The 56,585-nt window shown below is 67.4% G+C and carries 53 protein-coding genes (2 of these 53 cut by a window edge); 27 read left to right on the top strand and 26 right to left on the bottom strand.

Features of this window, described 5'->3' with window-relative positions; all coding sequences use genetic code 11:
- On the top strand, positions 1–313 hold the end of the coding sequence (locus IDF66_RS19480; RefSeq protein WP_190268247.1) for a DNA translocase FtsK. The gene continues 2,618 nt to the left of window position 1, outside the view; only the last 313 of its 2,931 coding nucleotides appear in the window; its start codon lies beyond the left edge, outside the window; the stop codon is at positions 311–313.
- Positions 314–385: 72 nt separating this feature from the next.
- Here IDF66_RS19480 and IDF66_RS19485 read toward each other — a convergent pair whose 3' ends face one another.
- A complete protein-coding gene (locus IDF66_RS19485) occupies positions 386–808 on the bottom strand; it encodes an MmcQ/YjbR family DNA-binding protein (protein ID WP_190268248.1) in 423 nt (140 codons plus the stop codon).
- Positions 809–1,048: 240 nt separating this feature from the next.
- On the opposite strand from IDF66_RS19485, the gene IDF66_RS19490 reads away from it, so the two are divergent.
- On the top strand, positions 1,049–2,035 hold the full coding sequence (locus IDF66_RS19490; RefSeq protein WP_164308319.1) for a TerC family protein: 987 nt from the start codon (positions 1,049–1,051) through the stop codon (positions 2,033–2,035).
- A 30-nt stretch (positions 2,036–2,065) separates the two neighbouring features.
- Here the strand turns inward: IDF66_RS19490 and IDF66_RS19495 are convergent, their stop codons facing one another.
- The gene (locus IDF66_RS19495) at positions 2,066–2,350 is read right to left on the bottom strand and encodes a YciI family protein (protein ID WP_190268249.1); all 285 of its coding nucleotides are present in this window, start codon (positions 2,348–2,350) and stop codon (positions 2,066–2,068) included.
- Positions 2,351–2,369: 19 nt separating this feature from the next.
- Positions 2,370–2,858 (bottom strand): amino-acid N-acetyltransferase, encoded by a 489-nt coding sequence (locus IDF66_RS19500; RefSeq protein ID WP_190268387.1) that lies wholly within the window; start codon positions 2,856–2,858, stop codon positions 2,370–2,372.
- 297 nt (positions 2,859–3,155) lie between these two features.
- On the opposite strand from IDF66_RS19500, the gene pgsA reads away from it, so the two are divergent.
- From pgsA to IDF66_RS19535, 7 genes are all read left to right on the top strand, one after another.
- The gene (gene pgsA, locus IDF66_RS19505; RefSeq protein ID WP_190268250.1) at positions 3,156–3,881 is read left to right on the top strand and encodes a CDP-diacylglycerol--glycerol-3-phosphate 3-phosphatidyltransferase; all 726 of its coding nucleotides are present in this window, start codon (positions 3,156–3,158) and stop codon (positions 3,879–3,881) included.
- A 196-nt stretch (positions 3,882–4,077) separates the two neighbouring features.
- Positions 4,078–4,434 (top strand): helix-turn-helix domain-containing protein, encoded by a 357-nt coding sequence (locus tag IDF66_RS19510; RefSeq protein WP_164308322.1) that lies wholly within the window; start codon positions 4,078–4,080, stop codon positions 4,432–4,434.
- 132 nt (positions 4,435–4,566) lie between these two features.
- Positions 4,567–5,382, top strand: a complete 816-nt coding sequence (locus IDF66_RS19515; protein ID WP_190268251.1) for a PspA/IM30 family protein — start codon at positions 4,567–4,569, stop codon at positions 5,380–5,382.
- A gap of 126 nt (positions 5,383–5,508) precedes the next feature.
- On the top strand, positions 5,509–6,678 hold the full coding sequence (locus IDF66_RS19520) for a glycosyltransferase (RefSeq protein ID WP_190268252.1): 1,170 nt from the start codon (positions 5,509–5,511) through the stop codon (positions 6,676–6,678).
- A gap of 31 nt (positions 6,679–6,709) precedes the next feature.
- Positions 6,710–6,904, top strand: coding sequence for a DUF3046 domain-containing protein (locus IDF66_RS19525; RefSeq protein WP_164308325.1), 195 nt, complete (start codon positions 6,710–6,712; stop codon positions 6,902–6,904).
- 271 nt (positions 6,905–7,175) lie between these two features.
- Positions 7,176–8,219: a recombinase RecA gene (gene recA, locus IDF66_RS19530; protein WP_161059303.1), complete on the top strand. Its 1,044-nt coding sequence runs from the start codon at positions 7,176–7,178 to the stop codon at positions 8,217–8,219.
- Positions 8,188–8,772, top strand: a complete 585-nt coding sequence (locus IDF66_RS19535; protein ID WP_190268253.1) for a regulatory protein RecX — start codon at positions 8,188–8,190, stop codon at positions 8,770–8,772. Before recA ends, IDF66_RS19535 begins: the two co-directional genes overlap by 32 nt.
- 49 nt (positions 8,773–8,821) lie before the next feature.
- Here the strand turns inward: IDF66_RS19535 and IDF66_RS19540 are convergent, their stop codons facing one another.
- The 4 genes from IDF66_RS19540 to IDF66_RS19555 are packed head-to-tail and all read right to left on the bottom strand — an operon-like array spanning position 8,822 to position 12,174.
- A complete protein-coding gene (locus tag IDF66_RS19540; RefSeq protein WP_190268254.1) occupies positions 8,822–9,715 on the bottom strand; it encodes an amino acid ABC transporter permease in 894 nt (297 codons plus the stop codon).
- Positions 9,712–10,395 carry an amino acid ABC transporter permease gene (locus IDF66_RS19545; protein WP_190268255.1) on the bottom strand — a complete coding sequence of 228 codons (684 nt, stop codon included), beginning with the start codon at positions 10,393–10,395 and terminating at the stop codon, positions 9,712–9,714. The genes IDF66_RS19540 and IDF66_RS19545 overlap by 4 nt, the downstream gene beginning before the upstream one ends.
- A gap of 20 nt (positions 10,396–10,415) precedes the next feature.
- The gene (locus IDF66_RS19550; protein ID WP_190268256.1) at positions 10,416–11,444 is read right to left on the bottom strand and encodes a glutamate ABC transporter substrate-binding protein; all 1,029 of its coding nucleotides are present in this window, start codon (positions 11,442–11,444) and stop codon (positions 10,416–10,418) included.
- A gap of 1 nt (position 11,445) precedes the next feature.
- Positions 11,446–12,174 (bottom strand): amino acid ABC transporter ATP-binding protein, encoded by a 729-nt coding sequence (locus tag IDF66_RS19555; RefSeq protein ID WP_190268388.1) that lies wholly within the window; start codon positions 12,172–12,174, stop codon positions 11,446–11,448.
- A 156-nt stretch (positions 12,175–12,330) separates the two neighbouring features.
- On the opposite strand from IDF66_RS19555, the gene miaB reads away from it, so the two are divergent.
- Entirely contained in the window at positions 12,331–13,911 is a 1,581-nt protein-coding gene (gene miaB / locus IDF66_RS19560) for a tRNA (N6-isopentenyl adenosine(37)-C2)-methylthiotransferase MiaB (protein ID WP_190268257.1), read from the top strand.
- Entirely contained in the window at positions 13,911–14,564 is a 654-nt protein-coding gene (locus IDF66_RS19565; RefSeq protein WP_223309862.1) for an Rv2732c family membrane protein, read from the top strand. The genes miaB and IDF66_RS19565 overlap by 1 nt, the downstream gene beginning before the upstream one ends.
- A gap of 21 nt (positions 14,565–14,585) precedes the next feature.
- Here the strand turns inward: IDF66_RS19565 and IDF66_RS19570 are convergent, their stop codons facing one another.
- Positions 14,586–16,010: a DUF349 domain-containing protein gene (locus tag IDF66_RS19570; RefSeq protein WP_164308332.1), complete on the bottom strand. Its 1,425-nt coding sequence runs from the start codon at positions 16,008–16,010 to the stop codon at positions 14,586–14,588.
- A 195-nt stretch (positions 16,011–16,205) separates the two neighbouring features.
- On the opposite strand from IDF66_RS19570, the gene IDF66_RS19575 reads away from it, so the two are divergent.
- The 4 genes from IDF66_RS19575 (at position 16,206) to hflX (ending at position 20,420) form a co-directional block, all read left to right on the top strand.
- A complete protein-coding gene (locus IDF66_RS19575) occupies positions 16,206–16,931 on the top strand; it encodes a class III extradiol ring-cleavage dioxygenase family protein (protein WP_190268258.1) in 726 nt (241 codons plus the stop codon).
- Positions 16,928–17,839 (top strand): tRNA (adenosine(37)-N6)-dimethylallyltransferase MiaA, encoded by a 912-nt coding sequence (miaA, locus tag IDF66_RS19580; RefSeq protein ID WP_190268259.1) that lies wholly within the window; start codon positions 16,928–16,930, stop codon positions 17,837–17,839. The genes IDF66_RS19575 and miaA overlap by 4 nt, the downstream gene beginning before the upstream one ends.
- Before the next feature lie 46 nt (positions 17,840–17,885).
- A complete protein-coding gene (gene dapF, locus IDF66_RS19585; protein ID WP_190268260.1) occupies positions 17,886–18,833 on the top strand; it encodes a diaminopimelate epimerase in 948 nt (315 codons plus the stop codon).
- Between the two features lie 75 nt (positions 18,834–18,908).
- Positions 18,909–20,420, top strand: coding sequence for a GTPase HflX (gene hflX, locus IDF66_RS19590; RefSeq protein ID WP_190268261.1), 1,512 nt, complete (start codon positions 18,909–18,911; stop codon positions 20,418–20,420).
- A 144-nt stretch (positions 20,421–20,564) separates the two neighbouring features.
- On the opposite strand, the gene IDF66_RS19595 is transcribed toward hflX, so the two are convergent.
- The 4 genes from IDF66_RS19595 to IDF66_RS19610 form a co-directional block, all read right to left on the bottom strand.
- Positions 20,565–20,825, bottom strand: a complete 261-nt coding sequence (locus IDF66_RS19595; RefSeq protein WP_164308337.1) for an HPr family phosphocarrier protein — start codon at positions 20,823–20,825, stop codon at positions 20,565–20,567.
- Between the two features lie 102 nt (positions 20,826–20,927).
- Positions 20,928–23,024 (bottom strand): PTS fructose transporter subunit IIABC, encoded by a 2,097-nt coding sequence (locus IDF66_RS19600; protein ID WP_190268262.1) that lies wholly within the window; start codon positions 23,022–23,024, stop codon positions 20,928–20,930.
- Positions 23,025–23,142: 118 nt separating this feature from the next.
- Entirely contained in the window at positions 23,143–24,108 is a 966-nt protein-coding gene (locus IDF66_RS19605) for a 1-phosphofructokinase family hexose kinase (protein ID WP_190268390.1), read from the bottom strand.
- 38 nt (positions 24,109–24,146) lie between these two features.
- Complete coding sequence (locus IDF66_RS19610) at positions 24,147–24,917, bottom strand: DeoR/GlpR family DNA-binding transcription regulator (protein ID WP_190268263.1); 771 nt, start codon at positions 24,915–24,917, stop codon at positions 24,147–24,149.
- Positions 24,918–25,047: 130 nt separating this feature from the next.
- Here IDF66_RS19610 and IDF66_RS19615 point away from each other — a divergent pair, with 130 nt between their 5' ends.
- A complete protein-coding gene (locus IDF66_RS19615; protein WP_190268264.1) occupies positions 25,048–26,796 on the top strand; it encodes a putative PEP-binding protein in 1,749 nt (582 codons plus the stop codon).
- A gap of 17 nt (positions 26,797–26,813) precedes the next feature.
- Here the strand turns inward: IDF66_RS19615 and lexA are convergent, their stop codons facing one another.
- A complete protein-coding gene (gene lexA, locus IDF66_RS19620; protein WP_190268265.1) occupies positions 26,814–27,572 on the bottom strand; it encodes a transcriptional repressor LexA in 759 nt (252 codons plus the stop codon).
- A 237-nt stretch (positions 27,573–27,809) separates the two neighbouring features.
- Between lexA and IDF66_RS19625 the strand changes: the two genes are divergently transcribed.
- Positions 27,810–28,361 (top strand): LysM peptidoglycan-binding domain-containing protein, encoded by a 552-nt coding sequence (locus tag IDF66_RS19625; RefSeq protein ID WP_190268266.1) that lies wholly within the window; start codon positions 27,810–27,812, stop codon positions 28,359–28,361.
- Positions 28,362–28,464: 103 nt separating this feature from the next.
- Positions 28,465–28,956, top strand: coding sequence for a transcriptional regulator NrdR (gene nrdR, locus IDF66_RS19630; RefSeq protein ID WP_164308383.1), 492 nt, complete (start codon positions 28,465–28,467; stop codon positions 28,954–28,956).
- Positions 28,957–28,987: 31 nt separating this feature from the next.
- Here the strand turns inward: nrdR and hrpA are convergent, their stop codons facing one another.
- Entirely contained in the window at positions 28,988–32,917 is a 3,930-nt protein-coding gene (hrpA, locus tag IDF66_RS19635) for an ATP-dependent RNA helicase HrpA (RefSeq protein WP_190268267.1), read from the bottom strand.
- Positions 32,918–32,978: 61 nt separating this feature from the next.
- Here hrpA and IDF66_RS19640 point away from each other — a divergent pair, with 61 nt between their 5' ends.
- Positions 32,979–34,208, top strand: coding sequence for an aminotransferase family protein (locus IDF66_RS19640; protein ID WP_190268268.1), 1,230 nt, complete (start codon positions 32,979–32,981; stop codon positions 34,206–34,208).
- A 75-nt stretch (positions 34,209–34,283) separates the two neighbouring features.
- Here the strand turns inward: IDF66_RS19640 and IDF66_RS19645 are convergent, their stop codons facing one another.
- Complete coding sequence (locus IDF66_RS19645) at positions 34,284–34,817, bottom strand: alkyl hydroperoxide reductase (protein WP_164308345.1); 534 nt, start codon at positions 34,815–34,817, stop codon at positions 34,284–34,286.
- A gap of 11 nt (positions 34,818–34,828) precedes the next feature.
- Entirely contained in the window at positions 34,829–35,416 is a 588-nt protein-coding gene (locus IDF66_RS19650) for a peroxiredoxin (RefSeq protein ID WP_190268269.1), read from the bottom strand.
- Between the two features lie 112 nt (positions 35,417–35,528).
- Between IDF66_RS19650 and IDF66_RS19655 the strand changes: the two genes are divergently transcribed.
- Positions 35,529–36,485: a hydrogen peroxide-inducible genes activator gene (locus IDF66_RS19655; RefSeq protein WP_164308384.1), complete on the top strand. Its 957-nt coding sequence runs from the start codon at positions 35,529–35,531 to the stop codon at positions 36,483–36,485.
- 111 nt (positions 36,486–36,596) lie between these two features.
- Here IDF66_RS19655 and IDF66_RS19660 read toward each other — a convergent pair whose 3' ends face one another.
- From IDF66_RS19660 to IDF66_RS19670, 3 genes are read right to left on the bottom strand one after another with little or no spacing between them, the layout of a single operon-like run.
- On the bottom strand, positions 36,597–37,031 hold the full coding sequence (locus IDF66_RS19660) for a nitroreductase family deazaflavin-dependent oxidoreductase (RefSeq protein ID WP_164308347.1): 435 nt from the start codon (positions 37,029–37,031) through the stop codon (positions 36,597–36,599).
- A 29-nt stretch (positions 37,032–37,060) separates the two neighbouring features.
- The gene (locus IDF66_RS19665; protein ID WP_190268270.1) at positions 37,061–39,166 is read right to left on the bottom strand and encodes a DEAD/DEAH box helicase; all 2,106 of its coding nucleotides are present in this window, start codon (positions 39,164–39,166) and stop codon (positions 37,061–37,063) included.
- Complete coding sequence (locus tag IDF66_RS19670) at positions 39,163–40,179, bottom strand: PAC2 family protein (protein WP_190268271.1); 1,017 nt, start codon at positions 40,177–40,179, stop codon at positions 39,163–39,165. Before IDF66_RS19670 ends, IDF66_RS19665 begins: the two co-directional genes overlap by 4 nt.
- A 187-nt stretch (positions 40,180–40,366) precedes the next feature.
- Here IDF66_RS19670 and IDF66_RS19675 point away from each other — a divergent pair, with 187 nt between their 5' ends.
- Together IDF66_RS19675 and IDF66_RS19680 are read left to right on the top strand one after the other, a co-directional pair.
- A complete protein-coding gene (locus IDF66_RS19675) occupies positions 40,367–41,056 on the top strand; it encodes a hypothetical protein (protein WP_190268272.1) in 690 nt (229 codons plus the stop codon).
- Positions 41,057–41,206: 150 nt separating this feature from the next.
- Positions 41,207–42,322 carry a DUF4192 domain-containing protein gene (locus IDF66_RS19680; RefSeq protein ID WP_190268273.1) on the top strand — a complete coding sequence of 372 codons (1,116 nt, stop codon included), beginning with the start codon at positions 41,207–41,209 and terminating at the stop codon, positions 42,320–42,322.
- Positions 42,323–42,326: 4 nt separating this feature from the next.
- Here the strand turns inward: IDF66_RS19680 and IDF66_RS19685 are convergent, their stop codons facing one another.
- Positions 42,327–43,010 (bottom strand): metal-dependent transcriptional regulator, encoded by a 684-nt coding sequence (locus tag IDF66_RS19685; RefSeq protein WP_164308351.1) that lies wholly within the window; start codon positions 43,008–43,010, stop codon positions 42,327–42,329.
- A gap of 161 nt (positions 43,011–43,171) precedes the next feature.
- Between IDF66_RS19685 and IDF66_RS19690 the strand changes: the two genes are divergently transcribed.
- Positions 43,172–44,437, top strand: coding sequence for an acetoin utilization protein AcuC (locus IDF66_RS19690; protein ID WP_317628778.1), 1,266 nt, complete (start codon positions 43,172–43,174; stop codon positions 44,435–44,437).
- The gene (locus IDF66_RS19695) at positions 44,430–47,396 is read left to right on the top strand and encodes a bifunctional acetate--CoA ligase family protein/GNAT family N-acetyltransferase (RefSeq protein ID WP_317628779.1); all 2,967 of its coding nucleotides are present in this window, start codon (positions 44,430–44,432) and stop codon (positions 47,394–47,396) included. Before IDF66_RS19690 ends, IDF66_RS19695 begins: the two co-directional genes overlap by 8 nt.
- Before the next feature lie 3 nt (positions 47,397–47,399).
- Here IDF66_RS19695 and IDF66_RS19700 read toward each other — a convergent pair whose 3' ends face one another.
- A complete protein-coding gene (locus IDF66_RS19700; RefSeq protein WP_164308352.1) occupies positions 47,400–48,419 on the bottom strand; it encodes a sigma-70 family RNA polymerase sigma factor in 1,020 nt (339 codons plus the stop codon).
- Positions 48,420–48,576: 157 nt separating this feature from the next.
- Positions 48,577–49,038 (bottom strand): DUF3099 domain-containing protein, encoded by a 462-nt coding sequence (locus IDF66_RS19705; protein WP_190268274.1) that lies wholly within the window; start codon positions 49,036–49,038, stop codon positions 48,577–48,579.
- Between the two features lie 153 nt (positions 49,039–49,191).
- Between IDF66_RS19705 and IDF66_RS19710 the strand changes: the two genes are divergently transcribed.
- Entirely contained in the window at positions 49,192–49,461 is a 270-nt protein-coding gene (locus IDF66_RS19710; protein WP_164308354.1) for a DUF3039 domain-containing protein, read from the top strand.
- Positions 49,462–49,474: 13 nt separating this feature from the next.
- On the opposite strand, the gene IDF66_RS19715 is transcribed toward IDF66_RS19710, so the two are convergent.
- Positions 49,475–50,728: a YihY/virulence factor BrkB family protein gene (locus tag IDF66_RS19715; RefSeq protein ID WP_317628780.1), complete on the bottom strand. Its 1,254-nt coding sequence runs from the start codon at positions 50,726–50,728 to the stop codon at positions 49,475–49,477.
- Positions 50,729–51,136: 408 nt separating this feature from the next.
- Between IDF66_RS19715 and IDF66_RS19720 the strand changes: the two genes are divergently transcribed.
- Entirely contained in the window at positions 51,137–52,906 is a 1,770-nt protein-coding gene (locus IDF66_RS19720) for a DEAD/DEAH box helicase (RefSeq protein WP_223309864.1), read from the top strand.
- Between the two features lie 79 nt (positions 52,907–52,985).
- Here IDF66_RS19720 and IDF66_RS19725 read toward each other — a convergent pair whose 3' ends face one another.
- Together IDF66_RS19725 and IDF66_RS19730 are read right to left on the bottom strand one after the other, a co-directional pair.
- On the bottom strand, positions 52,986–53,192 hold the full coding sequence (locus tag IDF66_RS19725) for a DUF7455 domain-containing protein (protein WP_161059271.1): 207 nt from the start codon (positions 53,190–53,192) through the stop codon (positions 52,986–52,988).
- A 257-nt stretch (positions 53,193–53,449) separates the two neighbouring features.
- The gene (locus IDF66_RS19730) at positions 53,450–54,409 is read right to left on the bottom strand and encodes a sulfite exporter TauE/SafE family protein (RefSeq protein ID WP_190268275.1); all 960 of its coding nucleotides are present in this window, start codon (positions 54,407–54,409) and stop codon (positions 53,450–53,452) included.
- 318 nt (positions 54,410–54,727) lie between these two features.
- Between IDF66_RS19730 and IDF66_RS19735 the strand changes: the two genes are divergently transcribed.
- Positions 54,728–55,120 carry a DUF952 domain-containing protein gene (locus IDF66_RS19735; protein WP_190268394.1) on the top strand — a complete coding sequence of 131 codons (393 nt, stop codon included), beginning with the start codon at positions 54,728–54,730 and terminating at the stop codon, positions 55,118–55,120.
- 42 nt (positions 55,121–55,162) lie between these two features.
- Here IDF66_RS19735 and IDF66_RS19740 read toward each other — a convergent pair whose 3' ends face one another.
- Positions 55,163–56,585, bottom strand: partial view of an RNA polymerase sigma factor gene (locus tag IDF66_RS19740; RefSeq protein ID WP_317628781.1) — the 3' portion only. The gene runs 23 nt beyond the window's last position; the window shows 1,423 of its 1,446 coding nt (coding positions 24–1,446); its start codon lies beyond the right edge, outside the window — the gene reads right to left on this strand; its stop codon occupies positions 55,163–55,165.

Raw genomic sequence — 56,585 nt, forward strand, 5'->3', positions numbered from 1 at the left:
CGAGGGCGTCACCACCGCCAAGGCCGGCGAGAAAAAGGACATCGACGGCGACATCGGCAACGACCTCGACGACCTCCTGCAGGCCATCGAACTCGTGGTCTCCAGCCAGTTCGGTTCGACGTCGATGCTGCAGCGCAAGCTCCGGGTCGGGTTCGCCAAGGCGGGTCGGCTGATGGACCTGATGGAGACGCGCGGGGTCGTCGGGCCGAGCGAAGGGTCCAAAGCCCGTGAGGTGCTGGTCAAGCCGGAGGACCTCGCCGGTGTGATCACCTCGATCACCGGTGGCGGTGGCGACGACACCGCCACCGAGTAGCTCGCGGGTCGGGCACGGGCCGATCGAGGGCCGGCAGTCGGGTAGACGGTCGACTGTCGATGGGCGATGCCCTCAGGCGAGCCCGTGCTCGGACAGCCAGGTCTGCGCGCGCCGCGGCGATGCCCTGCTCAACCAGGCGTCCTGGATCACCTCGGCCAGTTCGGTGCGGCTCAGTTCGCCGATCCTGGACGTGCGTACGAGCACCGAGAGATGCCCGTCGAAATGGCTCGTGGTGAAGAACGGTGTGCCCTCGTCCTGGACCAGGGCGAGCTTGTCGTCCTCGGACGGGACCCAGATGACCACGACGTCGTCGAACCGCTCACCGGTATCGGGATCCCGGGCGTCCGGCCGCGGGGTGCGGAAGAACACGAACGACTTCCCGCCGACCTGATACACCGGCCGATCCGTGGACGAGCCGGCATCGGTGACGTGGGGCATCGCCTGTGCGACAGTGTGGATGTCGTCGACGGTCGCAGGGCGCTGACGTGGCGCCATGGTGCAACCGTACCCGCGTGTACTAGGCTGGTCGACGATCGAAGAGGGGAGTATCCCCACTCTTTGCGGCGTCTCCGTCAATACGGTCGCCCGGGTCACGATGCCGATCATCGTGGCGCGGACCACCCGGATTCGCCGGTCGGCCCGGTGACATGCCAGTGATGGTCTGCCACCGAACCCCCGGCGGGAGAGACCTCTGGCATCGCAAGCCTGTGCTGCGCGCTGGAGGAGATCACTTTCATGGATATCTCGACAACGGTCTGGATCGTCACCTGTGTGGTGATAGCGGGCCTGTTCGTCTTCGACTTCTTTGCCCACGTCCGGGTGCCACATGCGCCCTCCCTGAAGGAATCCGGGGCGTGGTCGGCCGTCTACATCTCGATCGCCATCCTGTTCGGCCTGTTCGTCTGGTGGAAATGGGGCGGCACGTTCGGCGGTGAGTACTTCGCGGGTTACGTGACCGAGAAGGCGCTCTCGGTGGACAACCTGTTCGTCTTCGTCATCATCATGTCGAAGTTCGCGGTGCCCAAGGAGTATCAGCAGAAGGTGCTGCTGCTCGGCATCGTCATGGCCCTGGTGATGCGAACGGTCTTCATCCTGGTCGGCGCCGCCGCGATCAACGCCTACAGCTGGATCTTCTACCTGTTCGGTGCTTTCCTGATCTTCACGGCGGTGAAGCTGGTCAGCGAGAGCGACGATCCGGTGGAGCACGAGGAGGAGCGGGAGAGCCGCCTCGAGCGTTTCGTGAAGCGCTACCTGCGTACCTCAGACGAGTACGACGGCGACAAGTTGTTCACCAAGGCCAACGGCAAGCGTCTCGCGACCCCCATGCTGATGGTGCTCGTGGTGATCGGGTTCACCGACGTGCTCTTCGCGCTCGACTCGATCCCGGCGATCTACGGTCTGACCCAGGAGCCCTACCTGGTCTTCACCGCGAACGCCTTCGCCCTGATGGGACTTCGTCAGCTGTACTTCCTGCTCGGTGGGCTGCTGGACCGGCTGGTCTACCTGTCGTACGGATTGTCGTTCATCCTCGCGTTCATCGGCGTGAAGCTGATCCTGCACGCCCTGCACGAGAACACCCTGCCGTTCATCAACGGCGGTGAGCATGTGTCGGTGCCCGAGGTCACCACCCCGGTCTCGCTGGCCGTGATCGTGCTGACGTTGGTGATCACCACCGTGGCGAGCCTGATCAAGTCGCGCAATTCCGAACCCAAGCCGAGCTGACGACCGCCGGTCGGCGGTGTCCGGTCCCGATCAGGCGTCGAGCGGCCCGAAGACCTGGGTCCACTCGACCACCCGGACACCGTCGACCGCTTCATGTGCGATGAACGGGTCGTTGGCCAGGAACGCCTCCGCGGCGTCGAGGCTCTCGGCGCGGATGACGATCAGCGCGCCGGAGCCGTCCGGATAGGGGCCGGCCAGCAGCACGTTGCCCGCGGCATTCTCTTCGCCCAGCCACTCACGATGCAGTGGCCGGTAGTGGTCGCGCAGGGCCGCCTTGGGGGGTTCGTAGGTGTAGTGGACGGCATAGGTCGCCATCGGGGAGCTCCTGTCGTGATCAGTTGAGGGTAGCCAGCATTCGGGTGTTGCCGAGCGTATTGGGCTTCACGTAACTCAGATCGAGGAACTCGGCGACGCCGGTGTCGTAGGAACGGCACATCTCCTCGAACACCTCTCGGGTCACGGGTGTGCCGTCGATCTCGCTGAAACCGTGCCGCGCGAAGAACGAGGTCTCGAACGTGAGCACGAAGACGCGGGACAGTTGCAACTCCCGGGCCATGTCCATCAGGCGTGCGACGATCCGGTGACCGACGCCACGACCCGCGTACCCGGTGTCCACCGCGACGGTACGCACTTCGCCGAGATCGGCCCAGAGCACATGCAATGCGCCACAGCCGACCACCACGCCGTCGAGGTCCGCCACCCAGAACTCCTGCACTGCCTCATAGAGGGTGACGAGGTTCTTCTCCAACAGGATTCGACCCGCGTACTGGTCGATGAGCTCTTTGATCCGGGGTACATCGGAGGTTCGTGCCCGGCGGATCATCGCGTCGCGTACCTCCGGCGCAGACACGTTCTCGTCGTCTGCGATCGATCCGGGGTCTGCGATCGATCCGGGGTCTGCGGTCGGTCCAGGGGATGGGGTCGGTGGTGTCCGGGGTGCCGGGTCGGGGACGGCAGGGGCCATGGGACCTCACAGTAGTCGCGACCGGAATGGCCACGCACGTACCTTTCGTCCCGAGCGTGCCCTCGCGGACAGCCACCTACGGTGCTGCCGATAGGCTGTGGTCGTGCGGGAGCAGTATCGCCTGGTCGGCAAGCGGCCACGAGAGGTCGGTGAGTCATGACCGATCGGATGCGCCGTGCCGTGCACGAGCACGGGATCGCCGGTGCCGGGCGCGGACCCGACCACATCACCGATCCCGTCGACCCCGTACCCCTGGTCAACATCGCGAACGCGCTCACCGTCTTCCGGATCGTCCTGGTCCCCGTGTTCGTCGTCGCTCTGTTCATCGGCGGCGGACACGACACGGTGTGGCGGATCATCGCCGCGGCGATCTTCGCGATCGCGGCCATCACCGACCGTTACGACGGGCGTCTCGCGCGGGAACGAGGCCTCGTCACCGACTTCGGGAAGATGGCCGATCCGATCGCCGACAAGGCCCTCATCGGCGCTGCGCTCGTCGGCCTCTCCATCCTCGGCGACCTCTCCTGGTGGGTGACCGCCGTGATCCTCGCCCGCGAACTCGGTGTCACCGCACTCCGGTTCTGGGTCCTGCGCCACGGTGTGATCCCGGCCAGCCGCGGAGGCAAGCTGAAGACACTGCTGCAGGCGGTGGCCATCGGTGTGTATCTGCTGCCGCTCGACGGACCGTGGCACGTGGGGGCCGCCGTCGTGATGGGTCTCGCGCTGGTCGTCACGGTGTTCACCGGCTTCGATTACATCTGGCAGGCCCTGGCTCTGCGGAATCGGTCCGTCGCGGCCGGCCGAGCGGAGACCGAGGCCGGCAACGGGCCGTCCGGCGCCTCCGGAGCGCCCGGTGTTCGCCCTCGGCGCAACACCGGATGACGTGCGCGATACCGCGCGGCATCGGCCGTCATATTCGACTACTGTCGTCGTCACGGCGGTGACACCGCGCTGAACCGGCGAACCTGGTCTGTCGGGAACCGGTGTGGTGTCCCAGACGTTGTGGTGATGGTCTGGTCCCGACAACCGACGAGGTGGTCGTGGCCGGTAGACAACGGAGCAGTGAGGAGGACGCCCGATGGCAGTGCTACTGCGAGAGGCGCTGGGCGAGAGCCTGCGCCGGGTACGCACGACGCAGGGCCGGACGCTGCGCGAGGTGTCCACCGACGCCCGGGTCAGCCTCGGCTACCTGTCGGAGGTCGAACGTGGGCAGAAGGAGGCGTCCAGCGAGCTCCTTGCGTCGATCTGCGATGCACTCGACGTGGAGATCGCCGAGCTCCTGCTCGACATCGGCCTCGCCATGCTGCCCGCCGACAGTGACCGTCTGATCGGCGCGGAGGCGGTCGCGACCACGGACATGGGCGTGCTCGACGCGAAGGTCGTCATCCCCGGGCCCGCCGGACGTTCCGAGGAGGCGGCGCTCGCCGCCGCCTGATGCTCTGCGGTTCGCGCCGCGCCCGACCGCGCCGTCGGCGCGACCGGGATCATGGTGTGTCACCGTGTGGCGGCCCCAGACGCTAGATTGGTTACACACTCACCGACCACCCGGAATGGAGTTGACGCAAGAATGGCGAACCCGTTCGTGAAGGCGTGGCGCTACCTGATGGCACTGGGTAACGCCAAGATCGACGAGAACGCAGACCCGAAGATCCAGATCCAGCAGGCGATCGAGGACGCACAGCGTCAGCACCAGGCCCTCTCCCAGCAGGCGGCGTCGGTCATCGGCAATCAGCGTCAGCTGGAGATGAAGCTCAACCGCCAGCTCGAGGAGATCGAGAAACTCCAGGCCAACACGCGCCAGGCGCTGACGCTGGCCGATCAGGCGACTGCGGCGGGTGATACGGCGAAGGCGCAGGAGTACACCAATGCGGCCGAGGCGTTTGCCGCCCAGCTGGTTACCGGAGAGCAGAGCGTCGAGGATCTCAAGGTGCTGCACGACCAGTCGTTGCAGGCGGCCGAGCAGGCCAAGAAGGCCGTCGAGCGCAACGCGATGATGCTGCAGCAGAAGCTCGCCGAGCGGTCCAAGCTGCTGAGCCAGCTCGAGCAGGCCAAGATGCAGGAGCAGGTGAGTGCGTCGCTCAACCAGATGAGCGAGCTCGCGGTACCTGGCAACACCCCGAATCTCGACCAGGTGCGCGACAAGATCGAGCGTCGGTACGCCAATGCGTTGGGCCAGGCCGAACTCGCGCAGAACTCCGTCCAGGGCCGCATGCAGGAAGTCGAGCAGGCAGGCGTCCAGATGGCCGGGCACGCACGACTCGAGCAGATCCGAGCCAGCATGCAGGGCGGGGCGCTTCCATCTGCCGGCACCGCACAGCCGGCCGCCCAGCCCGCGCAACCGTCCACACCGGCGACCGAACAGCCGCCCCAGACCGGCAACTGATCCGACCGGACACGATCCGACCACGACGAACGGCCTCCCGCCGAGTGGGGGGCCGTTCGTCGTCCGATGCGCATGCCGACCGCTGCATCCTGCGTCGGTCGGATGTGCGTGGCAGCGAGGAGATCCATGGCACGCGTGGCCATCGTGGCGGGACCTGATGCAGGACACGCCTTTCCGGCGTTCGCCCTTGCCGAACGTCTGGGAGCCGACGGCATCGCGACGATCGTGTACACGGGGCTGCGGTGGCGCGCGGCCGCAGCCGACCGGGGCATCGAGGTGCTCGAGCTGCCGGGCCTGGCCGTCGAGGACGGGGACGACGACACCGACGCGGGTGCGAAGCTGAGCGGACGGGCCGCCCGGATCGCGGTGTCGCTGGCGCCGGTGCTCGCCGAGCGCCGAGTGGACCTGGTGATCTCGGACGTGATCACCGTCGGGGGCGCGTGGGCGGCCGATCTCGTGGGGATCCCGTGGGTGGAACTGTCGCCGCACCCCCTGTACAGGCCATCGCGTGGCCTGCCGCCGATCGGCGCGGGCCTCGAACCCGGACACGGTTGGTCGGGCCGGCTGCGCGACAGGGCGATGCGGGCGGCGACCGCTCGATCGTTGCGACGCGGTGAGCGGCAGCGGGCGCGGGCACGCTTCGAGATCGGTCTCGGCACATCGATGTCCCGACCCGCGGCGCGCCTCGTCGCGACGTTGCCGGCGCTGGAGGTGTTCCGACCGGATTGGCCCGTACACGCACATCTCGCGGGTCCGTTGCTGTGGGAGCCGACCGAATCGGTGTTCGAGCGGCCTCCGGGGACGGCGCCGTTGGTCCTGGTTGCGCCCTCGACCGCGGTCACGGGCGCCGCGGCCATGGCCGACACCGCGATCGCCGCGCTGTCCGATGATGAGCTCGGATTCCCTGTGCGCGTGGTGCTCTCGGCCCTCGACCCGCCATCGTCGGGACGGTTGCCGGATCATGTGGTGGTCGCCACGGCGCGACAGGACGAGATCCTGCCCGACGCCGATCTGGTGATCTGTGGCGGCGGACACGGGATGCTGGCCAAGGCGCTCGCGGCCGGTGTCCCGGTTGTGACGGTTCCCGGCGGCGGTGACCAGTGGGAACTGGCGAATCGCGTGCAACGCCAGGGGAGTGGCCGTCTCGTCCGGCCGGTCGAGGTGCGGTCTCTCGCGTCGGCGGCGCGCGACGTGCTCACCGATCCGGCGTACACCGATGCGGCACGGCGCGCCTCGGTGTCGGCGGCGTGGGTCGTCGACCCGGTACAGGTTGTGCGGCGTCTGTTGCCGCGGTGAGAAGGTCGTCCGGCGTGGGTAGGCTGGCCGCGTGCGTCTGACCGAATTCACCGAGCTGATCACCGCCGAGTTCGGGGAGCTGGCGGCAGATTCGATCCTGGTCGATCACGTTCTCCTCGAGTTCGGTGGACGTACCGGGTCGCAGGCGATCGAAGGCGGTGCCGATCCACGAGATGTCTGGGTGGCCATCTGCCGAGACTTCGACGTCCCCCGCGAACGCTGGTGACGGCGATGCAGAGCTGCCGTCCCGCCACCCGCTGATCCGCGCGCAGCGATCTGCCCACGGGGCGTGTCGGTGCTTGCCATCGAACACATGTTCGTCCATTGTGGGTGTTGTCGGAACCACGGACTCCGGGCGTGCGTCAGACATTGAGACGACCAAGCGACGACGTGCGCAGACCGAAGTTGTCGGATCCCGTGGCTAACGTGCAACTCACATCAGCCACACACCCAGACCACCTGGCCGGTCATCGGCCCCGAGTTCGGAGGAGAACCCCATGGCAGCAGCACCCCAGGACAGGGAGAAGGCGCTCGATCTGGCTCTCGCGCAGATCGACAAGAACTTCGGCAAGGGATCGGTCATGCGGCTCGGCGAGGAGACCCGCCAGCCGATCGCCGTCATCCCGACCGGCTCCATCGCCTTGGATGTGGCCCTCGGTATCGGTGGTCTCCCGCGCGGCCGGATCGTGGAGGTCTACGGCCCGGAATCCTCGGGTAAGACCACCGTCGCCCTGCACGCGGTGGCGAACGCCCAGGCCGCCGGCGGCATCGCCGCCTTCATCGATGCCGAGCACGCTCTCGATCCCGATTACGCGGCCAAGCTCGGTGTGGACACCGACGCGCTGCTGGTGTCGCAGCCGGATACCGGGGAACAGGCGCTGGAGATCGCGGACATGCTGATCCGCTCCGGCGCGCTCGACATCCTGGTCATCGACTCGGTCGCCGCGCTCGTACCGCGTGCGGAGATCGAGGGTGAGATGGGCGACAGTCATGTGGGACTGCAGGCTCGCCTGATGAGCCAGGCACTGCGGAAGATGACGTCCGGCCTGAGCAACTCGAAGACCACTGCCATCTTCATCAACCAGTTGCGCGAGAAGATCGGCGTCATGTTCGGCTCCCCGGAGACCACCACCGGCGGCAAGGCCCTGAAGTTCTATTCCTCTGTCCGGCTTGATGTCCGGCGTATCGAGACGCTCAAGGACGGCACCGATGCAGTCGGCAACCGCACCCGCGTGAAAGTGGTCAAGAACAAGGTGGCGCCGCCGTTCAAGCAGGCCGAGTTCGACATCCTCTACGGCCAGGGCATCAGCAAGGAGGGGTCGCTCATCGACATGGGCGTGGCCGAGGGGTTCATCCGCAAGTCGGGTTCGTGGTTCACCTACGAGGGCGATCAGCTGGGCCAAGGCAAGGAGAACGCCCGGAAGTTCCTGCTGGAGAACGACGACGTCCGGGATGAGATCGAGAAGAAGATCAAGGAGAAGCTGGGCATCGGGGCTGTCGTCGACGCCGATGAGGTCGCACCCGCCCCGGTGGAATTCTGATCCAGCCGTGAGTGGTACCACATCGGACCCCGAGGAACGGACCGGTCCCAGCGCATGGGACGCGGCACTCCGACTCCTCGGGGTCCGCTCTCGTTCCCGGCAGGAAATGGTCGATCGGTTGACCCGCAAGGGTTTTGATGCCGAGACGGTGGACGACGTGATGATCCGCCTGGAGAGACATCAGCTGGTCGACGACACCGAGTTCGCCAACGAATGGGTGCGGTCTCGGCACACTCATTCGGGCCGCGGGCGTGTCGCGCTTCGTCAAGAACTCCGCAAGAAGGGTGTCGACGCCGGCATCATCGAAGCCGCGCTCGACGACGTGAGCCCCGACGACGAGCGCGCCGTCGCCGCCGAGCTCGTCGCCAAGAAGCTGACGCCCACGCAGATCGACCGACTGCTCGCCGATCCCGCCTTGCGTGACACCATGTTCCGGCGGCTGGCGGGCATGCTGATGCGCCGGGGCTACCCACAGTCGATGGCCATCGATGTCGTCACCGAGGCACTCGACGTCGTCACCGAGGCACTCGACGGTGTGAACACCGAGGTCTGACGATCACGGTGTGACCATCACGGCCACCGGGTTTTCGACCCGAACCGGCCTACTTCGGCCCGAACGTCGGCAGATTCTCCATGGCCGCGAGGTCGGCCGCCTCGGCGTCGGGGACCGCTCGCTTCGTCCGGCCCTGACGCAACCGCCGTTCGAGATAGGTGGCCAGCGACGACAACCCGAAGTTGATCACGATCATCACGATGGCGACCACCACCAGCGCGGGGAGGTAGTTCCCGTAGTACGACGCGGACTGGATGCCGGAACGGACCACCTCGATGTAGCCGATGGCGTATCCGAGCGCGCTGTCCTTCAACGCGATCACCATCTGGGAGATCAACGCGGGCAGCATCGCGGTAATCGCCTGGGGGAGCAGGACGATGCGCATCATCTGCGATTTGCGCAGACCCAAGGCCATGGACGCCTCGGTCTGGCCCTTCGGGAGAGAGTTGATCCCGGAACGCAGGATCTCGGCGATCACCGAACCGTTGTAGAGGGTCAGGCCGGTCACCACGGCCGCGAATGCGAGTTGTGACGACGGGAAGATCGCGTAGTCGGCGAACAGATAGTAGGCGAAGATCATCAGGATCAGCACCGGGATCGCGCGGAACACCTCGACGAACAGTCCGGACAGCGCCCGTAGCCATCGATGATCGGACAACCGGCCGATGCCGAGGATCGAGCCGAGCAGCAACGCCAGGACGATCGAGAGTGCCGCCGCCTTCAGCGTGCCCCACAGCCCGGGCAGGATGTAGGTGGTCCAGGTGGTCGACTTGACGAAGGGATTCCACTTCTCCGACGTCAGCTGGTCGTTGCCGCCGAGGATGTAGAGCACGTAGGCGGCAATCGCGATCAGGATGGCGATGAAGACGATCGCAATGATGCGATTGCGGATCCGCGCCTTGGGGCCCGGTGCGTCGTAGAGGACGGTTGCGTTGGAGCTCATCGTTTCACCGCCAGTCGTTTGGCCAGATACCCGAAGACGAAACCTTCGGTCAGCGTGATGATCATGAAGCCGATCGCGATGATCGCGAACACCGCGACGATCTGGTCGGAGAAGGTCTCGAGCTCTTCTTTCATCAGCAGCGAGGCCTCAGCCACTCCGATGACGGAGGCGATCGTGGTGTTCTTGGTCAGGGCGATCAGCACACTGCCCAGCGGCCCGATGACCGAGCGGAGCGCTTGCGGCAGCACGATGATGCCGAAGACCTGCGGGAACGTGAGTCCCAGGGATCGTGCGGCCTCCGCCTGGCCGATCGGCACCGTGTTGAAGCCCGACCGTAGTGTCTCGCACACGAATGTCGCCGTGTAGAGCACGAAGGCGAGGACCGCCAGCCAGAAGTTGTTGTTGTCGATGAAGTTCTCGTTGTCCGGTGCCAGGGTGAGACCGAGATTCTGGTACAGCCCGATGGAACAGAACAGGATGATCAACGTCAGTGGGGTGTTGCGGACCACGTTGATGTAGACCTCGGAGAAGCCGCGCATCACCGGGACCGGGGACACCCGCATCGCGGCCAGCAGGGTGCCCCAGATCAGCGCCCCGATCGACGAGAAGAAGGTCAGTTTCAGCGTCACCCAGAAGGCGGGCCACAGCTGCGGCCCCATATCCGCCCATAGTTCACTCATCGGCGATCAGCCCTTCCTCGTCAGCTCAGGCCCGGCGGGCACGGGGTGGAAGTGGAATCGAGGAACTCGAGATTCCCTGGATCGGGGGCGAACTTGTATTTCGAGTCCGGGGTGTCGGCCCGGGCGATCATCGAGTCCACCGTCTCGTTGCCGATGGCGTCGCGCAGCGCCCGATCCCACGGGGACCGGCCATCCGGGCCGGGGACGAGCATCGCGTCTATCGCCTCGTTGACCTTGGCCACGGCGTCGGGATACTCCTTGGCCATGCCGATTCCGTAGTACTCGGTCGAGAACGGTGTGCCCGCCTTCTTCAGTGCGTCCTTCACACACGCGTCCTCCGGATAGGACATGCCCACCAGTTTGAACTCGTCGGGGAAGAAGTTGGCATACCCGGCAAGGATCACCTCGTCGGTGGTCAGCGCGTCGACCTTGCCGCGGCGCAGCGCCTCCACGCACGACGAGTAGGAGTCGTATTCCTGCAACTGCACGTTGGGCAGCTGCGCCTTGACGTTCTGGGCGGGGGTCGAGCCGGTGACCGAACAGAGCTTCTTCCCGGCGTTCAGATCGGTCAGTGAGGTGATCGAGTTGTCGTCCTCCCGAACGAGCAGCCCCTGATAATTGATCAGGTACGGTCCGGCGAAGGCCACCTCCTTGGCCCGGGCAGTGGTGATCGAATAGGTGGCCGCGATCATGTCCACCTCGCCGTTGTCGATCAGGGTCTCGCGTTGGGCGGACGGTGTCTCGCGCCAGCGGATCTCGGGATGCTTGACACCCAACGAATCGGCGATGTGATTGACGACGTAGGTCGAGACCGACGGATCGAATCCGGTGACGGACTTGTCCGGGTTCCGGATGCCGAGGCCGGGCTGGTCGTACTTGGTGCCAAGGACGACCGAACCGCTGCGGATGGAGTCGAGCAGGTTCCGCGGATCGGTGTTGCCGCAGCCGGCCAGCGCTCCGGCGACGAGCGCGAGGGTGAGGGCGAGGATTCCGATTCCCGTGGCCCGGTGGGCACCACGAACCGACGTCGATGGTTTCGTGAACCCCATATCAGTGGCCCAGGATCTTCCCGAGGAAATCGCGGGCGCGTTCGGATCGGGGATTGGAAAAGAAGCTCTCCGGATCGGAATCCTCCACGATCGCACCGTCGGCCATGAAGATCACCCGATCGGCGGCCTTGCGCGCGAAGCCCATCTCATGGGTGACCACGATCATCGTCATCCCCTCCTTGGCGAGGGAGACCATCACGTCGAGTACCTCGTTGACCATCTCGGGGTCGAGCGCCGATGTCGGCTCGTCGAAGAGCATGATCTTCGGCGCCATCGCGAGCGACCGCGCGATGGCGACACGCTGTTGCTGGCCGCCGGACAGCTGGGCCGGATACTTGTCCTTCTGGCTCTCGATGCCGACGCGTTCGAGGAGTTCGAGCGCCCGCTTGTTTGCCTCGGCCTTGTTCTTCCTGCGCACCTTGGTGGGGGCGAGGGTCACATTCTGCAGGATTGTCTTGTGCGCGAAGAGATTGAAGGACTGGAACACCATCCCGACATCGGCGCGCAGGCGGGCGAGATCCTTGCCCTCGTCGGGCAGCAGTTTGCCCTCGACGTAGATCTCACCGCTGTCGACGGGCTCGAGACGGTTGATGGTGCGGCACAGTGTGGACTTGCCCGAGCCCGATGGGCCGAGCACCACGACAACCTGGCCGGCCGGGACCTCGAGGTTGATGTCCCGCAGCACATGCAGTGATCCGAAATGCTTCTGAACGTCTTTCATGACGATCATCGGTTGCGATCCGGACGTCGGTTCGGTCGTCGCGGGTTCCTCGATCGGCGAATCGGTCATAAGGAATCACCCTAGTGTGAGCGGGGCAGTACGTCCTGCTCATCGGCCGTCCGAGTGTCGAAAGGCGGATTTGCGCAGGCCCGTACCCTGGGAGGCGTGAGTATCGAGTTGTCCGAGCGGCGTGGCGCCCCCGACGCCGGAGCCGGCGTCGGGTCCGACGTCGTCGCCCCCGTCCGCAGCTATCAGGTGCGGACCTACGGCTGTCAGATGAACGTGCACGATTCGGAACGTATCGCCGGACTCCTGGAGGACGCCGGATACACCAAGGCGCCCGACGACGCCGATGCTGATCTGGTCGTGTTCAACACCTGTGCCATCCGCGAGAACGCGGACAACAAGCTGTACGGAAACCTGTCACATCTCGCGCCCGCGAAGTCGGAGCGGCCCGGCATGCAGATCGCGGTCGGCGGGTGCCTCGCGCAGAAGGACAAGGACACGGTGCTGCGCAAGGCGCCGTGGGTCGATGTGGTGTTCGGCACGCACAACATCGGTTCGTTGCCCGCACTGCTCGAACGTGCGCGACACAACGAGTCGGCACAGGTCGAGATCCTCGAGTCACTCGAACGGTTCCCGTCGACGCTGCCCGCCAAGCGTGACTCGGCCTACTCCGGTTGGGTGTCGGTCTCCGTCGGCTGCAACAACACCTGCACGTTCTGTATCGTGCCGTCGCTGCGCGGCAAGGAGGTCGACCGCAGGCCCGGCGACGTCCTGGCAGAGGTCCAGGCGCTCGTCGACCAGGGCGTCAGCGAGGTGACCCTGCTCGGTCAGAACGTGAACGCCTACGGGATGTCGTTCGCCGATCCCGACCAGCCCCGCAACCGCGGCGCCTTTGCGGAGTTGTTGCGGGCCTGCGGGAGCATCGAGGGTCTCGAACGCGTCCGGTTCACGTCGCCGCATCCGGCCGAGTTCACCGACGACGTCATCGAGGCGATGGCGGAGACGCCCAACGTCTGCCCGCAGTTGCACATGCCGCTGCAGTCGGGCTCCGATCGCATCCTGAAGTCGATGCGGCGCAGTTACCGGCAACGCAAGTTCCTCGGCATCCTCGACAAGGTGCGGTCGGCCATGCCGAACGCCGCGATCACCACCGACATCATCGTCGGCTTCCCGGGTGAGACCGAGGAGGACTTCCAGCAGACGCTCGACGTGGTCGCCGCGGCACGGTTCTCCAGCGCGTTCACCTTCCAGTACTCACCGCGCCCCGGAACACCTGCCGCCTCGATGCCGGATCAGGTCCCGCCCGAGGTGGTCGGGGAGCGTTATCGACGGTTGATCGACTTGCAGGAGGAGATCTGTCTCACCGAGAACCGGGCCATCGTGGGCCGTGAGGTCGAGCTACTCGTCGTCGCCGACGAGGGGCGGAAATCGGCCGACACCCGGCGGATGACCGGTCGGGCGCGCGACGGGCGTCTCGTTCATTTCGCCGCGGGGGAGCGGGTCGGAAGCGATGTGATCCGTCCGGGCGACGTGGTGACGACTCACGTGACCGCTGCTGCCCCACACCACCTCATCGCCGATGCGGGGGTGGTGACGCACCGCCGGACCCGTGCCGGAGATGCCCACGAGACGAGCCGCACGCCGACGACACCGCCGGTCGGAGTAGGACTTGGTCTACCGACGATCGGTGCGGCGCCTGTCGAACCGGTCGCCACCGGATGTGCAGGAGGTTGTGGCTGATGGCCGACACGAGTGACCGTCCAGAGGACGGAACGGGCAGGGGCGACGTGCCCGCCGACGGTGACAGCGCGACCGATGCGGGCCGCTTCGCCGAGTACGAAGGGGATCTGCGGAAGGCAGAACGCAAGGTCGCCGGCGAGATCGATCCCGGCATGCGCGCCCTCGTGGTCGCGGTCGCGGTCCTCGTGGCGATGCTCTCGCTCGTGCTACGGCACACCGGTTCCGCGAGCGGTATCGACGTGCTGACGTTCTCCCCGGACGCGGCGGCCGAACGGGTCACCATCACCTCGAAGGTGTTCGTCTATTTCGTCGCCGTCTTCGGGATCGGCGCCTCGGTGCTGGCGTTGCTGACCCGGCGCTGGATCATCGCGTGGATAGCGCTGTGTGGCAACGCGATCGCGTGTGTCGCCGGAATGCTCGCCTGGTGGTCACGGAACACACCGGGCGTCGGGGGAGTCCAACCGCCGTCAGGCGTCGGTATCGGGCTGATCATCGGGTGGCTGGCCGTCTTCGTGCTGACCTTCCATTGGGCCCGGGTCGTGTGGGCCCGCAGCACCTATCACCTGGCACTCGAGGAAGAGCGGCGCAAAGAGGCAGCGACCCGCGACGCCCTGGCGCGCTCGTTGCAGCGCAAACCCGGTCAGGACAGCTGAGAGTTCAGGAGAGCTGCCGGGTCAGCGGTCGGCGATCGCACTGGCCGCGGCGTCGGCCCACTCTTTCCACTGGGCCGCCTGGTCGCGGAGTTTGGCGGCGTCCTTCGCCTTGCCGCGCTCCTCGGCCTTGCGAGCCTGATCCTCGATCTGGGCCGCGCGGTCAGCGAACTGTGCGGCCCTGGCCTGCGCTTCGGGATCGGTGCGCTGCCACTGGGCGTCTTCGGCGTCGCGAATCCGCTTCTCCAGCGCACGGGCCCGGCCCTCGAGGCCGCTCATCTGTTCCCGCGGCACCTTGCCGATCTCATCCCACTTGTCGCGGAATGCCCGGAACTCGCGCCGCGCGGCGTCGAGATCCGACGCCGGATTGATGGTCTTCTCGGCCGCATCGAGGAGGGCGATCTTTGCGGTGGCATTGGCCGCGAACTCACTGTCCCGCTCGGATGTGGCGGCGTTGCGTGCCGAGAAGAACACATCCTGGGCGGCCTTGAAGCGTTGCCACAAGGCGTCGTCGGCGTCGCGCGGGGCTCGACCGGCCGCTTTCCATTCGGTGAGGAGCTCACGGAACTTGCCCGACGTCGGGCCCCAGTCGGTGGAGCCGGACAGTTCCTCGGCGCGCCCGATCAGTTCCTCCTTGCGGGCCTTGGCACCGGCCCGCTCCCGGTCGAGCTCGGCGAAATGGGCGCCGCGACGACGGTTGAAGGCGTCCCGCGCCTTGGCGTAGCGCTTCCACAGGGCATCGTCGGTCTTGCGATCGACTCCCTTGATGGTCTTCCACTCGTCGAGAATTGCCCGGAGCCGGTCGCCTGCCGCCTTCCACTGTGTCGAATCGGCGCCGATCTCCTCGGCTTCGGCGGCCAGCAGTTCCTTGCGCGCGATCGCCTCGGTGCGCAACCGGTCGCGCTCGGACTTGATCGAGTCGGCCACCTCGTCGGCACTCCCGACGATCAGGTTCAACCGCTCCTCGAGCGCCCCCACGTCGCCGATGACCGCCGCCGTCGGCAGCGCGTCGAGCAGGTGTTGAGCGGCCGCCTGGGCTTTCCGTGGATCGCCGGACCGCGCCGCCAGGCGCTCCTCGAGTATCTCCACCTCGGTGGCGAGGTCATCGAACTTGCGAGCGAAATGGGCGAGCCCTTCCTCGACCGAACCCGCTTGCCAGGAACCGATGTCCCGTTCGCCGGAGGCCGCCTTGAGCCAGACCACACCGTCCGCGTCGATCCGCCCGAACTGATGCGGATCCCCGTGCGGAACGGGGGTCGGCACCGGCGGCAACTCGCTGGGACGGGGGTGCGGACCCGGCCTGGGACCGGGTTTCGGTCCCGGCCTCGGCCGCGGTCGTGGCGTCGCATCCTCTGGCGACGGCGACGGACCAGGTGTCGCCGCGGTGTCGGCAGGGGTCGTCGACTCCGTCACCTCGGAGGCATTTGTCGGATCGGTCGGATCAGTCATGTGCAGGTGCCCTCTCCCGCAGGTTGGTTGCCGCGCGTCACGGCTGCCGTCGCATCGATACCTCTGTGGCGCCCGGCGTCGACACGGAGGTCTACCCATTCAAACAGGTCAGCGCTCTTCATGGGGCCGCTGCCACGACATTGCACCGCGACACCGGTGCTGAGTGCGCCTCATCGCTCGACTAGCGTCGTGGGCGTGCTGGCGTCCGTGGTCTTCGTGCCGAGTGCTCCTCTGCTGGTGCCGGCTCTGGCCGGCGGCCTCGCCGTCGACACCGACGAGGTGCGCGCAGCGACCCGGGCGGCGGGCCGAGATCTGGCCGCGACGGCGTCGACGTGGATCGCCGTCGGCGCCACCGATACCGACGCCGACCAGGTCGGCACGGCCGGGACGTTCCGGCCCTACGGGGTCGATGTGCCGGTGTTTCTCGACGCGGCTGACGCCGGTGGTCGAGCGGACGACACCCGCGGCCTGCCGTTGTCGCTGCTGATCGCGGGCTGGCTCCGTGCCGAGGCCGGGGCAGACGTCGTCACCCCCGTCCCGGTGGCACCGGGCGAGACGCCTGCCCGGTGTGCACAACTGGGTGCCGAGCTCGCCGGCCGGGTGGACGGCGAGTCGGAGCCGATCGGCGTCCTCGTCGTCGGCGACGGTGCGATCTCGTTGTCGCCGCGGGCTCCCGGCGGCGGCCTGCGGGAAACCGGCGTGCGTCTGCAGGAGATCATCGACGACGCGCTCGGCACCGCCGACGTCGCAGCACTCGCCGGGCTCGATCCCGAGGTGTGCGCCGCCGAAGGCGTTGGCGGGCGACCGGTCTGGCAGGTCGCGGCAGCGCTGTGCGCCGGTCGTCGGATGCACGGCGAACTGCGATACGCGCGCGCGCCCTTCGGGGTGGGTTACGTTGTCGCGGTCTGGACTCCGCAATGACCACTCCGATCCCGGTTGCGGTCGTCGGTCCCACTGCGAGCGGCAAGTCGGATCTCGCGCTCGATCTCGCGGAGCGACTCGACGGCGAGATCGTCAACCTCGACGCGATGCAGCAGTACCGAGGGATGGACATCGGGACGGCGAAACTGACGGTGCCGGAGCGCCGAGGGATCCCGCATCACCAGATCGATGTCCTCGACGTGACCGCGACGGCGACCGTCGCGCGGTATCAGCAGGCTGCCACGGATGACGTCCAGACGTTGCTCACCGCGGGCCGGACCCCGATCCTGGTCGGCGGGTCGATGATGTACATCCAGGGGCTGCTGGACAATTGGCGGTTCCCGGCGACCGACGCCGATGTGCGGGCGAAATATGAGGCGATGCTCGCCGACGTGGGGGTGGCCCGTCTCCATCAGCGTCTCGCCGAGGTCGATCCGCAGGCGGCGGCGTCCATCCTCGCCACCGATGGCCGACGGATCGTGCGTGCCCTCGAGGTCGTGGAGATCACCGGTGAACCGTTCGCGGCGTCGGCACCCACCATCGGAGACCCTCGGTGGGGTACGCGAATCCTCGCTCTCGACCGGGAGACCGGCGCCCTGGACGAGCGGATCCGGTTGCGCACCCGGCAGATGTTCGCCGGTGGGCTGGAAACGGAGGTGCGCGACCTCTGCGAGGTCGGACTACGGGAGGGCCGGACGGCCTCGCGGGCCATCGGATATGCACAGGTCCTCGCGGCTCTCGACGGCGAACACGACATGGCGACGGCCGAGGAGCTCACCTTCATCGGGACGCGGCGCTACGTTCGCCGGCAGCGTTCGTGGTTCCGCCGCGACCATCGCATCATCTGGCTCGACGCTGCGGAACCCGACCTGATCGACGCCGCACTCCGGGCGATCGGCCACGGCTGATCGGTGCGTGGCCGGGGCCCGGAGGACGGCCCGTACCCTGGATGGGGTGACGGCGACCCAGTCCACTGCACAGTCCCCCGCCCGGCCCGGATCGGCCTCCGACCGTCGGCGTTTCGTGAAGGGGCACGGCACCCAGAACGACTTCGTCATCCTCACCGACCCGGCGGCGGACCTCGAATTGACCGAGCCCACGGTGGCCGCGCTGTGCGACCGCAGGCGCGGCATCGGCGCCGACGGCCTCCTGCGGGTGGTGCGCTCGGCGGCGCTTGTCGAGCGGGGAGTGCTGACCGCGCTGCCCGACGGCGTCGGGCCCGACGACTGGTTCATGGACTACCGCAACGCCGACGGATCGATCGCGGAGATGTGCGGGAACGGTGTGCGGGTGTTCGCCCACCACCTGCGGGCCTCGGGTCTGGTCGCCGACGACGCGTTCACCGTCGGATCGCGCGCCGGTGCCCGACCGGTGATCGTGCACAGCCACGACGAGGTCCGCGCCGACGTGACCGTCGAGATGGGGCAGGTGCGTCTGGACGGCGAATCGTTGGTGCGGATCGGCGACGACGCGTATCGCGGTGCGATGGTCGACGTGGGCAATCCACACCTGGCCTGCGTGGTGCCGGACATGAGCGCCGCCGACCTGGCGGCTGTCGACTTCACCGCGGGGGTCGAGATCGACAGCCAGGCCTTCCCGCACGGTGCCAACGTGGAACTGGTGACACCCCCCGGACCTGTCGACGAACGAGGCCGTCTACCTGCGGCGATGCGGGTGTTCGAGCGCGGCGTGGGCGAGACGCGCAGTTGCGGGACCGGTCTGGTGGCGGCGGGCGCCGCGATCCTGGCCGCCGGTGACCAGTCAACCGGAACTCTCTGCATCACTGTGCCCGGTGGTCGCGTCGAGGTGGGTGTCCGGACCGACGGGTCCCACCTGCGCGGACCATCGATGCTGGTCGCCGACGGTGAACTGCGGGCCGGTTGGGACCGACTTCCGGACTGATCTCGGTGGCCACCCGGCGGTCACCGGAAAACCAGGTGCTGTGCGGTTCCATGACATGAGATCATGGTCGTGCCTATGACCGAATCAGCATCCACACCATTTTCCCTGTCCACCCCGGACGACGACGATCTCACCGACCTCCCGGAGACCGCCACCGCGCCGGGCAGCGGCCGCGACATCCTCCGCGGTCTGGCCCAACCCACGACGGGTGAGCTCCAGCTCTCCGAGCGCGCCTCTCTGCAGCGTGTCGCCGGATTGTCGACCGAACTCACCGACGTCACCGAGGTCGAATACCGGCAGCTGCGACTCGAACGCGTCGTCCTGGTCGGTGTCTGGACCGAGGGCAGCGCCGCCCAGGCGCGCGCCAGCATGGTCGAACTCGCCGCACTGGCCGAGACGGCCGGCTCGCAGGTTCTCGACGCGCTGATCCAGCGGCGGTCGCGGCCCGACTCGGCCACCTACATCGGGTCCGGCAAGGCCGACGAACTCGGGGAGGCCGTCCTGACCTCCGGTGCCGACACCGTGATCTGCGACGGTGAACTCACTCCGGCTCAGCTCACCGCGCTGGAGAAGATCGTCAAGGTCAAGGTCATCGACCGCACCGCACTGATCCTCGACATCTTCGCCCAGCACGCGACGTCGCGAGAGGGCAAAGCCCAGGTGTCGCTCGCCCAGATGGAGTACATGCTGCCCCGGCTGCGTGGGTGGGGCGAGTCGATGTCGCGCCAGGCGGGTGGTCGCGCGGGAAGTAACGGTGGTGTGGGTCTGCGTGGTCCGGGCGAGACGAAGATCGAGACGGATCGTCGGCGGATTCGCGAGCGGATGGCGAAGCTGCGCCGGGAGATCCGTGGGATGAAGAAATCGCGCACCGTGATGCGCGCGGCGCGCGAACGTAACGCCATCCCTCGACTGACGGTCGCCGGGTACACGAACGCCGGCAAGTCGAGTCTCGTCAATGCGATGACCGGGTCCGGCGTCCTCGTGCAGGACGCGCTGTTCGCCACCCTCGACCCCACCACGCGTCGCGCCACCCTCGACGACGGCCGCGCAGTGGTGTTCACCGACACCGTCGGCTTCGTGCGGCACCTGCCGACGCAGCTCGTCGAGGCGTTTCGGTCGACATTGGAGGAAGTGGTCGACGCCGACCTTGTCCTCCACGTCGTCGACGGTGCGGATGCCTTTCCTGCCGAACAGATCTCGGCGGTGCGTCAGGTGATCAACGAAGTCGTCGCCGAGGAGGACGCCCCGCCGCCGCCGGAACTGTTGGTGATCAACAAGATCGACGCCGTCGACGCCACCAGGATGGCCGAACTGCGTGGGGCGTTCGGTGATGCGGTGTTCGTGTCCGCGCGCACCGGTGAGGGATTGCCCGAGCTGTTCGACCGGCTCCGCGAGTTCATCGGCCGCTCCGACGTGGAGCTGACGATCGACGTGCCCTACACCCGTGGTGACGTGGTGTCGCGGATTCACGAGGAGGGCGAGGTGCTGTCGAGCGAACACACCGCGGACGGCACCCGGATGCGCGTGCGCGTCCCGGCCGCCTTCGCAGGCGCGCTCGACGATCTCACGGTGACGACCTCGCGGTGATGTAGCCCATCCGCCGAGTGTGCACAGAATTCCGTCGAGTGCGCGTCGGCGGTGATGCCCACGCACCCTCGACGGAATGGTGTGTGCCCGATCGACAGCAGTATGTGTGCGCGACCGGCGGGAAGCCAAGGAGGGCTTCGGCCCTCAGTCGGCGTCGAGATCCTTGGCGACCAGGGTGGCTATCGCATCGAGGGTGTTCTGATCCTCGGCCGTGACCACGACGTTGGTGCCCTTCTCGGCGCCGAGAGTCATGATCATCAGAGCCGAACCGGCATCCACCGGATCTCCGCCCTCGAGGCCGATGGTGACCGCGGTGCCGGCGTCCGCGACCGCCTCGGCGATGATCGTCGCGGGGCGGGCATGCAGGCCGACGGCGGATCCGACGGTGACGGTGGTGCTGGGCATGTGGGTGTCTCCTCACTCATGCGGTGGTGATGTCTGAATTGTTTCGCTGACGACGATTGTGCACGCGTTTCGCGGCGGCGGGGTGCGGCTTGGCCGATCACCTCAGGCCGCGATGGTCTCGAGTTCGGGTACGGCGGTCGCCTCTTTCCGCGCGGTGCTCCATTGCTTGGCGGCGATGACGAGGAACGCGGACAAGGCGGTTCCGGCGGCGAGCGCCACCAGGAACAGGACCCAGTGGTTCATGGTGAAGAAGACGAAGATGCCGCCGTGCGGGGCGCGCTGGGTGACGCCGAACGCCATGATCAACGCACCGGACAGGGCGCCGCCTGCCATCATCGACGGGATCACGCGGAACGGGTCGGTCGCAGCGAACGGGATCGCACCCTCGGAGATGAACGAGGCACCGAGCAGCCATGCGGCCTTGCCGTTCTCACGCTCCGGCTCGGTGAACAGCCTCGGGCGCAGTACAGTTGCCAGCGCCAGCGCCAGCGGCGGCACCATGCCTGCGCACATCACCGCGGCCATGATCTCCAGCTGCGCATTGCCGCCGATCGCGAGTCCCGCGGTGGCGAACAGATATGCCGCCTTGTTGACCGGGCCGCCGAGGTCGAAGCACATCATCAGGCCGAGCACGATGCCCAGGACGACCGCAGAGCCGCCGGACATGCTGTTGAGGCCATCGGTCATCTGATCGGTGACCCACGCGAGCGGCTTGCCGAGCAGCATGTACAGCAACACGCCGATGATCAAACTGCCCAGCAGCGGGATGATCACCACCGGCATCAGCCCTCGTGCCCACTGCGGCAACGGGAGTCGGGCGATCCACAGGCACGCGACACCGGCGATGAGACCACCGACCAGACCACCGATGAAGCTGGCACCGACGGCGACCGACACGAGACCCGCGACGAAACCGGGTGCGATACCGGGGCGATCGGCGATGGCGAACGAGATGTAGCCGGCCAGTACCGGGACCAGCATGCTCATGGCGAGGCCGCCGACCGCGAACAACACCGCACCGATGTATTGGCCGAGGCCGCCGGCAGGCAGATCCCACAGGCTGTTGTTGAGCGCGATGAACTGTCCGTCGTTGAGCGCGCCGGAGGTGTCGAGTGTCGAGTTGGCGATCTCGTAGCCCCCGAGGAACGGGAGGAAGGCGAGGGCGATGAGCAGACCGCCGGCGGCGACGAACGGGATCATGTAGCTGACGCCGGTCATCAGCGCCTGCTGGACCTGCTTGCCGACGCCGAGACCACCGGCGTCGGCTGCGTTGTCCGGGACGCCGTCGCCGGTGCCCGCCACCACCGCGGCGTTCGGATTGTCCGCGGCTGCAACCGCTTCGGCGATCATCGCATCGGGCTCGTTGATCGCCCGTTTGACGCCGGAGGAGATGACGGGCTTACCGTGGAAACGTTCCTTGCCCTTGACGCCGACGTCGGTGGCGAAGATCACGGCGTCGGCGCTCGCGATCACCTGCGGATCGAATGCGGTTGTCGCCGACGACCCCTGCGTCTCCACGTGGAAGTCGACGTCGGCGCGTTCGGCCGCGTACTTGAGGGCATCTGCCGCCATGTAGGTGTGCGCGATCCCGGTCGGGCACGCGGTGATCGCGACGATCGACGTGCGCTCGGGGACGGCCGGACCCGAGGACGGAGACGAAGCGACGCCGACTGATGCCGGGGCCGTTGCTGCTGCTGTTGCGGCTGTGGTTGCCGCGGCGGTGGATGCCGCAGGTTGTGCGGGTGCGGGATTGATCGCCTCGTCGACGAGTTGTACCACCCGCTCATCGCTCTCGGCCTCGCGCAGGGACGCGACGAAATCGGGGCGGACCAGCGACCGCGCAAGTGAGCTCAGCAGTTTCATGTGCTCGGATGCGCCGCCGGACGGTGCCGCGATCAGGAACACGAGGTCTGCCGGGCCGTCGGGTGCACCGAAATCGACCTTGGCGGACAGCCGTGCCATCGCGAGACTGGCCTCGGTGACGGACTCGGCGCGGGCATGCGGGATCGCGATTCCACCGGGCAGCCCGGTCGCGGACTTCGCCTCGCGGTCGAGCGCCCCTCGAGTGAGGTCGGCGGCATCGGTGGTACGGCCTGCAGCCTGTAGAACCTCGGCGAGATAGCCGATCACGGCCGCCGGGTCGGCGCCCGCATCGACGTCGAGTCTCACCGTCTGCGTCGTGATGATCTGTTCGGACATCGGATTTCCTTCTACCTGGGGGTGTGCTGTCGTCGGGTTCGTGGTGGCGGGGTTCGTGGTGGCGGGGTCGGGGCAGTCCGTCTGTCGGGGGCAGGCCCGTGCGTGCGATCGTCGAGTGTCATCCGAGCTGGGCGGCCCCGGAGAGGTCGGTGACCGTCACCCCGTCGAGATCGAGCCGGCCCGGCGCGGGTGGCTGAGTGCCGGCGAGCGCGGTGGCTGCCGAGCCATAGGCGACGGCGCTCCGGAGCCGCTCCGGCTCGGTGGCGCCGCGGGTCTCCGCGATCAGATACCCGGCGAGGGCCGAGTCCCCGGCGCCGACCGTGCTGCGTGGCACGATCGGTGGCGGAGTGGCGAACCAGGTTCCGGAGTCGGTGACCAGGATCGCCCCGGCCGCACCGAGGGTGGCGAGGATGGCGGCCCCGGTCTGGTCGACGAGAGAGCGCGCCGCGCCGATGAGCGGTGCGTAATCGCCTCGCGACGTCGCGGCGACGAGACGCGCCGGATCCACGCCGGTGGCCTCGGCCAGCTCCTCGTCGTTGGGTTTCAGCAGGTCCACACGACCCCGGACCGTCGCCGACAGTGGGCCGCCGGAGGTGTCCACCGCGACTTGGCAGTCCTGTCCGTCGAGCTCGTCGATGACGGTCCGGTACCAGTTGTCCGACGGTCCCGGTGGCAGTGACCCACACAGTGCCACCCAGCTTGCGTCGCGCGCGTTCTCGACGATCAGGTCGACGAGGGCATGTGTGTCGGCGGGCGTCAGCCCGAAGCCCGGTGCGTTGATCTTGGTGGTCGTGCCGTCGGGGTCGGCGACCGTGACGTTGGAGCGGACGTCGCCGTCGATCGGCAGGGCGAGGTAGGGGAGATCAACCGTGTCGAGCGCGGTGAGGAGTGGGTCACCGGTCCGCGCGGGCAGGACCGCAAGCGTCGCCAGCCCTGCCTCGGACACCACTCGTGCGACGTTGACACCCTTGCCGCCGGGCTCGGCACGCACCGACGTCGCGCGCTGCACCTCACCGCGGCGCAGCGGTGCGGCGAGCTCCAGGGTGCGGTCGAGGCTCGGATTGGCGGTGACGGTCAGGATCACCGGCGGTGGTGATGGTCGTGTCATGGGGGTCCTCTCGGTCACGCGATCACGACGTCGATCCCGCGTGCCGACAGAGCCGCGGAGGTGACCGGGTCGATCCCGGCGTCGGTGACCAGCACGTCGATATCTGCGAGATCGGCGAACGAGGACAGGTCCTCACGGTCGATCTTTGATGAATCAGAAAGCACCACAACGCGATTGGCAACCCTGACGATGGCTGCCTTGATGGCGGCCTCGTCCGGGTCGGGGGTGGAGAGTCCGTGTGACTCGGTGATCCCGTTTGCGCCGACGAAGGCTGTCGAGATGCGCAGTCGTTCCAATGCCGCCACCGTCTCGGAGCCGACGGTCGCCTGTGTGAGTCCGCGGACCCGGCCTCCCAGGACATGTAGGTCCGACGAGTGGTGGCCGGCCAGAGCGGCCGCGATCGGGATGCTGTGGGTGATCAGGGTCAGACGGCGGTCACGTGGCAGGGCGAGGGCGGCCTGGAAGGTGGTGGTGCCGGCGTCGAAGAACAGCGAACCACCGTCCGGTGGGAGGAACCGGATCGCCGCTCGGCCGATGGCGACCTTCTCATGGGTGTGGGTCATCTGGCGTTCGTCGATGCCGAGCTCGCCGATCACCGGCGTGGAACCCGGCCGAACCGCGCCGCCGTGTACCCGCTGAAGATGCCCTGCGCGCTCGAGGGTTGCGAGATCCCGACGGACCGTCTCACTGGTCACGTCGAACAGCGTGGCCAAGGCGGCGACCGACGCGCGGCCATTGGCCCGTACCTGATCGGCGATCGCCTGCTGACGTTCTTCGGCGTACACGGATGTCCTCGTCTGTTGGAATCTGTGGATTTAGATGTTGCTATATCTGTGTTTACGCCTGTTTATGTTGACAAGTCAAGGTTTTCTTGTAACTTGAATCACATAACTTCCAGTTACGGGTTCATTGCACATGTGCTCGGCTGCTCGAGACAGGCCAGTGAGTCCGGGACGGGATCGTTTCCCGGACCGACGGACAGATAGGACTTCGGTGACACAGACACAGGTTTTGCAGGGGACACCCGTGGTGGCCGGAAAGGCCTTCGGTCCGGCCATCTGGCCGGGCGCCCGCCCGGACTACGACCCGAGTGCAGAGGCCGACGTTGCCGCGGACGAGCGTGAGGTCGAGGCCAAACGCTTCACCGATGCCGCGGCGACGGTGGCGGGACGACTCCGGGAGCGGGCCTCGCATGCCTCGGGCGCCGCGTCGGAGGTGCTCGTGGCGACCGCTGGTCTCGCCGAGGACCGCGGCTGGGTCGGTGCGGCGACTGCGTTGATCGCCAAGGGCACCCCCGCGCCGGCCGCGGCCGCGGCGGCGACCGAGCAGTTCGCCGTGATGTTCACCAAGCTCGGTGGACTGATGGCCGAGCGGGTCACCGATCTCAACGACGTCCGGGATCGGGTGGTCGCCGAGTTGCTGGGGATACCCGAGCCCGGCGTGCCGGAACCACCGGTGCCGTCGGTGCTGCTCGCCGACGATCTCGCCCCGGCGGACACCGCCGGGCTCGACCCGACGTTGATCACCGCGCTCGTCACGCGTCTCGGAGGTCCCACGAGTCACACCGCGATCATCGCCCGCCAGTTGGGGATTCCATGCGTGGTCGCCGTGGGTGGGCTCGCCACCGTGGCCGTCGGCACCACGGTGCTCGTCGACGGGACGGCGGGCACGCTCGAGATCGAACCCGACGAGGCGGTGGCGCTCGCCGGCGTGGACGAGAGTCGCCGCAAAGCCGCAGCGGTGGCGTCATGGACGGGACCCGGGACGACCTCGGACGGGCATCGGGTCTCGGTGCTCGCGAACGTCGCCGACGGGGCGTCGGCACGAAACGCATCCGGTCACCCGGTCGAGGGTGTCGGATTGTTCCGCACGGAGTTGGCGTTCCTCGAGCGTACCGAGGCCCCGACGATCGCCGAGCAGGCGACGTTGTACCGCGAGGTGATCGACGCATTCGCCGACCGGAAAGTGGTGATCCGGACGCTCGACGCCGGGTCGGACAAGCCGCTGAAATTCGTGACCCAGCTCAACGAGGCCAACCCGGCGCTGGGCGTGCGGGGCAATCGCATCGCGATCGACCATCCCGAGATCCGCGCGGATCAGCTCGATGCGATCGCGGCCGCTGCTCGGGAGAGCGGAGCCACTCCGTGGGTGATGGCGCCGATGATCGCATCGCCGTCCGAGGCAGCGGAATTCGCGGGCGAAGTGCGGCGCCGCGGGTTGGTCGCGGGGGTGATGGTCGAGGTGCCGGCCGCGGCGATCCTGGCCCCCGCGATCATGGCCGAGGTCGACTTCGTCTCGATCGGCACCAATGATCTGACGCAGTACACGATGGCCGCCGATCGGATGTCCGCAGAACTCGCCACATTGACGGATCCGTGGCAGCCGGCGGCGCTGGCACTGATCGACATGGTCGCCCGCGCCGGAGAGGCGGCGGGCAAACCGGTCGGGGTCTGCGGCGAGGCGGCCGCCGATCCGCTGCTGGCCTGTGTCCTCGTCGGCATGGGTGTCAGCTCGTTGTCCGCGGCACCCGCCGCGGCTGCTCCGGTCGGCGCTCGCCTCGCGGAGGTGACCCTCGATCAGTGCCGGTCAGCCGCGCAAGCAGTGCTGAGAACAGCCGATCCCGCGGAGGCCCGTGCGGTGGCGTCCGCTGCGCTCGGTGGCTGACTCCCGGCCGTCGGGCCTCAGACGCGCCGCATCACGGTGACGACTTTGCCGAGGATCGCGGCCTCGTCGCCCGGGATGGGATCGAAGAGGTCGTTGTGGGGCATCAGCCACACGTGACCGTCCTTGCGCTTGAACGTCTTCACGGTGGCCTCGCCGTCGATCATGGCCGCGACGATGTCACCGTTGTCGGCGACGTTCTGCTGTCGGACCACGACCCAGTCGCCGTCGCAGATGGCGGCGTCGATCATCGACTCACCGACGACGCGCAGCAGGAACAGTGATCCCTCTCCGACCAGTTCTCGAGGTAACGGGAAGACATCCTCGACGGCCTGCTCGGCCAGGATCGGTCCGCCGGCGGCGATCCGCCCGAGGACGGGCACGAACGTCGGTGTGGGCAATTCCTGACCGTCGGCCAGTCCGGCCGCGGCGCCGCCGGGCGGGGTGTGGTCGCCGTCCTGGATGTTGACCGCGCGCGGCCGGTTGTGGTCGCGCTTGAGCAATCCCTTGCGTTCCAGAGTGCGGAGTTGATGGGCCACCGACGACGTGGACGTCAGTCCGACGGCGTCGCCGATCTCGCGGATGCTGGGCGGGTAGCCACGCTCCCGCACGGACTGACGGATGAACTCCAGGACCCCGCGCTGCCGAGCGGTGAGAGCCGCCTCGGCGGCCTCGGGGTCGGCGACGACGGGTGCCGGATCCGACGTGTCGTCGGGGGCGTGCGCGGTCTCGTGGATCCCGCGGGTGGCTCCACGCCGCCCACCGGCCTTGTCGCTCATCGCTGAGTCCTTCCTGTCGGCTCTTGCATCGTCGGCTGCCGCCGGAACCGGTTCGCCTCGCAAAATCGCTGGTCGATCGGTTGTCTTACGGCCGAGGTTAACCGAACCCGCCGACAGGTTCAAACATTTGTTCGACGCGTGTCGGGACTTTGTCGGCGCATCGTGCTACAAATCGAACATGCGTTCCATCGAACATGTGATCGATGAGACGCCCGATTCGGATCCCGGGAGGACACGATGAGCACAGCAACCTTGACCCGAGAGGCGTCCGTCCGCGAGACGTCCGCGCGCCACGCGCCGAGCAGTGGCACCCAGACCCGCGAGACACCGGCGCTCGCCCCGCGACGGCCGGCCACCTCGGGCGTCGGTGCGCGTCCACGGCGTGCCGCTAGGGTCGAGCCGACCCGTCCGGCCGACCGTCGTCCGGCGGGTCGACGCAACGTGGGTACGACGATCGTCGGCACCCGGTGTGCGGCACCGGCAGATGAGCGACTGGTCTATGCGCGCCGTCGTGCGGCCGCGCTCGCGGTGCTGGTCGGAGGAGCACTGGCGGCGCTCGTCTGGGTTGTCGCGATCGTCGGGTCGAACTACGCCGCGTCCGTGGCCCCGCAACCGGTGGGCACCGAGGTCGTGCATGTCCGGCAGGGCGACACCCTGAGCTCGATCGCCGATCGGGTGGCTCCGGACCTGCCGCGGCAGTCGGTCATCGATCAGATCGTCGAGCGCAACGCGCTGCCGTCCACGGGCCTCCGGATCGGTCAGGCACTGATCGCGCCCGCATACCGCTGAGCGACGGACGGTATCCTCCATGGCACAGGTTCCAGCCGGAAACCGGCACGGCGTAGCGAGCATCCGGTGCGCCGGAGTGTCCCGAGATGTGCGTGAGGACAACATGCGCTGCCCGTTTTGTAAGAACGAAGACACCAAGGTCATCGACTCGCGTGTCGCCGATGAAGGGCAGGCGATCCGACGGCGCCGTTCGTGTGCGGAGTGTGGTCGCCGGTTCTCGACGGTGGAGAGCGCCGTGCTGTCGGTGGCAAAACGCAACGGGGTCACCGAACCTTTCAGCCGCGAGAAGGTGATGCGCGGGGTTCGTCGGGCCTGCCAGGGGCGCGCCGTGGCCGAAGACGCCCTCGCTCAGCTCGCGCAACAGGTCGAGGATGCGGTGCGCGCATCCGGATCGGCCGAGATCCCCAGCAACGAGGTGGGATTGGCGATCCTCAAACCGTTGCGTGAGCTCGATGAGGTGGCCTATCTCCGGTTTGCGTCGGTGTATCGCTCGTTCGACTCGCTCGAGGACTTCCAGCGTGAGATCGACGACCTGCAGGGTGACCTGACGCACGAGAGGGCAGTGGACGCTGCGGGGCCGACCGTCGCCGACTGACGACGTCGGAGGGGTGCGCTCGGTCGTGCGCTCAGTGGAACGCGTCCAGTGCGCGTAGCGCCCGCTTCTCGGAGATCGGGTAGGCGGTACCGAGTCGCTGCGAGAAGAGACCGACCCGGAGTTCCTCGACCATCCAATGCGCGTACTCGTTGAAGGCATCGCGCCGGCCGGCCGGGAGCTGCGCGACTCGCTGATTCCAGTGTGCGATCACCCGGTCGACCGCGGCGAGGGCATCGCGATCGCGGGTCGTCGATCCCATGAGATCGGCCAATCGATTCTCCGCCGCCTGGAGATAGCGCGGGATCTCGGTGAGATGTCTGCGGGGGGTCGCGGCCACGAATCCGTCGAAGACGAGGTTCTCCAGTTGCTCGGCCACGTCGTCGGCAGCGACGGATCCGCTGTCCTGATCGATCTCCGATCGGAGCGGGGCCAGATGTCGGAGAATGTCTGTGGCGAGCTCGAAATACTCAGGGGCCGCGTCGGTCACGGTCGGCCTGAGGTCGTCGCGGAGCTGCGCGAACCGGCCGGGCGTCCGGATGACCGTGAGGTCTCGGGTGGCCACGGCGTCGCGGACCGCGCGCCGGGTGCAATCGGCCAGGAGATCATCGGCTCGGAGATACGGGCTCTGACTCAGTGCCAGTCGTCCGGCCGGGTCGAGGGTGCCGATGATCTTCTTGGGGAGGGTCGGGATCGTCGTTTCCAACAACACGATCACCGCGTCGGTCAGCTTTCGGTCACGCTCGGCTGCGGTGACGGACTCGGTTCGCGTGACGCCGGTTGCCCGGCCCGCGTCGTCCCAGGCGACATCGAGTCCCGGATAGCGGGTGATCGTCTGGCCGGCAACCGCTGTGGTGGTGGTGTCGGGCAGGTCGCCGATGCCATCGGCGGTCCATGAGGTGTGGACGGTGCGGGGACGAGAGGTGTCGTCGTGCCCGGCGAAACCCTTCTTCAGGCCGGCCAGTGACTTGCCACTCGCGACGACCGTGCCGGACCGGTCGGTGACGGCGAAGTTCATTGTCAGATGGGCGGGGACGCGATCGAGGGAGAAGTCACCCGGGGACACGGTCATGCCGGTGATCGAGGTGAGCTCGCGGGACAGGCCGGTCACCAGTGGCTCCGACCGGGGTGTCAATCGCGACACCGCGAGGTCGGCGAAACGCTGGGCGGGTGCCATCGACTTGCGGAGGGCCTTGGGCAGTGACTTGACGAGCTCGGTGGCGAGTTCGGAGCGCAGGCCCGGAACCGACCAGTCGAAACCCGCGGGTCGTACATGATCGAGTAGTGGCCGGGGGACCACGACGGTGACCCCGTCGTCGGGAGCACCCGGCTCGAACCGGTAACGCAGTTCCAGGCGGGTCTCGCCCTGCTGCCATACCCCGGGAAAGTCGTTGTCGGCCACCGTGACGTCGGCCGCCACATCCTCCGGCTTCAGGTCGAGCAGGTCTGGATGCTCTTGCCGGGTCTTCTTCCACCAGGTGTCGAAATGCCGCGCCGACACGACGTCGGCGCCGACACGGGCGTCGTAGAACTCGAAGAGCTGTTGCTCACTGATCACCAGATCGCGACGGCGCGCGCGATGCTCGACGTCGGCGGCCGCGTCGAGGAGTTCCCGATTGCGGTGGAAGAACACATGATCGGTGCGCCAGTCGCCCTCGACAAGGGCGTGGCGAATGAACATCTCCCGTGCGGTCGGCGGATCGATCGCTCCGTATGGAACACGTCGCTGGGCGACGAGGGTGACCCCGTAGAGAGTCACCCGCTCGTAGGCCATCGCGGACGCCCGCTTGGCCGACCAGTGCGGCTCGCTGTACGACCGGCGGACGAGGTCGCCGGCGAGTTTCTCGGCCCAGAGCGGATCGATCCCGGCGACGGTGTGCGCGAACAGCCGTGAGGTCTCGAGGATCTCTGCGGCCATGATGAAGGGAGGCGGTTTACGGGCGAGCGACGAGCCGGGGAAGATCGCCAGCGATGTGTTTCGGGCACCGATGTAGTCGCGTGAATCGCCTTGGCGGACTGCGATGTTGCCCAGCAGTCCGGAGAGGATCGAACGGTGGATGGCGTCGGCGTCGCGTGGCGACGCGGTGGCGGTCCAATCGAGGTCGGAGACGATCCGTGACAACTGGCGGTGGAGCTCCTGCCATTCCCGGATGCGCAGGAAGTGGAGGAACTCGCTCTCGCACATCCGTCGGAAACGATTCCCCGACAACTCCTGTCGTCGGTCGTTCAGGTACTGCCAGAGCTCGAGATACGAGAGGAATTCCGAACCCGGCACCGCGAACCGTCGATGCGAGGCGCCGGCGGCCTCGCGATGTTCCGCCGGCCGTTCGCGCACATCTGGCACCGACAACGCCGCGGCGATCACCAGGACGTGGTCGAGACATCCGAGTTCGTGTGCGGAGATCAGCATCCGTGCCAGACGGGGATCCACCGGTATCCGGGCCATGTCCCGCCCGATCCGGGTGAGCACCGGCTCGTGGTCGTCGCGAGCGGTCTCGCGGATCGCGCCGAGCTCGGTGAGCACGGCCATGCCGTCACGGATGGCGCGCGCGTCGGGCGGCTGCACGAAGGGGAATGCCGACACGTCACCGATGCGCAGGGCGGCCATCTGGAGGATCACCGCGGCGAGATTGGTCCGCAGGATCTCCGGGTCGGTGAACGCGGGACGGTTGTCGAAATCCTCCTCGGAGTACAGGCGGATACAGATGCCGGGCGCGACACGACCACAGCGCCCGGCCCGTTGCCGGGCGGAGGCCTGGGAGATCGGTTCGATGGGAAGTCGGTTCACCTTCGACCGTGTCGAGTAGCGCGAGATGCGGGCGGTGCCGGTGTCGATGACATAGCGGATACCCGGAACGGTCAGTGATGTCTCGGCGACGTTGGTGGCGAGGACGATCCGCCGCCCGCTCGACGGCGCGAAGACGCGTTGCTGGTCGGCGATCGACAGCCGCGCGAAGAGCGGGACGATCTCGGCACCCGACGCGACGCGATGACGCAGCGCGTCCGCGGTCTCGCGGATATCCCGTTCGGTCGGCAGGAACACCAGGATGTCGCCGGTGCGTTGCGACGACCACAGCTCGCCGACGGCCTGGTCGACGGCTTGGACCTGATCCAGGTCGCGATGGTCGGAATCGGGATCCTGGTCGTCCCCGAACGGCCGGTATCGGACCTCGACGGGATACGCACGCCCGGACACCTCCAGGATGGGCACGTCACCGGTGGGCCGGTCGCCGTCCGTGGATTCGTCGGATGCGAAGTGCCGCGCGAACCGGCCGGGCTCGATGGTCGCCGAGGTGATGATGACCTTGAGGTCGGGACGGCGCGGCAGGAGTTGCTTCAGGTACCCGAGGATGAAGTCGATGTTGAGGCTGCGCTCATGGGCCTCGTCGATGATGAGCGTGTCGTAGTGACGCAGCAGAGGGTCGGTACCGATCTCGCGGAGCAGGATTCCGTCGGTCATCACCTTGACCAAGGTGTTTGCGCCGGCCCGGTCGGTGAACCGCACCGAGTATCCGATCGCCTGACCTATCTCGGTGTCGGTTTCGTCGGCGATGCGGCGCGCGACCGAACTCGCTGCTATCCGCCGTGGCTGGGTGTGACCGATGGCGCCTCGGATGCCGCGACCCAGTTCGAGACAGATCTTGGGCAGCTGGGTGGTCTTGCCCGAACCGGTCTCGCCGGCGATCACCACCACCTGATGATCGGCGATGGCGGCGGCGATCTCGTCGCGGGCCGCCGACACGGGCAGGTCCGGCGGGAAGGTGATCGTCGGAACAGTCGCACGACGACGATCGACGCGGAGCGTTGCGGCGTCGACGTCGGCGGCCAGCTTGTCCCAGGCCGCCTGTTTCGGTGAGCGACCGAGTTTGTCGAGTCGTCTGCGCAGACGATGAGCGTCGAGGATGGTCACGTCGGCGAGGCGGTCACCGAGCGCTCGTCGGTCGTCTGCGGTCGGAACGGGCATGATCCGTCCAGGATATGGGGTCGACGGAGGTGACCCGACGCACGCCCGGCATGATTGGGGCATGGCTGGTTCACTGTGGCACGGTTTCGCCGATATGGGTTCGGTCTCCACCAAGGGGCCGTTCGTGGTCACCCGCGGACGAGGGACACGGATCTGGGATGCCTCCGGTCGCGAGTATCTCGACGCGACCGCGGGTCTCTGGTTCACCAACATCGGCCACGGCCGAACCGAGGTGGCACAGGCCGTCGCGGATCAGCTCGGTCGGCTGGCGCATTACTCCGGGTTCGGAGACATCACCGCCGATGTGACCGCGGATCTCGCCGACCGTCTCGCCGCGATCGCCCCGGTTCCCGACAGCAAGATCTTCTTCACCTCGGGTGGCAGTGACTCGGTGGACACGGCCGCCAAGCTGGCCCGGCGCTACTGGCACGAGCAGGGCAGGCCGGAGAAGAACATCATCGTCGGTCGTACCAAGGCGTACCACGGCATGCATGTGGCGGGGACCGCGCTCGCGGGCATCCCGGTCAACCGCGAAGGCTATGGCGAACTCATGCCCGACGCCGAGTCGGTGGAGTGGGACAATGCGAAGAGTCTGCTCGGCCTCATCGAGCGCCTGGGTGCCGATCGCATCGCGGCGTTCTTCTGCGAGCCGATCATCGGTGCCGGCGGGATCTACCTGCCTCCGGAGGGCTACCTCGCCGAGGTGCGTCAGATCTGCCGCGACCACGACGTGTTGTTCGTCGCCGACGAGGTGGTCACCGGATTCGGACGCATCGGTGGCGATTCCTGGTTCGCGTCCTCCCGTTTCGACCTCGCGCCCGACATGATGACGACGGCCAAGGGCCTCACGTCCGGATACGTTCCGATGGGCGCGGTGTTCATCGCTCCCCGTATCGCCGAACCGTTCTTCGGGGGCGGTGTCTGGTGGCGCCACGGCTACACCTACGGCGGCCACGCCGGTGCCGCCGCGGCCGCGATGGCCAACCTCGACATCATCGAGGGTGAGGGTCTGCTCGCCGAGGCGACCCGGTTGGAAGGCGATCTGGAGCAAGCACTCTCGCCGCTGGCCGATCTCGATTCGGTGTCCGAGGTCCGCACCGGCCTGGGCGCGGTCACCGCGGTCCAGCTGGCCGATCCCGCCCAGGCGATGCCGATGGTCGGCAGACTGCGCGAGCACGGCGTCAGCGGTCGTGCCGCGGGCCAGGGGGCGCTGCAGATCTCACCGGCGTTCGTGATGACCACCGACGAGGTCGGAGAACTCGCCGACCGGATGCGGGCCGCACTGGCCTGATCCAGGGACAATCGAATCTGCCCCCGGCTCTCCGTATTTCGTCAGAGTCGGGGGCAGATCTGTGTGCGGGGCCGGTCAGACCGCCGCGAGCACTTCGGTGGTCGCGATCGCCTGGGCGACACCGGCGACGATCGAGGCGACCTTGAGGGCCTCGAGGATCGCCTCACGGTCGACGCCTGCTTCGCGAAGGGTGTTCTCGTGAGCGCCGACGCAGTGCTCACAACCGTTGATCGACGACACCGCGAACGACCACAGCTCGAACAGCGCCTTGTCCACTCCGGGGTTGCCGATGATGTTCATCCGCAGACCGGGACGCAGGTCGTCGTACTTGCCGCCGAGGAAGCCTCGGCCTCGATAGAAGACGTTGTTCATCCCCATGATCGACGCAGCCCCGAGTGCGGCGTTGTATGCCTCGGCGGACAGCGTGTCGGCGGCCTCGTCGGCGATCTCGGCCAGCACCTTGGCATTACGCGTCGCGGCCGCGGTCGACAGCAGGGTGCCCCACAGCTGATCCTCGCTCAGCGCCGTGGTGCGGCTGATCGAACCCAGATTCAGTTTGAGGTCCTTGGCGTACTCGGGCAGTGCTTCCTTGAGATTCTCGATGCTCATGCGGTCTCCTCTCAGACGCTCGCGGTCAGCAGCTCGCCCGCGTCGATGGTCGGATCGCCCTTTTTCCAGTTGCAGGCGCACAACTCGTCGGACTGCAGGGCGTCGAGGACGCGGAGCACCTCATCGACGTTACGTCCGACCGAACCGGCAGTCACCGAGACGAACTGGATCTCGTTGTTGGGATCGATGATGAACGTGGCCCGGTCGGCCACCCCGTCCGCATTGAGAACACCTGCCGCGGAGGCAAGTTCGCGCTTGAGGTCGCTCAGCATGGGGAAGGGGAGGGTCTTGAGGTCCTCGTGCTGTGCGCGCCACTGGAAGTGGACGAACTCGTTGTCGACCGAGGCGCCGAGCACCTGCGCGTCACGGTCGGCGAACTCGTCGTTCAGCTTGCCGAAAGCGGCGATCTCCGTGGGGCACACGAAAGTGAAGTCCTTGGGCCAGAAGAAGACGATCCGCCACTTCCCGGGCTGATCGTCGCTGGTGACCGTGGTGAAGTAGTCGTCCGGCTTCTGGGCGTCGACCTTGGACAGGTCACCCCCGATGACCGCGGTGAGGTGGTAGGCGGGGAACTGGTCGCCGATGGTCAGCAAAGCCATGCTCTGTTTCGCTCCTTGATGTTTCGATCAGCGTCGGGTGCGTCATACGAGGACGCGGATTCGTCGTCAGACATGCACCATCGTGCCGGAATATCGGTAAGAGCGAAACGTGATGATACGCACTATATTGATAGGCATGGCCAATAGAAGTCATCAACCGTCCGCGACCGCTCTGCGGGCATTCGTCGCGGTCGCGCACCGGCGTCACTTCGGTTCTGCGGCAGATGATCTCGGTGTCAGTCAGCCGACGTTGTCGCAAGCACTGGCCGGTCTCGAGACCGGACTCGGACTGCAGCTCGTCGAGCGGACCACGAGACGTGTCTTCCTGACTCCGGAAGGGGAGAGGTTGCTGCCCAGGGCAATCGCCGCCGTGGATGCGATCGATGACCTCCTGGCAGAGGCATCGGGAAACGGGGACCCGCTCGCCGGGCCGATGCGGGTCGGCTTGATACCGACGGTCGCCCCGTACATCCTTCCGACGGTGCTTCGCGGTGTGGCAGAACGTATTCCGGAGTTAAGGATGCAGGTGGTCGAAGACCAGACGGCGCGACTGCTGCGTCAGCTGAGAGACGGGTCACTCGACGTGGCCATCATGGCGTTGCCCACGAATGAACGGGGGATGAGCGAGGTCCCGCTGTACACAGAGGATTTCGTCCTGGCGCTGCCGGCCACGCATCCACTCGCAGGACGACGCAGAGTGGACCCGGCGTCGCTCGCCGACCTGCCGTTGCTCCTGCTCGACGAGGGCCATTGTCTCCGGGATCAGGCGCTGGAGGTGTGCCGGCTCGCCGGCGTCCGACCGGACGTCGGACAGACGCGGGCGGCATCCCTGGCGACCGCGGTGCAATGCGTGGAGGGTGGTCTGGGGGTCACACTGATCCCGCAGACCGCCGTGGCGGTCGAGACCGGCGGCGGTCAGCTGGCCACCGCAACCTTTGCGCGGCCCCGTCCGGGTCGGCGGGTGGGCTTGGTGTACCGCGATTCGGCCCGTCGAGCCGAGGCGTTTCACACTCTCGCGGAGGTCGTCGCCGATCTGGTGGTCGCGACCGGTACCGTGCGGCGCGGCTGATCATCGCCGACGGCAAGGTGACGTGCGCCGACGGCAACCGGTATCCCGACGAAGAACAGGTGGCTGTCGGCGGGATCGGGGTTGCGGTCGGGGGGCGAGCGGTGAGTGGGCTCAGCGGGGTTCGAGCACGAACACCGGGATGACGCGGTCGGTCTTGGTCTGGTACCCGGCATAGTCGGGCCACGCCTCGACGGCGCGGGCCCACCAGGTCTCACGTTCCTCGCCGGAGACCTCGCGCGCGGTGTAGTCGCCGACGTGCTCCCCGTCGCGGAGTTCGACATGCGGTTCGGCGACGAGGTTCCAGTACCAGACCGGGTGTTTGGGGGCTCCGCCGAGGGAGGCCACGACCGCGTAGTCGCCATCGTGTTCGACCCGCATGAGTGGCGTCTTGCGCAGCTTGCCGGATCTGCGGCCGACCGAGGTGAGGATCACGACGGGTTTCCCCTTCATCGTGGTCGCGGCGGTGCCGTTCGATCCCTCGTACTCGCGGACCTGATCAGTGGCCCAATCCGCCGGGCTGGGTTCGTATTCTCCGGTGAGTGGCATATCTCCTCCAACGTGGTCGGTGGAGCCGACTATTCCACACTCGCCTGGCTCAGTTGCTCCCATTCATCGACAAGGCTGGAGTCGATCTCGCGGACCATCGCCCCGACCCGGTCCGTGATCTCGACGACCTCCGGAGTGCTGACCGCAGTCGGAAGGCCTTGTCTGAGAACTCGATAGCAATCGGATAGGTATCGCAGCAGTACGCCCTCGCTGCGGGCCAATCCGTATTGGGAGATGAGCTCGTTGAATGTCATCGACCGCTCGAGCATCTCGCGGAGCACCGACTTCGGCGACGGCGGATACGAGGACACCCAGGGATGTCCGCGACGGTAGACGCCGAATGCGAAGTCGATCTCGTCGGCGAGCGGACGGGGCCAGGTGATCTCCTCCAGCCGGGCCATGCGCTCCTCGTACTCGACGCCGTCCGACTTCATCTCGGCTATCGCCGCGTCGCGCGCGACCTTGCGTTGTGCGAACAGCAACGGTCGCGGATCCTCGAGCGTCGACTCGAGGATCGAGAGCACATCCAGTGCGTAGGTTGCCGAGTCGGGGTCGAGGATCTCGAATGCTGCCAACGCGAACGACGAGAGTGGATTGGTGAGGGCGAAGTTCTCCGGCATGTCCACCGACATGGCGACGTTCTTGCCATCTGCGTCAGGAGCATCGAGCTGGACGACGATGCCGGACTCGCGGAGGCCTCGGTACAGCTCGATGGTGTGCCGGATGTGGCGGAGTTGCCGGTTGCGCGGCTCGTGGTTCTCCTCGAGGAGATGCCGCAGCGCCACGAAACAGTCGCCCGGCCGGGCCAGTACCTCCATCAGGATCGCCGTGGTCATCCGGAAGTGTGACCGCAGTGGCTCGTCGGGTGCATCGATGAGTTGGGTGAATGTCTTCTCGCCCCAGGACACGAAACCCTCCGGCGGCTTCTTCCGGACGAGTTTGCGGAGTTTCTTGGGATCGTCGCCGGCCTTGGCCACTGCCCGCGCGTTGTCGACGTCGTGCTCCGGCGCCTGGACCACCACGTAGCCGACGCTGTCGAATCCGGCACGGCCCGCCCGCCCCGCGATCTGGTGGAACTCACGCGCGCGAAGACGTCGCACCCGGGTGCCGTCGTACTTGCTCAGCCCCGCGAACAGCACGGTGCGGATGGGCACGTTGATGCCGACTCCGAGGGTGTCGGTACCGGCGACGACCTTGAGAAGTCCTTGTTGCGCAAGGCGTTCCACGAGCCGACGGTAGCGCGGCAGCATGCCGGCGTGGTGCACGCCGATGCCCGACCGCAGGAGTTTCGACAGTGTCGCACCGAAGCCGGTGTGGAAGCGGAAATCGCCGATGGCCTCGGCGATGAGCGACTTCTCGGCCTTGTCGGCGATCTTGGCCGACAACAGTGCCTGGGCACGTTCCACAGCGGAGGCCTGGGTGAAGTGCACCACGTAGACCGGCGCGCGACCCGCGGAGATCAGGTTCTCGATGGTCTCGTGAATCGGAGTCATCGCGTACGTGTGCTCGAGCGGCACCGGCCGGTCGGTGCCGGTGATCGCCGACGTCGGGCGTCCGGTGCGCCGCTGCAGGTCGTCGACGAAGAACGAGACGTCACCGAGCGTCGCCGACATCAACAGGAATTGCGTGTGCGGAAGTTCGATGAGAGGCACCTGCCACGCCCAGCCCCGATCGGCCTCGCCGTAGTAGTGGAACTCGTCGGCGACGAGAGTGCCGATGTCGCTACGTGATCCGTCCCGGAGTGCGAGATTCGCGACGATCTCGGCCGTCGCGCACACGATCGGGGCGTCGGCGTTGACGGCGGCGTCACCGGTGACCAGGCCAACCGACGCCGCGCCGAACATCGCACACAACTCGAAGAACTTCTCGCTCACCAACGCCTTGATGGGTGCGGTGTAGTACACCCGCTCGCCACGGCAACGCGCGAAATGGATCGCGCCGGCGGCGACGAGGGATTTGCCGGACCCGGTGGGTGTCGCCAGGATCACGTTGCTGCCGGCGATGAGTTCGAGAAGGGACTCTTCCTGGTGCGGGTAGAGCTCGATTCCCCGGTCATGCCACCAGTCGGTGAACGTTTCGAAAGCGGTGTCCTCGTCGGCGACCGGGGTCAGGACCGACCCCGGTGCCGCGCTCACATCGGAGATGGGGGACCGCCCGCTCCGTCGTCATCCGGGCCTCCCGGATTGCCGTCATCCTGATTGCCCGCATCCTCATCACCGCTGTCGCGCACCTGCTCGGCGAGGAAACGTTCGAGTTCGGCGCCGAGCTCGTCACCGCTCGGAAGGTCCTCCTCGGCCGCCAGCAGCGACGCGCGTTCCTGCTGGGCCTGTGTGAAGGTGTCGTACTGCGTCTCGAGCGCGGCCACGACCGATTCGATCTCGGCGTTGCCCGACACCTCGTTGTCGACCTGGACACGGACCTTCTCCGCTGCGTTCTCCAGAGCGGCGACCGGCAACTGCAGGCCGGTCAGCTCGCCGACGGCGTCCAGCAGCCGCGCGGAGGCCGCCGGGTAGTCGGTCTGCGACAAGTAATGCGGCACATGGACGGACAGGCCCGCGGCGCGGTGATCGTGTTCACCCATCCGCAGTTCCAGCAACATCGACGCGCTGGCCGGGAGCTTCATCTCCGACCCCCAGCGCGGGAGGTCGCCGAGCCGGTCCGGATCGTCGCCGTGTGCGGTGATCGACGGTGGACGGGTGTGCGGGACGGCCATCGGGATGGCGTTGAGTCCGATGACGTCGGTCACCCCGAAGCGCTCGGCAAGCAGGCGCACCGCCTCGACGAACTGTTCCCAGCGCAGGTCGGGCTCCGAACCTGCGAGCAAGAGGAACGGTCGGCCCGCGGTGTCGCGGATCGCATGCATCGTCAGTGACGGCATCTCGACATCGGTGAACTTGTCGCCACTGAAGGTGATCGTCGGTCGACGTGACCGGTAGTCGATCAACTCATCGGTGGAAAACGTCGCAACCAGTTCGGAATCGAACGCATCGCGCAGATGCCGTGCTGCCAGCGCGACAGCGTGTCCTGCGTCCGCAAACCCCTCGAGGGCATGGAGCAGCACCGGTCCGGTGCCCTCGTCGTTCGAGACCTGGGGCGCGGGGAACTCCAGCGAGTACAGCGAACTGTTCTCGGCGGGCCGCTCGTCCATGGGTCGTCCCTCCTCGTCGTGTATCTGTCGATTCTCTCGCATCGGCGCCCGGCAGGGCCAATTACGCAGACAGATGCGGTATTCATGGGAGTCAACACGCCGGTGCCGGTCGCGATTCCCGCCCGGCCGGATTCGCCGGGGTGTCGGTGCGCCGGGCGTGTGCTCGTCGATGGCACAGTAGGCCCTTGTGACCACAACCAAGAGGCACCAGATGCGACGTCCCGTCGTGCTCGCCCCGATGCTGGTCGGGTCGGCGATTCTCGTGGCTTCCGGGTGCACGGTGGACGGACAAGGGGTCGCAGGCGCGGCCGATCTCTCCGGCGACTCGGTGGCGGCATCGGACTTCCCCGGCGGTTCGGCGAGTCGGGTGCCGGCACCCGCAGTGCCTGCCGCCCTCGCCGACATCACGGGCCGTCCGCTCCACGGATCGGTGACCCCGCCGCAGTGCACACCCGCAGGCCTACCCGCCGATGGTGCGGCGGTGTTGGTCGGTCCGGATCCCGACGATTCGACCGCGACCTTCACCTCCGCGGTCACCCGAGCGCGCACATCGCTCGCCGACGTGACCACGCAGGCCAGGAATTGCCCTCGAGTGCTCTCCGGCTCAGCCCCGACCGCGACGTCGCTCGTGACCGTCCAGGTCCTCAAGGCCCCGAGAGCACAGTCGATCGACACCGCGGGTCTGCGTCGGCAGATCGCGACGGGCAATGTCGGATCGTCGGCGCTGACGACCGGGACCACCACCCTGATGGCACAGCGCAGCGGTGTGCGGGTCACCGTCGAATACCGGCACCAGGGCGCGGAGCCGATGTCGGCACGAGAGAGCGATCAACTCGCGTCACTCTTCGACAAGGCGGTCGACGCGGCCTTCGGCTGACCCGGTGACCGTCGATCCCAGGATGAGCCTGTCCCATCGTGCCTGCGTGATCTGTGGATTGTCGCGGAGGTGTGGACAACCTCGGGTCAACGGGCGGTCGCGCGGGTCGGCGGCGGCAGATGCGTCCGCGGCAGAGCCGACGATGACCGCATGTCTGCATCCATTGATTCCCGGTCCCTGTCATCTTCTGCTCTGTTGACGGCCGTACCGGGTCTGCTCGGCTTCATCCCCGAACGCTCCTTCATCCTGCTCGCATTCGGCGACGACCCGCGCGTTGTCCGGACGGCGATGCGCCACGACCTCGTCCTCGACGAGAGCGGAGAGATGGTCCCGGCGCTGAAATCGGTGTTCGGCGATCTCGCGGAGGTGTGCGTACGCAACCAGATCCGCGCAGTCGTCGCCGTCGTCGCCGACGATCGTCACCCCGCAGGCGACGAACGCTATCGCCGGATCTGTGCCATCGCCGATCGCCGATTCGCCGAGATCGGCGGGATCGCAGCGGGGTTCGTGGTGCCGGAGTTCGCCGACGGGGCGCGTTGGCAGCGGATCTGGGACCCCCGTCCTCCGACTGCCGGGCCGATGTCCACACCGCCGATCGCGCGGTCGGCGGCACCTCGCGGCCGGCTCGGCAATCCACACACCAGCCCGACCGCCGTTCACCAGGCGGTTGCGACGGGCAGACGGGTGCTCGCCCGCCGCTCGGACATGGTGGCGATGCTCGCGCCCCTCGACCACTGCGCCGGTGACAGCTGCGACGCCGGCCGGTGCGAGGTCGATTCGGCGAGCGATGCCGGGCTGCTGCGGGGCGTCGTCGAGCACGTCATCTCCACGATGCCGTCGCCGACGGGCGAGGTGGAGGGACCACGCGAGCTCGACTGCGCGACGGTGACGATGCTCGGTACCGCGCTCACCCGGCTGCCGGTCCGGGACGCGGTCCTCGCCCTCGCGGTGACCGATCTACGGCACGCTGCCGAGATGTTGTGGAGGGAGCTGACGCGGCGGCTGACCGGCTCGCAGCGGGCGAGTGCGGCAACGCTGCTGGCGCATCTGCACTACATCAACGGTGAGGGTGGATATGCCGGCGTCGCGCTCGACTGCGCGCTCGCGGCCGACGCAGGATGGTCGCTGGCCGTGCTGCTCGACAGTGCCCTCCGCGGCGGCATGCCACCGCGGATGCTCCGCGCCATGCTCGACGACAGTTACCGGATTGCGCACTCCCTCGGGGTTCCGATGCCTGCGCCGACACCGGAACTCGAGGCAGGCTGAACGATCACACCTTGTCGACGAAGACCGAGTGGGCCATCTCCTCGGACAGCTCCAGGCCGTCGTGGCCCGGTGAGTTGACCATTGCCTTGTCACGATTGATCGTGACCGTCACACGGGCGTTGGGCACCACGCCCGCATCGCGCAGTTCGCTGATCAACTCATGATCGGACTGGGCATGTTCGGACAGCCGGCGCACGATCACGACGACGGGGTCACCCTGGGGCAGGTCGGACAGCCGGGTGGCGCCGTCGGTCAGGGGAGCCTGCTCGGCGCCCAGCAATTCGAGCCCGGGAATCGGGTTGCCGTAGGGGGAGGTCGTCGGGTTGTCGAGAACGGTCAGCAGTCGCCGCTCGACGTTCTCGCTCATCACGTGCTCCCAACGGCAGGCCTCCTCGTGGACCTGTTCCCATGGCATCCCGATGACGTCGACCAGCAGCCGCTCGGCAAGGCGATGCTTGCGCATCACGGCGACGGCCAGGTCCCGGCCGCGATCGGTGAGCTCGAGGTGCCGGTCGCCTGCGACATGCAGGAGACCGTCACGTTCCATCCGGGCCACCGTCTGCGACACGGTCGGACCGCTCTGCTCCAACCGTTCGGCGATGCGGGCGCGGAGCGGGACGATCCCTTCTTCTTCGAGGTCGTAGATCGTCCGCAAGTACATCTCTGTGGTGTCAACCAGATCGTTCACTGTGCGCAGTCCCTTCGTCTAGGCCCAAGGGTACCCTGATCAGGCCATGTGACCTTCCCGCGTGTCGGACGACACGCATCGAGGTGCGACACCGCGGCACCGCGGTGTCGCGCTCGGGACGAAGTGCGTCGGTGGCCATCGGAAGCCACTAGCCTGAGGTCGTGACGCGGACGACGAGCGACGAAGCGGCGGCAGTCATCTGGAGCGAGGATTTCCTGTCCTACAAGTGGGCGCACACCCATCCGATGAACCCGGTCCGCCTCGCCCTGACGATGACCTTGGCGCAGAGCCTCGGAGTGCTCGACGGTGTCGACAGCCGCGCCCCGCTCGACATCGACGACTCGGCACTGACCGTGGTGCACTCGACCGACTACGTCGATGCGGTACGGGCGGTCGGATCGGGGACGGCATCGCTGTCGGGGCCACTGCTCGAGCGGCTGTTCGGGTTGGGGGATTCGGACAATCCCGTGTTCGACGGGATGCACGAGGCCGCCCGGTTGCTCGTCGGCGGCACGCTGGCCGCCGCACAGGCGGTGGCGTCCGGGTCGGTGCGCCGGGCGGTGAACATCGGTGGTGGCATGCATCATGCGATGAAGGCGAGAGCGGCCGGTTTCTGTATCTACAACGACTGCGCGATCGCCATCCGGTGGTTGCTCGAGAACGGATATGACCGGATCGCCTACGTCGACATCGACGCACACCATGGAGACGGTGTCCAGGTCGAGTTCGCTGCGGACCCGCGGGTGCTGACGGTCTCGCTGCATCAGCACCCGGCGACACTGTGGCCCGGCACGGGATGGCCGACCGAGGTGGGCGACGGTGACGCCCAGGGATCCGCGGTGAACGTGGCACTGATGCCCGACGTCACGGATCGATTGTGGCTGCGCGCTTTCCATGCGGTGGTGCCCTCGGTTCTCGAAGAGTTCCGGCCGCAGATCCTGATCAGTCAGTGCGGCGTGGACAGTCATCGCGCCGACCCCCTCACCGATCTGGCGCTGACGGTCGACGGTCAGCGTGCCGCGATGCAGGCCATGCGCGGGTTCGCCGACAAATACTGCGACGGGCGTTGGATCGCCGTCGGCGGTGGCGGCTACGGCGTCGTGAACGTGGTCCCCCGCAGTTGGGCCCACCTGATCGGGATCGTCGTCGGCCGCGACGTCGACGTCGACACCACGATCGACGAATCGTGGTGTGCCACCGCCGAACAGATCGCCGAGCAGGTGCACTCCGACTACTCGCAGTCCCCGGTGACGGTGATGGGTGACGGCGGAGATGTCGGCTATGTGGCGTGGGACGGCGACACGGGTCAGGACCCGCCGGAAGGGATCAGCGACTCCGCCCAACGCCAGACCGACCGAGCGATACTGGCCACCCGCCGCGCGGTGTACCCGTTGCACGGTCTCGATCCGGAGGACCCCCGTGACTGATCCGAGTGACGACCAGACCTCGTCGGGAACACCTGTGACGGAATCGAATCCGACGGGCGTCACGACACCGGGCGGCGCGGCCGCGTCGGCCGGGGAGGCGACCGAGGAGGCGGCCGACCGTCCCCAGCCGCGCGAGCCGTGGGATTACCCTCGCCATTGGATCGCCGATGTGCTCGCCTCCGACGGCGGCGTCGTCCACCTGCGACCGATCATCCCCGACGATGCCGATCGCGTGGTCCGGTTCCACGCGGGGCTGTCGGAGCGGACCCGATATATGCGGTACTTCGGGCCGACACCGACGTTGCCGCCGCGCGAGGTGGCGCGTATGACGACGGTCGACTATCAGAAACGGGTCGCGCTGGTCGCGGTGCTCGGGGGTGACATCATCGCGATCGGCCTCTACGAGGGACTCGAGTTCGACGGCAAACCCGAGTCGGCCGAGGTGGCCTTCGTGGTCGCCGACGATCATCAGGGCCGTGGGCTCGGCCCCATCCTCCTCGAACATCTGGCCGGGGCGGCGGCGGAGAGCGGTTTCGTCCGTTTCGAGGCGGAGGTACTCAGCGAGAATCCGAACATGGTGGCCGTGTTCCGCGATGCCGGGTACCAGCTGTCGCGCAGCTTCGACGGCAGCACCGTGCACGTCGAGTTCCTGATCGACCCCACCGAAGCATTGCTTTCGGTGCGCAACGCGCGCGAACGCGCCTCCGAGGCGCGCAGTGTCGCCAACCTGCTCCGGCCGTCGTCGGTCGCCGTGATCGGCGCCTCCACCGACCCGAAGAAGGTCGGTAATGCCCTGCTCGCCAACATCATCGCCGGAGGATTCACCGGCCCGGTGTTCCCGGTCAACGGGCCAGGCCCAGCCGAGGACGAGAGCTCAGCGGACACCGGGGCGCAGGCGGCGCCGCACGGACCGGGCCCGGGGCGGTCGACGCCGGCGCAGCGACGTGGTCACGAGCGGCCGCCGTCGGTGCGCGGCATCCGGGCGTACCCGACCGTGCGTGACATCCCGGATCCGGTGGATCTGGCCGTGGTCGCGGTACCCGCGGCCACCGTCGACGACGTCCTCGACGACTGCCTCGTGAAGGGGGTTCGGACGTTGGTGGTGGTCTCGTCGGGGTTCGGCGAGAGTGGTGAGGCCGGTCTGGAGAGTGAGCACCGACTCCTCGAGCAGGTCCGGGAACACGGCATGAGGCTGGTGGGCCCCAACGCACTCGGTGTGGCCAACAACGAACCGTCGGTCGCGCTCAACGCGACGCTGGCACCGCGCATCCCGGCCACCGGGCGGGTCGGCTTCTTCTGCCAGTCGGGCGCGCTGGGGATCGCGATCCTGGACACCGCAGCACGCCGCCAGATCGGCCTGTCGACCTTCGTGTCGGCCGGCAACCGCGCGGACGTCTCGGGTAATGACCTGCTCCAGTACTGGGACAGCGACACCGCCACGGACGTGATCCTGCTGTACCTCGAGAGCTTCGGAAATCCGCGAAAGTTCTCGCGGATCGCCCGGCGGGTCTCGCGTTCGAAGCCGATCGTGGCGGTCAAGTCGGGCAAGGGCGCGATGACGGCTGCGCGCGCGGCCCGGTCGTCGGCGGCCAGCCTGGACGACCAGATCGCCCAGATGGTGCTGGAGCAGGCAGGGGTCATCCAGGTCGACACCATCTCCGAACTCTTCGATTGCGCAACGATCTTCGCGTACCAGCCGTTACCGCGCGGTCCCCGTACCCGCATCATCGGCAACTCGTCGGTGCTGGGCAGTCTGGCCGCGGAGACGGCCCGCGGTGGTGGGCTGGAGGTGACCGACACGATCGACCTCGGTGCGGGTGCGAGCGAGGACGCGTTCGAGGCCGCGGTGACCGACGCGATGGGCGATCCGTCGGTGGATGCGGTGATCGTCGTGTTCGTCCCACCGGTTGCGGTGGACGCCGACTGGCATGCCCGCGCGCTGATGGCGGCCGCCAACACCCAGGTCTCGCGAGCCGCAGACACCGCAGGCGGGCCGGACGCGAACCACCCGAAGCCGATCGTGACGACCTTCCTCGCGGTCGAGGGCATCCCGCCCGGGCTGATGAAGCCCGGCGACAACGGACTGCCCGACGTCGGGTCGATCCCGTCCTACGGGAGCCCCGAACGCGCGGCCAATGCGTTGGCCCGCTCGTGGCAGTACGCGCGGTGGCGGGAGCGGCCCGAATCGGAGATCCATCGACCCGACAACACCGATCCGGAGGCCGCGCGCGGCTATGTCCGGGAGGCGATGGAGGATCTCGTCGCCGACGGCGGCGACACCGGCCCCGGCCTGACTCTTGGCCATGTCGAGTCGGCGACCGTGCTCGGCTGGTACGGCATCTCGATCGTGCCGTTCCGAGAGGTCACCACCATGCACGAGGCGTCCGCCGCGGGACGTGAGCTCGGGTTCCCGGTCGCGGTGAAGGCGACCTCACAGACGTGGCGCGGTCGTCTCGACCGTGAGGGCGCCCGTCTCGACCTGCCCGATGCGACCGCGGTTGTCACCGCCTTCGCCGAGCTCAGCGAGCTGACCGGTGATCGGGTGCTGCACATCCAGAAGATGGCGCCGAAGGGGATCGGGACGATGATCCGGGTGCGCGACGATCGTTCGTTCGGATCGCTCATCTCGTTCGGGCTGTCGGGCCGGACGTTCGATCTGCTGGGAGACCACGGATACCGGGCCATCCCGCTGTCGGCGCTCGATGCATCGGAACTGATCGACGAACCGCGGTCGTCGGCACTGCTGCGGGGGTATGCCGGCGAACCGCCGGTGGACCGAACGGCGCTCGCCGACCTGCTCCTGCGGATCTCGACGCTCGTCGAGGACATCCCCGAGGTCCGTGAGGTGGTCCTCGACCCCATCCTGTCCTCGCCGGACGGCGCCGCGGTGCTCACGGCCCTGATACGTGTCGGTCCGGTGCCCACACGAGCGGACACCGGACCGAGGCGATTGGGTTAGAGATCAGCTGGCATAGGCACGCAGGCGCTCGGCGCGCTCGCCCTGACGGAGCTTGCCCATGACCTCGCGCTCGATCTGCCGCACCCGTTCGCGCGACAGCCCGAACATCCGGCCGATCTGGTCGAGGGTGCGTGGCTGACCGTCGTCGAGGCCATAGCGCATCCGGATGACCTGCTGCTCACGCTCGTCGAGCGTCGACAGCACCGAGCGGATGTCCGAGTGCAGCAGACCGGCGATCACGGCGTTCTCGGCGGAGGTCGCCTCGGCGTCCTCGATGAAGTCGCCCAACGGCGCCTCCTCGTCGCTGCCGACCGGCATGTCCAGGCTGACCGGATCACGGCTGTGGTCGAGCAGATCGGCGATCTTCTCCGCCGGGATGCCGGACTCGCTGGCGAGCTCGTCGTCGGTGGCCTCACGGCCGAGCTGCTGATGCAGTTCACGCTTGATCCGCGCCAGCTTGTTGACCTGCTCGACGAGGTGGACCGGCAGCCGGATGGTGCGACTCTGATCGGCCATGCCGCGGGTGATGGCCTGACGAATCCACCACGTCGCGTAGGTCGAGAACTTGAAGCCCTTCGCGTAGTCGAACTTCTCCATCGCGCGGATCAGACCCAGGTTGCCTTCCTGGATCAGGTCGAGCAGCGGCATACCGCGACCGGTGTACCGCTTGGCCAGCGAGACGACCAGCCGGAGATTGGCCTCGAGCAGGTGCGCCCGTGCCGCCTCGCCCTCGCGGACGATGACGGCGAGGTCACGCTTACGGGTGGCCGACAACCGCTTCTTGGTGGCCAGGAGGTTCTTGGCGTAGAGGCCTGCCTCGATCATCTTGGCGAGTTCGACCTCCTGCTCGGCGTTGAGCAGAGCCGTACGGCCGATGCCGTTGAGATAGACGCGAACGAGGTCGGCGGCCGGGGACTGTGCATCCAGATCCTGCTCCGTCATCGCGGGGCGGGTCCGGGTGGAATCGAGATCGTCGGCGAATCCTGTAGTCGTGGTCGGGCGTGAAACTGTCGAGCGTGACATTCGGCCTCCTGACTTGAGTGCGTTCATGGGGTCCAACGCGTTCAAGGGGGTGAAAGTTCCCGGGGGTTCCCGCGACTGCGTCGTCGGGGATACGGGTGACCAGCGGTTTCCGCGGATCGATTCAGCGCGCTACATGAGAAGTTGCTGAGAGTGTGGGTCAGCGGGAACCGTGTTCCGAATCGCCCTCGGCCTGTTCGTGGCCGGTACCCGTGGTCGAGTCGACCACGCGCGGGTCGGGGCCTGCTGCCGGCCCGCCGAGCGACATCGGTCCGACGACGGAGTGATCGGCGCCGTACTTGTATTGCGGTGCCTCGCCACGCTTGCGCGGCGGGCGGTCGTTGGCGATCAGGACCGCGATCCACGGGATGGGGATCGAGATCGCGACGATCGCGAGTGCGAGCAGTCCGTTGTGCGTCGAGCTGTAGACGATCCCGGCGATCACCAGGGCGGGAACGCGAAAGGCCATCAAGGTCAGGTACTTGCGCACCCGGGCGCGTTGCTGATCTTCGAGAGATTGCTGCGCATCGGTGATCAGGAAGGCGTCGCGGTCGTCGCGATGGGGTACTCGGGCACCATCTGTACCGGTGCCCCCTCGTGCCCCAGATCCGTCGCCAGCCATGTTTCCACTGTCCCACTTTCGGGTGTGGATTGCACCGCCGGGATCCCGGTGTCCGTATCCCGCCGCCGGGTGCCGCCGACGATCGATCGAGCGCGACGGCAGCTGATCGACGTGGCTGGCCGCCGACACCGGCTTTGTCGCACAATGGAGTCCATGGGAACCCAGACGATTGAGCGGCCGGACCTCGACGAACGGACCGACGTCGACGAACGGCCGGATGCCGACGCCACCGACCGGGGCGACGACGATCGCCCAAAATTCTTCCACTATGTGAAGAAGAACAAGATCGCCGAGAGCGCGGTGATGGGGAATCATGTGGTCGCGCTGTGCGGCGAGACCTTTCCGGTCACACGCTCGGCCAAACCCGGGTCACCGGTGTGCCCGAAGTGCAAGAAGATCTACGAGCGGATGAAGAAGAGCTGAGCGTCGCGGTCGCTCACGCGACCGGACCGTCGCCGGGCGGGCGTGCGCGGGTGGGTCGTGTGCGTGTCGGCTGATCATGCCCGCTGCCGGCATCCCCGGAGGACCGGCCGCGCCGGATCGGTCCGGAGGACAGGCGGTCGGGAAGTGTCTTGAGCTGACCGGTGATGTCGGAGGTCTGCGACGACACCCAGTCACGCACCTGGGTGGACGCGGCAGGCTTGGCGGGCCACAGCGACTGGACCGCGGCGTTGAACTCGGCACCGACGACGATCGCGAATCCCAGGAAGAACGTGAACAGCAGGAACGCGATCGGGGTCGCCAGCGCACCGTAGGTGTAACCGGCTCGGGTGATTGCGGTCAGGTAGATGCGCAGGATGTAGCTCGCGATCCAGAAGAACACGCCGGCCACCACGGCGCCGCCGACCAGGCGGTGCCACGGCAGCGGATTGGGCAGCGCCAGGTGGTAGAGCGTGGTGAGCACGATCAGCATCAGCACCGCGACGAACGGGAAGTAGCCGTAGTCGATCAATTGGGTGACGATCGGATCCCAGGATTCGGGCACGATCTCGTGCAGATAGTTGGGACCCAGCGCGACCAGGGGCAGCAGGAACACCGCGATGACCAGGAACCCCACGTACAGGAACAGGGCGAAGAAGCGCTGCCACACGGGGTTTCGGACCTGGTGCTGGTCGTGGGCTCGCACGATCGACGCGACGAAGCAGGAAACCGCCGACGAGCCGGCCCACAGGGAGATGATGAAGCCCGCCGAGATCACCACGACCTTCCCGCGCCCGAGCACGTTGTCGACGGTGGGTTTGATGATGTCGCTGACGACGTTGTCGGAGAACGTGCGGTTGGCGAACGCGATGATGCGCTCGTAGATCACCTCGACGGTGTCGGGGCCGAACCATCCGGCGATGTAGCCGACGCTCCCGAGGATCCCGAGGACCAGCGGTGGCAGCGAGAGGGCCTGCCAGAAGGCGGCCTGCGCCGCCCAGCCGACGATGCCGTCGTCCCAGGCCTTCTTGATGGTCCGCCACACCAGCCGGTGCAGATTGGGCAGCACCGGCGGGCCGGGCGGGTGTGGGAGCTCGACGGCCGGGTCATCGTGGCCGGGAGGGTCCTGTGCGTCGGCGCCCCGGGGGGAACTGCTCTGTTCGGCACTGCTCTGTTCGAGGTCGAGTGGCTCCGCGGCGGGTGACCGTCGTGGTCGTGGCCCGGCATCCCGGCGCGGGGGTCGGGCCGACCGGGGGACGGTGGGAGGCACGGGGCCGACGATCGGGGTGGTCGGGGTGGTCGCGTCGGGGACTCGTCCCGCATCGCCCCGGTTCCGCGCGTAGCGCCCAGCCGCCGACGACGTGCTGTCCTCGGTGATCGGTACGGGGTTCCGATTGCGACTGTTTATGGCTCCAGCATCCCTGATCACGTACCGAAGCAGGTGACCCGGTCCCGGCGTGGTGTGTGGTCTGTTGGTTTCGTCACCCGAGCGCCGGGACGATCCGTACGACACCCGACACCGAGTGCGCGTCGCCCGAGCCGTCGTCGGCGACCCCCGGTAGCATGGCCCGCGTCCCCTTGAGTGTGCGGATGGATCAGGAGCGGAGCGACCGGGCCCGCCGAAGATCGCGTGCACGAGGGGATGTTTCATGCCCCCGGAACGTGGTGTCCGGCCCCGATGACAGGTGTCAGGAGCAGTGCAGGAGTGACTTCAGCAGCCCACGACGACCCATCCGCCGACGAGGTGCCCGTCCCGGCAGACCCCGCGCTGCGCGCCTGGCAGCGGCGCGCGCTGACGAAGTACCTGACGCGCCGTCCCCAGGACTTTCTCGCGGTGGCCACACCCGGCGCGGGCAAGACCACCTTCGGGCTCCGGGTGGCACGCGAACTGCTCGACGACCGTACGGTCGACCAGATCGCCGTCGTCGCGCCGACGGAACACCTCAAGCACCAGTGGGCCGAGGCGGCCGCCCGGGTGGGAATCGCCCTGGACTCGCGGTTCAGCAACTCGACCGGCCAGACCAGTTCGGATTACCACGGGGTCGTTCTCACCTATGCGCAGGTCGCGGCCCATCCGACTCGCCATCGTGTCCGGACCGAGAACCGGCGGACCCTGGTGATCCTGGACGAGATCCACCACGGCGGTGACGCCAAATCGTGGGGCGACGCGATCCGCGAAGCATTTTCCGATGCGACACGGCGTCTGGCATTGACCGGAACACCGTTCCGCTCCGACGACTCGCCGATCCCGTTCGTCACCTATGAACCCGAAGCGGGCGGGGTGCTGCGATCGAAGGCCGACCACACCTACGGCTACGCCGACGCGCTCGCCGACGGAGTGGTCCGTCCGGTGGTCTTCCTCGCCTACAGCGGACAGGCGAGCTGGCGAACCAGTGCAGGCGAGGAGTTCACGGCGCGCCTTGGCGAGCCGCTGTCCCAGGAGCACACCGCGCGGGCCTGGCGGACCGCCCTCGACCCACACGGCGACTGGATTCCCGCAGTCCTCGAGGGCGCGCACACACGCCTGCGGCAACTGCGTGCCGGCGGTATCCCCGATGCGGGTGGCCTGGTCATCGCCACGGATCAGACGACCGCGCGAGACTACGCCGAGCTGCTCGCGGCGATCACCGGGAAGCGGCCGACCATCGTGCTCTCCGACGATCCCAAGTCGTCGTCGCGCATCGCCGAGTTCTCGGCATCGGACGACGAGTGGATGGTCGCGGTGCGCATGGTGTCCGAAGGCGTCGACGTGCCGCGTCTCGCGGTCGGTGTCTACGCCACCAGCGCCTCGACGCCGCTGTATTTCGCACAGGCGATCGGTCGTTTCGTGCGTTCGCGGCGACCGGGGGAGACGGCCAGTGTCTTCCTGCCTTCGGTACCGGTACTACTGGGCCTCGCGAGCGAGATGGAGGCCCAGCGCGACCACGTGCTGGGTAAACCTCACCGCGAGAGCGACGGTCTCGACGACGCGCTGCTGATCGACGCGAACAAACAGAAGGACGAGCCAGGCGAGGACGAGAAGGCGTTCGAGTCGCTCCACGCCGACGCCGAACTCGATCAGGTGATCTTCGACGGTGCGTCGTTCGGTACGGCGACCTTCGCGGGCAGCGACGAGGAATCCGATTACCTGGGGCTCCCGGGCCTGCTCGACGCCGATCAGGTCCGTGCGCTGCTCCGTAAGCGGCAGGCAGAGCAAGTGTCTGATCGGACGTCCGCGGCAGCCGCGGATTCACCTTCCCCCATGCCGCCCCCACGTCCCGCGAGCGAGAACCTGCACGCGTTGCGCAAGGAACTCAACGGGCTGGTCGCGATGCATCATCACCGGACGGGCAAACCGCACGGCATGGTCCACAACGAGCTGCGTACCCGACTCGGCGGGCCCCCGACGGCCATGGCCAGTGCCGATCAGCTGCGTGAGCGGATCGCCGCGCTGCGCGAGTGGCGCTGACAGGTCATCGTCGGGCCCGGAACCGCGAAGACCCGGCCGGAAACCGGCCGGGTCTTCGCGGTTCGTTCGCTCGTTTCGATCAGACCAATTCGCTTGCGGACTCCACGACCGTGGCGGACAGCTCGACGAGCTTCGCCTCGTGCTCGTTGAAGTGATGACGGCAGAAGAGAAGCTCTCCGCCCGCAGGCAGTACCGCCCGAACCTTGGCGGCTGCGCCGCAGCGGTCACAGCGGTCGGCAGCAGTGAGCGGCATGGAGATCGGGGATGTGGTGGCGGTGTCTGACATGTTTCCTCCGTCCCGGTCCGGCGGGTCCGTCCGAGGCCGGTCGCCTTTCCCTTCGTGAGCCGACACATCGGTCTGATGCATCGCCCTCACCTTCTCAGACGTTTGGGGGTTTCGTATTGTTCCGAGAGCCCGCGCGGGTGTGTCGTCACTCACCCGTAACACAGTGATCTGCTCCGGCAACAACGTCGCGATCGGGTGTTACACGTGGCGCGATCCAGATCACACTGCGGGCCGCACGCACGCCTCACGTCCGACGCTCAGCCCGCGGGTGACACGGACTCGACTGCGGCCGGTGTCACCTCGACCTCACGCTCTTCGCGTGCCCGGCTGATCGCGTCCGAGGACTCGTTCTCGCGGTCGCGCAGATACTCCCGAAGCGAGTAGGCGAACGCGGCAGCCCAGACCGCGACGACGACCACGTAAATGGCGGTCTGTGCTGCGGACGGGACGTCGACGAGGTCGCTGCGCAGCAGCGAGCGGGTGTTGGTGAGCACGATCAGGCCGCCGACCGACGCGCCGAGCAACCGGGGCGGGATATGGCGCACCAGCCAGGCCGCGATAGGAGCCGCGACGACGCCGCCGACCAGGATCGCACCGACCCACGCGAAATTGATGCCCTGCGATCCCAGGCTGAAGAGGAAGCCAAGGCTCGCGGCGACCGCGATGATGAACTCGCTGGTGTCGATCGAACCGATGACCTTGCGCGGCTCGAGTCGTCCACTGGCGAGGATCGCCGGCGTGCCGACCGGACCCCAACCGCCGCCACCGGTGGCGTCGACGAATCCGGCGATCAGCCCGAGAGGGGAGAGGAAGCGTTTGCGCAGCGGCTTGCCGAGGTGGTGGCGGGGAATGCCCTGCAGGGTGAAGCGGGCCAGGATGTAGATGCCCAGGAGCAGCAGGATGATCGCCATCAGCGGTGCGGCGGCTTCGGTCGACAGGTTCGACAGCACCGTCGCCCCCAGGAAGGCGCCGATGGCTCCGGGGATCGCGATCCGTCGGACCACCTTCCAGTCGACGTTGCCGAAGCGCCAGTGGGAGATCCCGGACACCAGTGTGGTCCCGATCTCGGCCAGGTGGACAGTGGCCGACGCCGCGGCCGGGTTGGTGCCGACGGCGAGCAGCAGCGTGGTGGTGGTGACACCGTAGGCCATACCGAGGCTGCCGTCGACGAGTTGCGCGGCGAGGCCGACGAGGCCGATCAGAACGATGGTTCGCATGGTGGTTCGGGATCTTTCAGGTCAGGTGACGGTGACGGAGCAGAAGTCCACCGGACACGACCGCGCCACCGCGGTGGCGGGTGCGCTGATCGTGACCGGGACTTCGCGGGTCGAGGCGCCGCGGGGATCAGGTGATCGGGCCGCGACGCCGACGACACAACATCGACGCCACGCGCAGCAGGTCGACGGTCCGTCGGGTCACAAGCATGCGCAGAATCCTAGGACGTGCGGACCCGAAACCGGACATTGCGCACCGCGTGGGAATCTCTGCGGGCGCAACCTTGACAAATGGGCTGCCGATGGGCGTTGCTGATCGGCATGACCGGACCCGATGAGCCACACGTCGCCGTCGACGACGACCGGCCGCGGCTCCTCGTGCATCTATGTACGCGCGACGAATGGGACACCGCGCGCCACGCCGGGCACCGTGAGCCGCCGTCGCTCGCCGATGCCGGTTTCGTCCACCTGTCCGATCCGGGGCAGGTACACCTGCCGGCGAACCGATTGTTTGCGGGGCACGACGACCTCGTGCTGCTCGTTGTCGACAGCACCAGGCTCGACGCACCTGTCGTGTGGGAACCCGGGATGCCGGACGATCCCGAGGGGATGCGTTTTCCCCATCTCTACGGCGCACTGCCCGCCCACGCGGTGGTCGAGGTACGCACCTACCGTCCGGACGGTACCGGTACGTTTCTGCCGCCGTCGATCTGAGATCGACGGCGGCAGAAAGCGCAGATCGTGGTGGTCGGGCGCCTAGTCGAGATAGTCGCGCAGCACCTGCGAACGCGAGGGGTGCCGCAACTTCGACATCGTCTTCGACTCGATCTGACGGATGCGCTCGCGGGTGACGCCGTACACCTGCCCGATCTCGTCGAGGGTGCGCGGCTGACCGTCGGTCAGCCCGAAGCGCAGGCGTACCACGCCGGCTTCGCGTTCGGAGAGGGTCTCGAGCACCGACTGCAGCTGGTCCTGCAGCAGGGTGAAGCTCACCGCGTCGACCGCGACGACGGCCTCGGAATCCTCGATGAAGTCGCCGAGCTGGCTGTCGCCCTCGTCGCCGATGGTCTGATCCAACGAGATCGGCTCACGCGCATACTGCTGGATCTCCAGCACCTTCTCCGGCGTGATGTCCATCTCCTTGGCGAGCTCTTCGGGAGTGGGCTCGCGGCCCAGGTCCTGGAGCAGCTCGCGCTGGATACGGCCGAGCTTGTTGATCACTTCGACCATATGGACCGGGATGCGGATGGTGCGTGCCTGATCGGCCATCGCGCGGGTGATCGCCTGACGAATCCACCAGGTGGCGTACGTGGAGAACTTGTAGCCCTTGGTGTAGTCGAACTTCTCGACGGCGCGGATCAGACCGAGGTTGCCCTCCTGGATCAGATCCAGGAACGCCATGCCGCGGCCGGTGTAGCGCTTGGCCAGCGAGACGACCAGACGGAGGTTCGCCTCGAGCAGGTGGTTCTTGGCGCGGTTGCCGTCCCGGGAGATCCAGTTCAGATCACGCTTGGACGCCGTGCTGATCTTGTCGCCGGAATCGACGAGCCTGCGCAGTCGCTCGGTGGCGAAGAGACCGGCCTCGATGCGCTTGGCGAGCTCGACCTCCTCCTCCGCATTGAGGAGGGCGACCTTGCCGATCTGCTTGAGGTAGGCGCGGACCGAGTCGGCCGATGCGGTGAGCTCGGCATCCTTGCGCGCCTGACGGAGAGCCTCTGACTCGTCCTCGTCCCAGACGAAGTCACCTGCCGTTCGTTCTTTCTCGTCCGGGGCCTGTTTGCTCTTGGCAGCGGCAGGCTTGGCTGCGCCTGCTGCCGCCGGGACCACCACGGTCTCTTCGGCGTCCTCGGTCTCGGCGTCGTCGCTGTCGGGCGAGTCGTCGTCGTCATCGTCGTCGACGGCGATGTCGTCGATCTCGACATCCTCGTCGAGCTCGCTGTCGGGGGCATCGATGTCGTCGATCGTGCCGGCGTCGTCGGCGTCCTCGGTCGGCTCGACACCGTCGGCATCCGACGGCTTGGTGGCCTTCTTGGCTCCGCGCTTCGCAGGGGCCTTCTTTGCCGCCTTCTTGGCGGGTGCCTTGCGAGCGGGCGCCTTCTTGGCCGCTTTCTTTGCGGGTCGCTTGGCCGGCGCGTTCTCCGTGGCGGTCGTCGCGTCTGTCGAATCGTCGACGTCGGCC

This window comes from Gordonia hankookensis (genome assembly GCF_014673215.1).
In the GTDB taxonomy this organism is placed as follows: Bacteria; Actinomycetota; Actinomycetes; order Mycobacteriales; family Mycobacteriaceae; genus Gordonia; species Gordonia hankookensis.

Coding starts and splice junctions, on each gene's coding strand:
- IDF66_RS19490 (WP_164308319.1), top strand. CDS start 1,049: ATGGATATCTCGACAACGGTCTGGATCGTCACCTGTGTGGTGATAGCG.
- IDF66_RS19485 (WP_190268248.1), bottom strand. CDS start 808: ATGGCGCCACGTCAGCGCCCTGCGACCGTCGACGACATCCACACTGTC.
- IDF66_RS19535 (WP_190268253.1), top strand. CDS start 8,188: ATGAGGTCGCACCCGCCCCGGTGGAATTCTGATCCAGCCGTGAGTGGT.
- IDF66_RS19720 (WP_223309864.1), top strand. CDS start 51,137: ATGACAGGTGTCAGGAGCAGTGCAGGAGTGACTTCAGCAGCCCACGAC.
- nrdR (WP_164308383.1), top strand. CDS start 28,465: ATGCGCTGCCCGTTTTGTAAGAACGAAGACACCAAGGTCATCGACTCG.
- IDF66_RS19730 (WP_190268275.1), bottom strand. CDS start 54,409: ATGCGAACCATCGTTCTGATCGGCCTCGTCGGCCTCGCCGCGCAACTC.
- IDF66_RS19655 (WP_164308384.1), top strand. CDS start 35,529: ATGATACGCACTATATTGATAGGCATGGCCAATAGAAGTCATCAACCG.
- hrpA (WP_190268267.1), bottom strand. CDS start 32,917: ATGCCCGTTCCGACCGCAGACGACCGACGAGCGCTCGGTGACCGCCTC.
- IDF66_RS19555 (WP_190268388.1), bottom strand. CDS start 12,174: ATGATCGTCATGAAAGACGTTCAGAAGCATTTCGGATCACTGCATGTG.
- lexA (WP_190268265.1), bottom strand. CDS start 27,572: ATGAGCGACAAGGCCGGTGGGCGGCGTGGAGCCACCCGCGGGATCCAC.
- IDF66_RS19640 (WP_190268268.1), top strand. CDS start 32,979: ATGGCTGGTTCACTGTGGCACGGTTTCGCCGATATGGGTTCGGTCTCC.
- IDF66_RS19595 (WP_164308337.1), bottom strand. CDS start 20,825: ATGCCCAGCACCACCGTCACCGTCGGATCCGCCGTCGGCCTGCATGCC.
- IDF66_RS19700 (WP_164308352.1), bottom strand. CDS start 48,419: ATGTCACGCTCGACAGTTTCACGCCCGACCACGACTACAGGATTCGCC.
- IDF66_RS19705 (WP_190268274.1), bottom strand. CDS start 49,038: ATGGCTGGCGACGGATCTGGGGCACGAGGGGGCACCGGTACAGATGGT.
- IDF66_RS19500 (WP_190268387.1), bottom strand. CDS start 2,858: ATGATCCGCCGGGCACGAACCTCCGATGTACCCCGGATCAAAGAGCTC.
- IDF66_RS19735 (WP_190268394.1), top strand. CDS start 54,728: ATGACCGGACCCGATGAGCCACACGTCGCCGTCGACGACGACCGGCCG.
- IDF66_RS19565 (WP_223309862.1), top strand. CDS start 13,911: ATGGCCGACACGAGTGACCGTCCAGAGGACGGAACGGGCAGGGGCGAC.
- recA (WP_161059303.1), top strand. CDS start 7,176: ATGGCAGCAGCACCCCAGGACAGGGAGAAGGCGCTCGATCTGGCTCTC.
- IDF66_RS19660 (WP_164308347.1), bottom strand. CDS start 37,031: ATGCCACTCACCGGAGAATACGAACCCAGCCCGGCGGATTGGGCCACT.
- IDF66_RS19540 (WP_190268254.1), bottom strand. CDS start 9,715: ATGAGCTCCAACGCAACCGTCCTCTACGACGCACCGGGCCCCAAGGCG.
- IDF66_RS19615 (WP_190268264.1), top strand. CDS start 25,048: ATGTGCTCGGCTGCTCGAGACAGGCCAGTGAGTCCGGGACGGGATCGT.
- IDF66_RS19625 (WP_190268266.1), top strand. CDS start 27,810: ATGAGCACAGCAACCTTGACCCGAGAGGCGTCCGTCCGCGAGACGTCC.
- IDF66_RS19680 (WP_190268273.1), top strand. CDS start 41,207: ATGTCTGCATCCATTGATTCCCGGTCCCTGTCATCTTCTGCTCTGTTG.
- IDF66_RS19645 (WP_164308345.1), bottom strand. CDS start 34,817: ATGAGCATCGAGAATCTCAAGGAAGCACTGCCCGAGTACGCCAAGGAC.
- pgsA (WP_190268250.1), top strand. CDS start 3,156: ATGACCGATCGGATGCGCCGTGCCGTGCACGAGCACGGGATCGCCGGT.
- IDF66_RS19710 (WP_164308354.1), top strand. CDS start 49,192: ATGGGAACCCAGACGATTGAGCGGCCGGACCTCGACGAACGGACCGAC.
- miaA (WP_190268259.1), top strand. CDS start 16,928: ATGACCACTCCGATCCCGGTTGCGGTCGTCGGTCCCACTGCGAGCGGC.
- hflX (WP_190268261.1), top strand. CDS start 18,909: ATGACCGAATCAGCATCCACACCATTTTCCCTGTCCACCCCGGACGAC.
- IDF66_RS19650 (WP_190268269.1), bottom strand. CDS start 35,416: ATGGCTTTGCTGACCATCGGCGACCAGTTCCCCGCCTACCACCTCACC.
- IDF66_RS19550 (WP_190268256.1), bottom strand. CDS start 11,444: ATGGGGTTCACGAAACCATCGACGTCGGTTCGTGGTGCCCACCGGGCC.
- IDF66_RS19545 (WP_190268255.1), bottom strand. CDS start 10,395: ATGAGTGAACTATGGGCGGATATGGGGCCGCAGCTGTGGCCCGCCTTC.
- IDF66_RS19600 (WP_190268262.1), bottom strand. CDS start 23,024: ATGTCCGAACAGATCATCACGACGCAGACGGTGAGACTCGACGTCGAT.
- IDF66_RS19495 (WP_190268249.1), bottom strand. CDS start 2,350: ATGGCGACCTATGCCGTCCACTACACCTACGAACCCCCCAAGGCGGCC.
- IDF66_RS19570 (WP_164308332.1), bottom strand. CDS start 16,010: ATGACTGATCCGACCGATCCGACAAATGCCTCCGAGGTGACGGAGTCG.
- IDF66_RS19510 (WP_164308322.1), top strand. CDS start 4,078: ATGGCAGTGCTACTGCGAGAGGCGCTGGGCGAGAGCCTGCGCCGGGTA.
- IDF66_RS19520 (WP_190268252.1), top strand. CDS start 5,509: ATGGCACGCGTGGCCATCGTGGCGGGACCTGATGCAGGACACGCCTTT.
- IDF66_RS19515 (WP_190268251.1), top strand. CDS start 4,567: ATGGCGAACCCGTTCGTGAAGGCGTGGCGCTACCTGATGGCACTGGGT.
- IDF66_RS19670 (WP_190268271.1), bottom strand. CDS start 40,179: ATGGACGAGCGGCCCGCCGAGAACAGTTCGCTGTACTCGCTGGAGTTC.
- IDF66_RS19725 (WP_161059271.1), bottom strand. CDS start 53,192: ATGTCAGACACCGCCACCACATCCCCGATCTCCATGCCGCTCACTGCT.